The organism is Corynebacterium sp. Marseille-P4611, assembly GCF_916618765.1.
Classification (GTDB): Bacteria; Actinomycetota; Actinomycetes; order Mycobacteriales; family Mycobacteriaceae; genus Corynebacterium; species Corynebacterium marquesiae.
Map to the genome: position 1 here is coordinate 510,572 of NZ_CAKAKD010000001.1, position 57,020 is coordinate 567,591.

General features: G+C 61.6%; 53 protein-coding genes, 4 tRNA genes and 1 other RNA gene (2 of these 58 running past the window's edge). 22 read left to right on the plus strand and 36 right to left on the minus strand.

Annotated elements, in window-relative coordinates:
- Window positions 1-20: the 3' portion of an alpha/beta fold hydrolase gene (locus LG376_RS02560; RefSeq protein ID WP_225746074.1), read on the plus strand. 895 nt of this gene lie to the left of the window's left edge; 20 of the gene's 915 nt are visible here — the last part of the coding sequence; its start codon lies off the left edge, out of view; its stop codon occupies window positions 18-20.
- On the opposite strand, the gene LG376_RS02565 is transcribed toward LG376_RS02560, so the two are convergent.
- Genes LG376_RS02565 through nth form a run of 4 tightly spaced genes read right to left on the minus strand, consistent with a single transcriptional unit; the run spans window position 17 to window position 3,198 of the window.
- Window positions 17-1,213: a MarP family serine protease gene (locus LG376_RS02565; protein ID WP_225746075.1), complete on the minus strand. Its 1,197-nt coding sequence runs from the start codon at window positions 1,211-1,213 to the stop codon at window positions 17-19. The genes LG376_RS02560 and LG376_RS02565 overlap by 4 nt on opposite strands.
- A gap of 57 nt (window positions 1,214-1,270) precedes the next feature.
- Complete coding sequence (locus tag LG376_RS02570) at window positions 1,271-1,972, minus strand: CoA pyrophosphatase (RefSeq protein WP_225746076.1); 702 nt, start codon at window positions 1,970-1,972, stop codon at window positions 1,271-1,273.
- Entirely contained in the window at window positions 1,969-2,532 is a 564-nt protein-coding gene (locus LG376_RS02575) for a TlpA disulfide reductase family protein (protein ID WP_049377308.1), read from the minus strand. The genes LG376_RS02570 and LG376_RS02575 overlap by 4 nt, the downstream gene beginning before the upstream one ends.
- A gap of 9 nt (window positions 2,533-2,541) precedes the next feature.
- Window positions 2,542-3,198, minus strand: coding sequence for an endonuclease III (nth, locus tag LG376_RS02580; protein ID WP_225746077.1), 657 nt, complete (start codon window positions 3,196-3,198; stop codon window positions 2,542-2,544).
- Window positions 3,199-3,538: 340 nt separating this feature from the next.
- Between nth and glxR the strand changes: the two genes are divergently transcribed.
- Entirely contained in the window at window positions 3,539-4,222 is a 684-nt protein-coding gene (glxR, locus tag LG376_RS02585; protein WP_005323128.1) for a CRP-like cAMP-activated global transcriptional regulator GlxR, read from the plus strand.
- 220 nt (window positions 4,223-4,442) lie between these two features.
- Here glxR and LG376_RS02590 read toward each other — a convergent pair whose 3' ends face one another.
- From LG376_RS02590 to LG376_RS02605, 4 genes are read right to left on the minus strand one after another with little or no spacing between them, the layout of a single operon-like run.
- A complete protein-coding gene (locus LG376_RS02590) occupies window positions 4,443-5,258 on the minus strand; it encodes an MBL fold metallo-hydrolase (protein ID WP_225746078.1) in 816 nt (271 codons plus the stop codon).
- Window positions 5,259-5,276: 18 nt separating this feature from the next.
- Complete coding sequence (locus tag LG376_RS02595; RefSeq protein WP_198492395.1) at window positions 5,277-5,735, minus strand: RidA family protein; 459 nt, start codon at window positions 5,733-5,735, stop codon at window positions 5,277-5,279.
- Entirely contained in the window at window positions 5,736-5,894 is a 159-nt protein-coding gene (locus LG376_RS02600; RefSeq protein WP_005323131.1) for a DUF4177 domain-containing protein, read from the minus strand.
- Between the two features lie 45 nt (window positions 5,895-5,939).
- Window positions 5,940-6,263 (minus strand): WhiB family transcriptional regulator, encoded by a 324-nt coding sequence (locus tag LG376_RS02605; protein ID WP_005323132.1) that lies wholly within the window; start codon window positions 6,261-6,263, stop codon window positions 5,940-5,942.
- A gap of 144 nt (window positions 6,264-6,407) precedes the next feature.
- Between LG376_RS02605 and LG376_RS02610 the strand changes: the two genes are divergently transcribed.
- Window positions 6,408-8,921 carry a transglycosylase domain-containing protein gene (locus LG376_RS02610; RefSeq protein WP_225746079.1) on the plus strand — a complete coding sequence of 838 codons (2,514 nt, stop codon included), beginning with the start codon at window positions 6,408-6,410 and terminating at the stop codon, window positions 8,919-8,921.
- Between the two features lie 27 nt (window positions 8,922-8,948).
- Here LG376_RS02610 and LG376_RS02615 read toward each other — a convergent pair whose 3' ends face one another.
- Window positions 8,949-9,413, minus strand: a complete 465-nt coding sequence (locus LG376_RS02615) for a GatB/YqeY domain-containing protein (RefSeq protein ID WP_225746080.1) — start codon at window positions 9,411-9,413, stop codon at window positions 8,949-8,951.
- A gap of 33 nt (window positions 9,414-9,446) precedes the next feature.
- Here LG376_RS02615 and LG376_RS02620 point away from each other — a divergent pair, with 33 nt between their 5' ends.
- The 5 genes from LG376_RS02620 to LG376_RS02640 all read left to right on the plus strand — a co-directional run bounded on the left by LG376_RS02620 (window position 9,447) and on the right by LG376_RS02640 (window position 15,373).
- Window positions 9,447-10,337, plus strand: coding sequence for a metallophosphoesterase (locus LG376_RS02620; protein ID WP_225746081.1), 891 nt, complete (start codon window positions 9,447-9,449; stop codon window positions 10,335-10,337).
- 78 nt (window positions 10,338-10,415) lie between these two features.
- Window positions 10,416-10,489, plus strand: a tRNA-Pro gene (locus LG376_RS02625).
- A 779-nt stretch (window positions 10,490-11,268) separates the two neighbouring features.
- Window positions 11,269-12,477 carry an IS110 family transposase gene (locus LG376_RS02630; protein ID WP_225746082.1) on the plus strand — a complete coding sequence of 403 codons (1,209 nt, stop codon included), beginning with the start codon at window positions 11,269-11,271 and terminating at the stop codon, window positions 12,475-12,477.
- Window positions 12,478-12,881: 404 nt separating this feature from the next.
- Window positions 12,882-13,232 (plus strand): helix-turn-helix transcriptional regulator, encoded by a 351-nt coding sequence (locus tag LG376_RS12655; RefSeq protein ID WP_225746083.1) that lies wholly within the window; start codon window positions 12,882-12,884, stop codon window positions 13,230-13,232.
- Window positions 13,233-13,735: 503 nt separating this feature from the next.
- Entirely contained in the window at window positions 13,736-15,373 is a 1,638-nt protein-coding gene (locus LG376_RS02640) for an IS30 family transposase (protein ID WP_049377707.1), read from the plus strand.
- A gap of 333 nt (window positions 15,374-15,706) precedes the next feature.
- On the opposite strand, the gene LG376_RS02645 is transcribed toward LG376_RS02640, so the two are convergent.
- Entirely contained in the window at window positions 15,707-17,155 is a 1,449-nt protein-coding gene (locus LG376_RS02645) for a hypothetical protein (RefSeq protein WP_225746084.1), read from the minus strand.
- Between the two features lie 87 nt (window positions 17,156-17,242).
- Here LG376_RS02645 and LG376_RS02650 point away from each other — a divergent pair, with 87 nt between their 5' ends.
- Window positions 17,243-17,713 (plus strand): hypothetical protein, encoded by a 471-nt coding sequence (locus LG376_RS02650; protein WP_225746085.1) that lies wholly within the window; start codon window positions 17,243-17,245, stop codon window positions 17,711-17,713.
- A 220-nt stretch (window positions 17,714-17,933) separates the two neighbouring features.
- Here LG376_RS02650 and LG376_RS02655 read toward each other — a convergent pair whose 3' ends face one another.
- Window positions 17,934-19,484: a catalase gene (locus LG376_RS02655; protein ID WP_225746086.1), complete on the minus strand. Its 1,551-nt coding sequence runs from the start codon at window positions 19,482-19,484 to the stop codon at window positions 17,934-17,936.
- Window positions 19,485-19,566: 82 nt separating this feature from the next.
- Between LG376_RS02655 and LG376_RS02660 the strand changes: the two genes are divergently transcribed.
- Together LG376_RS02660 and LG376_RS02665 are read left to right on the plus strand one after the other, a co-directional pair.
- Complete coding sequence (locus tag LG376_RS02660; protein ID WP_225746087.1) at window positions 19,567-20,133, plus strand: RNA polymerase sigma factor; 567 nt, start codon at window positions 19,567-19,569, stop codon at window positions 20,131-20,133.
- A 273-nt stretch (window positions 20,134-20,406) separates the two neighbouring features.
- Window positions 20,407-21,789, plus strand: coding sequence for a hypothetical protein (locus LG376_RS02665; protein WP_198492385.1), 1,383 nt, complete (start codon window positions 20,407-20,409; stop codon window positions 21,787-21,789).
- Between the two features lie 110 nt (window positions 21,790-21,899).
- On the opposite strand, the gene LG376_RS02670 is transcribed toward LG376_RS02665, so the two are convergent.
- Complete coding sequence (locus LG376_RS02670; protein WP_049378040.1) at window positions 21,900-22,931, minus strand: aspartate-semialdehyde dehydrogenase; 1,032 nt, start codon at window positions 22,929-22,931, stop codon at window positions 21,900-21,902.
- Window positions 22,932-22,965: 34 nt separating this feature from the next.
- Window positions 22,966-24,231, minus strand: coding sequence for an aspartate kinase (locus LG376_RS02675; RefSeq protein ID WP_005323151.1), 1,266 nt, complete (start codon window positions 24,229-24,231; stop codon window positions 22,966-22,968).
- Window positions 24,232-24,459: 228 nt separating this feature from the next.
- Here LG376_RS02675 and LG376_RS02680 point away from each other — a divergent pair, with 228 nt between their 5' ends.
- Window positions 24,460-25,338, plus strand: a complete 879-nt coding sequence (locus tag LG376_RS02680) for a DMT family transporter (RefSeq protein ID WP_005323152.1) — start codon at window positions 24,460-24,462, stop codon at window positions 25,336-25,338.
- Here the strand turns inward: LG376_RS02680 and LG376_RS02685 are convergent.
- Entirely contained in the window at window positions 25,335-26,462 is a 1,128-nt protein-coding gene (locus LG376_RS02685; protein ID WP_225746088.1) for a mannosyltransferase family protein, read from the minus strand. The two genes, LG376_RS02680 and LG376_RS02685, sit on opposite strands and share 4 nt — an antisense overlap.
- Window positions 26,463-26,681: 219 nt before the next feature.
- Here LG376_RS02685 and leuA point away from each other — a divergent pair, with 219 nt between their 5' ends.
- The 3 genes from leuA to LG376_RS02700 all read left to right on the plus strand — a co-directional run bounded on the left by leuA (window position 26,682) and on the right by LG376_RS02700 (window position 30,687).
- The gene (gene leuA, locus LG376_RS02690) at window positions 26,682-28,499 is read left to right on the plus strand and encodes a 2-isopropylmalate synthase (RefSeq protein ID WP_225746089.1); all 1,818 of its coding nucleotides are present in this window, start codon (window positions 26,682-26,684) and stop codon (window positions 28,497-28,499) included.
- Between the two features lie 57 nt (window positions 28,500-28,556).
- Entirely contained in the window at window positions 28,557-29,333 is a 777-nt protein-coding gene (locus LG376_RS02695; protein ID WP_049378035.1) for a hypothetical protein, read from the plus strand.
- A 127-nt stretch (window positions 29,334-29,460) separates the two neighbouring features.
- Window positions 29,461-30,687 (plus strand): hypothetical protein, encoded by a 1,227-nt coding sequence (locus LG376_RS02700; protein ID WP_225746090.1) that lies wholly within the window; start codon window positions 29,461-29,463, stop codon window positions 30,685-30,687.
- A 297-nt stretch (window positions 30,688-30,984) separates the two neighbouring features.
- On the opposite strand, the gene LG376_RS02705 is transcribed toward LG376_RS02700, so the two are convergent.
- A complete protein-coding gene (locus tag LG376_RS02705; protein WP_225746091.1) occupies window positions 30,985-31,494 on the minus strand; it encodes a hypothetical protein in 510 nt (169 codons plus the stop codon).
- Window positions 31,495-31,705: 211 nt separating this feature from the next.
- Here LG376_RS02705 and LG376_RS02710 point away from each other — a divergent pair, with 211 nt between their 5' ends.
- The 4 genes from LG376_RS02710 to LG376_RS02725 all read left to right on the plus strand — a co-directional run bounded on the left by LG376_RS02710 (window position 31,706) and on the right by LG376_RS02725 (window position 36,222).
- Window positions 31,706-33,007, plus strand: coding sequence for a DNA polymerase III subunit epsilon (locus LG376_RS02710; RefSeq protein ID WP_370633399.1), 1,302 nt, complete (start codon window positions 31,706-31,708; stop codon window positions 33,005-33,007).
- 27 nt (window positions 33,008-33,034) lie between these two features.
- Window positions 33,035-34,312, plus strand: coding sequence for a MurT ligase domain-containing protein (locus tag LG376_RS02715; RefSeq protein WP_225746093.1), 1,278 nt, complete (start codon window positions 33,035-33,037; stop codon window positions 34,310-34,312).
- Window positions 34,305-35,078: a type 1 glutamine amidotransferase gene (locus LG376_RS02720; RefSeq protein ID WP_225746094.1), complete on the plus strand. Its 774-nt coding sequence runs from the start codon at window positions 34,305-34,307 to the stop codon at window positions 35,076-35,078. The genes LG376_RS02715 and LG376_RS02720 overlap by 8 nt, the downstream gene beginning before the upstream one ends.
- A gap of 109 nt (window positions 35,079-35,187) precedes the next feature.
- The gene (locus tag LG376_RS02725; RefSeq protein ID WP_225746095.1) at window positions 35,188-36,222 is read left to right on the plus strand and encodes an HNH endonuclease signature motif containing protein; all 1,035 of its coding nucleotides are present in this window, start codon (window positions 35,188-35,190) and stop codon (window positions 36,220-36,222) included.
- Between the two features lie 61 nt (window positions 36,223-36,283).
- Here the strand turns inward: LG376_RS02725 and recR are convergent, their stop codons facing one another.
- The 6 genes from recR to ffs all read right to left on the minus strand — a co-directional run bounded on the left by recR (window position 36,284) and on the right by ffs (window position 41,793).
- The gene (gene recR / locus LG376_RS02730) at window positions 36,284-36,940 is read right to left on the minus strand and encodes a recombination mediator RecR (protein ID WP_005323161.1); all 657 of its coding nucleotides are present in this window, start codon (window positions 36,938-36,940) and stop codon (window positions 36,284-36,286) included.
- A 72-nt stretch (window positions 36,941-37,012) separates the two neighbouring features.
- Complete coding sequence (locus tag LG376_RS02735; protein ID WP_005327377.1) at window positions 37,013-37,381, minus strand: YbaB/EbfC family nucleoid-associated protein; 369 nt, start codon at window positions 37,379-37,381, stop codon at window positions 37,013-37,015.
- 62 nt (window positions 37,382-37,443) lie between these two features.
- Complete coding sequence (locus LG376_RS02740) at window positions 37,444-39,801, minus strand: DNA polymerase III subunit gamma and tau (RefSeq protein ID WP_225746096.1); 2,358 nt, start codon at window positions 39,799-39,801, stop codon at window positions 37,444-37,446.
- 18 nt (window positions 39,802-39,819) lie between these two features.
- Window positions 39,820-40,401, minus strand: a complete 582-nt coding sequence (locus LG376_RS02745; protein ID WP_225746097.1) for a suppressor of fused domain protein — start codon at window positions 40,399-40,401, stop codon at window positions 39,820-39,822.
- The gene (locus LG376_RS02750; RefSeq protein WP_225746098.1) at window positions 40,364-41,635 is read right to left on the minus strand and encodes an aminotransferase class I/II-fold pyridoxal phosphate-dependent enzyme; all 1,272 of its coding nucleotides are present in this window, start codon (window positions 41,633-41,635) and stop codon (window positions 40,364-40,366) included. Before LG376_RS02750 ends, LG376_RS02745 begins: the two co-directional genes overlap by 38 nt.
- Window positions 41,636-41,694: 59 nt before the next feature.
- Window positions 41,695-41,793: signal recognition particle sRNA small type (gene ffs / locus LG376_RS02755), an RNA gene on the minus strand.
- A 179-nt stretch (window positions 41,794-41,972) separates the two neighbouring features.
- On the opposite strand from ffs, the gene LG376_RS02760 reads away from it, so the two are divergent.
- Window positions 41,973-42,061: transfer RNA gene (locus LG376_RS02760), tRNA-Ser, on the plus strand.
- A 94-nt stretch (window positions 42,062-42,155) separates the two neighbouring features.
- On the opposite strand, the gene LG376_RS02765 is transcribed toward LG376_RS02760, so the two are convergent.
- Genes LG376_RS02765 through gluQRS form a run of 3 tightly spaced genes read right to left on the minus strand, consistent with a single transcriptional unit; the run spans window position 42,156 to window position 44,987 of the window.
- The gene (locus LG376_RS02765; RefSeq protein WP_225746099.1) at window positions 42,156-42,491 is read right to left on the minus strand and encodes a hypothetical protein; all 336 of its coding nucleotides are present in this window, start codon (window positions 42,489-42,491) and stop codon (window positions 42,156-42,158) included.
- A gap of 10 nt (window positions 42,492-42,501) precedes the next feature.
- Complete coding sequence (locus tag LG376_RS02770; protein WP_225746100.1) at window positions 42,502-44,082, minus strand: sodium:proton antiporter; 1,581 nt, start codon at window positions 44,080-44,082, stop codon at window positions 42,502-42,504.
- A gap of 11 nt (window positions 44,083-44,093) precedes the next feature.
- A complete protein-coding gene (gluQRS, locus tag LG376_RS02775) occupies window positions 44,094-44,987 on the minus strand; it encodes a tRNA glutamyl-Q(34) synthetase GluQRS (protein ID WP_225746101.1) in 894 nt (297 codons plus the stop codon).
- Window positions 44,988-45,020: 33 nt separating this feature from the next.
- Here gluQRS and LG376_RS02780 point away from each other — a divergent pair, with 33 nt between their 5' ends.
- Complete coding sequence (locus LG376_RS02780) at window positions 45,021-45,695, plus strand: queuosine precursor transporter (RefSeq protein ID WP_179387271.1); 675 nt, start codon at window positions 45,021-45,023, stop codon at window positions 45,693-45,695.
- Here LG376_RS02780 and tgt read toward each other — a convergent pair.
- From tgt to LG376_RS02815, 7 genes are all read right to left on the minus strand, one after another.
- On the minus strand, window positions 45,680-46,924 hold the full coding sequence (tgt, locus tag LG376_RS02785; protein WP_225746102.1) for a tRNA guanosine(34) transglycosylase Tgt: 1,245 nt from the start codon (window positions 46,922-46,924) through the stop codon (window positions 45,680-45,682). The two genes, LG376_RS02780 and tgt, sit on opposite strands and share 16 nt — an antisense overlap.
- A 2-nt stretch (window positions 46,925-46,926) precedes the next feature.
- The gene (locus tag LG376_RS02790; RefSeq protein ID WP_225746103.1) at window positions 46,927-49,530 is read right to left on the minus strand and encodes an MMPL family transporter; all 2,604 of its coding nucleotides are present in this window, start codon (window positions 49,528-49,530) and stop codon (window positions 46,927-46,929) included.
- Window positions 49,531-49,713: 183 nt separating this feature from the next.
- Window positions 49,714-51,351, minus strand: coding sequence for an IS30 family transposase (locus LG376_RS02795; protein ID WP_225746104.1), 1,638 nt, complete (start codon window positions 51,349-51,351; stop codon window positions 49,714-49,716).
- Between the two features lie 104 nt (window positions 51,352-51,455).
- Window positions 51,456-51,543: transfer RNA gene (locus LG376_RS02800), tRNA-Ser, on the minus strand.
- 91 nt (window positions 51,544-51,634) lie between these two features.
- Window positions 51,635-51,835, minus strand: coding sequence for a CsbD family protein (locus tag LG376_RS02805; RefSeq protein WP_198492376.1), 201 nt, complete (start codon window positions 51,833-51,835; stop codon window positions 51,635-51,637).
- A 51-nt stretch (window positions 51,836-51,886) separates the two neighbouring features.
- Window positions 51,887-52,318 carry a nucleoside deaminase gene (locus LG376_RS02810; protein ID WP_225747351.1) on the minus strand — a complete coding sequence of 144 codons (432 nt, stop codon included), beginning with the start codon at window positions 52,316-52,318 and terminating at the stop codon, window positions 51,887-51,889.
- Between the two features lie 25 nt (window positions 52,319-52,343).
- The gene (locus LG376_RS02815; RefSeq protein WP_225746105.1) at window positions 52,344-52,823 is read right to left on the minus strand and encodes a tRNA adenosine deaminase-associated protein; all 480 of its coding nucleotides are present in this window, start codon (window positions 52,821-52,823) and stop codon (window positions 52,344-52,346) included.
- A gap of 39 nt (window positions 52,824-52,862) precedes the next feature.
- Between LG376_RS02815 and LG376_RS02820 the strand changes: the two genes are divergently transcribed.
- The gene (locus LG376_RS02820) at window positions 52,863-53,891 is read left to right on the plus strand and encodes a prephenate dehydrogenase (protein WP_225746106.1); all 1,029 of its coding nucleotides are present in this window, start codon (window positions 52,863-52,865) and stop codon (window positions 53,889-53,891) included.
- On the opposite strand, the gene LG376_RS02825 is transcribed toward LG376_RS02820, so the two are convergent.
- The 5 genes from LG376_RS02825 to LG376_RS02845 all read right to left on the minus strand — a co-directional run.
- The gene (locus LG376_RS02825; RefSeq protein ID WP_225746107.1) at window positions 53,888-54,922 is read right to left on the minus strand and encodes a trypsin-like serine protease; all 1,035 of its coding nucleotides are present in this window, start codon (window positions 54,920-54,922) and stop codon (window positions 53,888-53,890) included. The two genes, LG376_RS02820 and LG376_RS02825, sit on opposite strands and share 4 nt — an antisense overlap.
- Before the next feature lie 2 nt (window positions 54,923-54,924).
- On the minus strand, window positions 54,925-55,788 hold the full coding sequence (locus LG376_RS02830) for a DUF418 domain-containing protein (RefSeq protein WP_255718247.1): 864 nt from the start codon (window positions 55,786-55,788) through the stop codon (window positions 54,925-54,927).
- A 228-nt stretch (window positions 55,789-56,016) separates the two neighbouring features.
- Window positions 56,017-56,208, minus strand: a complete 192-nt coding sequence (locus tag LG376_RS02835) for a hypothetical protein (RefSeq protein WP_225746109.1) — start codon at window positions 56,206-56,208, stop codon at window positions 56,017-56,019.
- A 64-nt stretch (window positions 56,209-56,272) separates the two neighbouring features.
- A tRNA-Arg gene (locus tag LG376_RS02840) sits at window positions 56,273-56,345 on the minus strand.
- A gap of 119 nt (window positions 56,346-56,464) precedes the next feature.
- On the minus strand, window positions 56,465-57,020 hold the 3' portion of the coding sequence (locus LG376_RS02845; protein WP_225746110.1) for a GTP-binding protein. 518 nt of this gene lie beyond the right edge of the window; the window shows 556 of its 1,074 coding nt (coding positions 519-1,074); its start codon lies off the right edge, out of view — the gene reads right to left on this strand; the stop codon is at window positions 56,465-56,467.

The window sequence follows — 57,020 nt, forward strand, 5'->3', positions numbered from 1 at the left end:
GGCTGCAAGAACACAGCTAGTGCGCCACGCACTCGCCGGTATCTACCGGGTGGGTAAGCTGCGTGATGTCCCCGATCTGGGCATTGACCTCATCAGCGGTTAAGGCATAGCCCGTCTCGGAATCATCCACCGAGGCACCGAAGACCACGCCGAGAACCTCGCCGGCCGTGTTGACTAGCGGCCCGCCGGAATTTCCTTGTTGAATCTTGCCGCGCACGGTGTAGGAATCGCGCTCCACATTCCCATGCGAATAGATATCCGGGCCGGAAATGGTGATGCGATCGCGCACGCGGGCCATCTCGGCGTCGAAAGGCCCGGAGTGCGGGAAGCCCATGACCATCGCATCATCGCCCGATTGGGCCCGGGTCTGGGCCCACGGCAGCGGATCGATGCCTAGATCGCGCGAGTGCAGCACCGCCACATCCACATCCGGGTTGTAGTAGACCACGGTCGCGTCCTTAAGCCCCAGCTTTGTATCAAGGCGCACGGTCTGTGTGCCGGCTACTACGTGGGCATTGGTGATCACGTAGTCATCGGCCGCCACGAAGCCGGAACCCATGAGGCGGCGGGAGCACTCTTCGGCGTCGCCAAGCACGTGAATGATGGAGGGCCGCATGCGGCGTACCAGCTCCGGATCCTGCACGTCTGGGTCCGGCTCTTCTACTTCCTCGGTGCTCATCGAGTTTTGCCACGGCGAGACTAGCGGCGGCAGGCCGGACTCATTGAGCATCGCCGCCACGCCATTGGGCAGCGCCGCTACCCGCGCTGGCGCGGCCGAATTAAGGTTGCCCAAGATGCGGGAATCGCGCAGGCCCTCACCAGCTGCACCGCCTAGGTTGGTGGCCACGGGGATAGAAATGAGCCACATAACTACCAAGGCGGCAAAGGCCTGGAAAATCGCGCCCACGGCGGAATCGAGGCGCTGCGTCTTGCGCGCCTTCATGCGATCGCGCACGCTGCTGCCCAACGAGGATCCGATGAGCTGCCCGATGCCCACAAAAAGCACCAGGACTCCCACCAATAGCAGCAAGCGCAACGATGGCTGATCCACCAGGCGCAAAGCGGCCGGGGCCACGGCAATGCCTAGCACTACCCCAGCGCCCACACCAATGGAGGCCAATACCGCCGCGAGGGCGCCATTGCGCCACCCGCTCAGGAGCGCTATGAGGACGGCGACCACAATCAGGCCGTCAACGATGAGCGCAGGAGTCATGGCTATGGGTTCTTTCTATCTGGGGTTTAAGACGTATGCATACCGCGGTACCAGCGGTTAGGACATCTTCTCATTATTGCGGGAGTTTGTGAGGGAGTCACGCAGGTCCATGACTGAATTGTTATCCCATGGAACGCTCCACCCGGCGTGCTGCAATAGTGCCGAGAGCACGCCGGCGGTAAAGCCCCAAATGACGTAGCCATTGGCGTGAAATGCTGGTCCTTGCCACTTTCTAAAGCCCACCATGAAGCGGTTGCGCGGATCGACCAACTCCCGGATAGGCACGAGAAACACGTCATCGGTTTCATCGGGGCTGGCGGGATAGACCTCCCCCGGCTGGGCCCAATGCGCCAAAATGGGGCTCACCGGATTGCCGGTGGCGCGGATATGCAGCTGCTCCCACTGCTCCAGCGGGGTCACGGAATTGCGCTGCAGGTCCGTTTCCTCCCAGGCTTCCCGCAGCGCGGTATCCACCAGGGAGGTATCGGCGGGATCCCGGCGGCCTCCGGGAAAGGCTATCTGGCCCGAGTGCGAGCGCATGGACGGCGAGCGATGCGTGAGCAAAATGCTGGCCTCTTCCGCACTCTCACCGCTCAGTAGCATGAGCACGGCCGCTTCCCGCTTGACCGGCACCTGCGCATTGGTGCCGTTAAGGGACGAAGCCTGGCGGTTGCCAATGAGCTCTTGCACCTGGCTGGGGTCTACGCCTAGCGCCGGCTTGAGCCATTCTGGTGTGTGCTCGGGAAGGAGTTGACTCATGCCGCAATCGCCTCCTCCACGGCCTTTTCAATCTCCGCTGCGGAACTAAACGGCTGCGCAAATTGCTTGCGCACCTCACCGTCCTTGAGCACCACTGTCACCGGCACCACGCCCGGCAGGCCCAGCTCACCGGCAAACTTATTATCCGAATCCTGGAAGCTCGGCAGCTCCACGCCCAAGTCATTCAAAAAGGCCGCGCCATTTCCTGCGTTTTTATCCGCGTGCACACCCACGACCTGCCAGTCCGGATGCGCGTCCGCCACATCCTGCAGGTAGGGAAGTTCCGCGCGGCACGGCTCGCACCACCACGCCCACACATTGACCACGCTGACGCCTTTATCGGCGGGCTTTCCGGCGGCCGCACCGCCTAGGCACTCCAGCCTTACTCCTGCCACGGTGCCGGTCGGGCAGTCCGGGCGCTGCGGGACTTCTTGCTGGGAAGCCTCGCTTGGCGACGCCTCCTCGGATCCGCCCCCACCCCGTAACTGCGAGACCCCCACGACCGCGATAACGGCAATGAGGATCGCGGCAATCACCGTGCCAAGGACGTAGTTCTTCATACCGTTAGCCTAGCGCCCACGAGCGGCTGGACACATATCCCACAGAACGCAAGCATCGCACTCCGGCGTGCGCGCATGACATACCTGGCGCCCGTGGAAGATGACACGGTGTGAAAACATCGTCCACTCTTCTTCCGGCACGAGCTTAGCGATGTCCCGCTCAATCTTGACCGGCGTCGACTCCCCCGTCAGCCCAAGCCGCTGCATGAGGCGCCCGAAGTGCGTATCCACGGTCAGCCCGGGGATCCCGAAGGCGTTTCCGAGCACCACCAGCGCGGTCTTGCGACCAACACCGGGCAGACTGGTCAGTTCCTTGACCGTGCGCGGGACCTCGCCTTGAAAATCTGCCACCAGCTTCTCCCCAATGCCCACAAGGTGCCCCGCCTTGGCGCGCTGAAAGCCCAACGGCCGCAGAATTCTCTCCAAGTCCGAGCGCTGCGCGGCCGCATAGTCCGCCGCCTCTGGATAGCGGGCAAAGAGTTCAGGAGTCACCGAATTCACCCGCTCATCCGTGCATTGCGCGGAAAGAACGGTGGCAATGAGCAGCTGCAGCGGGGATTCATAATCCAAGGCACACCGTGCATCCGGATACTCCTGTGCCAAACGCCGATTTACCTCCGGTGCGCGCAGCTCCGGCGCGCTGGCCGCTGACAGTGCTGAATTCATGGGGTTTAGCTTAGTAGACTAGGAAAACATGATTTCACTCGTGATTCTGGTACCACTTGCCATCGCCCTTTTCGCCCTCCTGATGGAAAAGCTCGAGGCAGTCGTTTTTGCTGACTAGGCGGCAAAACTGCTGGCCTGAACCGTGCACTAGCACGAGTAGAGTTTCTATAGTGTGACAAAATTTCACTGAAGTACCAAAAGTGACCAATTACACTGTAAGATGAAACGCGTTACACAGTGACCCCGCTTGTTCCGCATTGTCGAGTGCATGAAAGACCGCACCCAGATGTGGCACAGGCTCATCTATGGACTTTCGCAGTCGACATCCAAGGAGTAAAACGTGGAAGGCGTACAGGACATCCTCTCCCGCGCCGGAATCTTCCAAGGCGTTGATCCCGTTGCAGTGCAGCACCTAATCGAGCAGATGGAGACCGTGCGCTACCCGCGCGGAACCACCATCTTCGACGAAGGCGAGCCTGGTGATCGCTTGTACATCATCACCTCGGGCAAGATTAAGCTCGCCCGCCACGCCCCGGATGGCCGCGAAAACCTGCTGACGGTCATGGGCCCATCCGATATGTTTGGCGAGCTGTCCATCTTCGATCCGGGACCGCGCACCTCCTCCGCAGTGTGCGTGACCGAGGTTCAGGCCGCCACCATGAACTCCGAGCTGCTCAAGAAGTGGGTTGGTGACCACCCCGAAATCGCCCAGCAACTGCTGCGCGTGCTGGCTCGCCGCCTGCGCCGCACCAACGCCAACCTGGCTGACCTTATCTTCACCGACGTTCCGGGCCGCGTGGCAAAGACCTTGCTGCAGCTGGCTAACCGCTTCGGTGTTCAGGAAGGCAGCGCCCTGCGCGTGAACCATGACCTCACCCAGGAAGAGATTGCCCAGCTGGTGGGCGCTTCCCGTGAGACCGTCAACAAGGCGCTGGCCACCTTCGCGCACCGCGGTTGGATCCGCCTCGAGGGCAAGTCCGTGCTCATCGTCGATACCGAGCACCTCGCCCGCCGCGCTCGCTAAGACCGCGCCAGCCCGCTACCCCGCTTCGGCGGGGTCTCGGTGGTTTTGCCCCCTTTAACCAGTTACGCACCGCACTTGTGGCCACGGTAGGCTCCACACTGCATCGCTTGGGGGCCATACTGCGGCCGTACGTCGGCCCTGCGCGCCTCCTGCCTCAGGCCCACAGCACAATTAAGCCCCTCTTCCCGCCAAAGAGGAAGAGGGGCGAATGGAGATAGGCTTATTTAGCCTCGCCGTCCAAGTACTTCAGCGCGGTGCGCGTGGACTGCTCCGCAGCGTGGCGCAGCACTGGGTCCACATCGTCATACATCTCGTTGACCAGGGTATTCAAATCCACATCATCGCCTAGGCGGGAGCGGATCTCTTTAATCTGGTCAAGACGGTAGTGGCGGCGGTCAATGTACTTGCGGGCCACCTGAGAGGTGTCATCCAAGTCCGGACCGTGTCCTGGAAACAGCGCAATATCCTTACCGCGCTCTTCCAAGGTGTCGAGGGTGTGCAGGTAATCGGCCAAGTTGCCGTCCGTCTCCGAAAGGAGAACGGTGTGGCGGCCGGCGATAGTGTCACCAGAGACAATGCCCTCGAGGCGGGAATTTCCTACCTCCCCGCTCCACACAAAGAAGCAGGTGGAATCCGCGGTATGGCCTGGGGTGTGCACGACCTCGAGACTTGGGGTGATGCCATCGAGGGAGATGTGCTCACCGTCCTGGAGAGCCTCAGCACCATTGCAGTAGCTCGGATCGAAGGCGCGGATGGGGGCGCCGGTCATCTGCCGCAAGCGTTGTGCGCCCGAAGCATGGTCATCATGGCGGTGGGTAATCACAATCAAAGCCACCTCACCTGCGTTGCGATGCACAACGTTGAGATGGCCTTCATCCTCAGGACCCGGATCCACGACGATCGCCCGAGAGTCTTCAGTGGCGCGAATAATCCACGTATTCGTACCCTCTAGGGCGGTGTAGCTGGGGTTATCACAAAGGACTACGCCAACGGACTGGCTGACGGGACGCAATTGACTATATGCGGGGTGCTCCATAGTTACTAGCCTATCCGATCAAGCAGCAATTTCTACGATTAGTTCGATCTCTACTGGGGCGTTTTTAGGCAACGCAGCTACGCCCACGGCGGAGCGAGCATGCTTTCCAGCATCCCCGAAGACCTCACCGATGAAATCGGAGGCACCATTGATAACTACCGGCTGGTCTGCATAGGCCGGATCGGAGGCCACAAACCCCACGATTTTTACCACACGGGAGACATTGTCCAGGCCAACTTCGGCATCGATAGCGGCGAGCGCATTCAGCGCCGCGATGCGTGCCTGTTCCTGGGCTTGTTCCGTGGTGACTTCGGCGCCAACCTTGCCGGTCAGCGGCAAGGCACCTTCCACGAGGGGAAGCTGGCCAGAGGTCCAGACCTGATCACCCACGCGCACGGCCGGCACATAGGACGCTAGCGGCTTGGCGACGCCCGGAAGCTCATACCCCAGCTCCCGCAAGCGAGCATGAAAGCCCATTTACTCTGCCACCTCGCGCTTGAAGTAGGCAACGACGTTTTCCGGGTTAGGACCCGGGGTGACGGTGACCAGTTCCCAGCCATCTTCGCCCCAAGAATCGAGGATCTGTTTGGTGGCGTGGGTGAGGACAGGTGCGGTTGCGTATTCCCATTTAGTCATGGGATCCATTCTAACTATTAAATACGCACTATGCCGTCTAAATTCTTAAATTCCGACGAGCTCGCCGCCTTGGGCCAAGTAGTGAGCCCAATCCGTGATGTGGGGGTTCTTGCGCAGCAGGGCACGGCGCTGGCGCTCGGTCAGCCCGCCCCAAACACCGAACTCGACGCGATTATCCAGGGCGTCAGCGCGGCATTCGGTCAGCACCGGGCAGTGGCGGCAAATGACGGCCGCCTTGCGCTGTTCTGCACCGCGCACAAAGAGGGCATCCGGGTCACCCTTGCGGCATTTGGCCTGGGTGACCCACTCACCACGCTCGGGATTTCGGGCTGTATTAGACATTCCAGCAGTCTTCACACGAACGGTCATGGGTGAGTGTGCTCCTTCCCAGACGGAATACTATGTAACGCATCTGAGTCTATTCATCCAGGTAGAAGATTGTCTAACACGTCACACTTTAGGGGGTGCGAGTGATCTTCCACCTACCAAGGGCGACCACGTAGTGTATGGGGCGTGACTGTCATCAAATCTTTGGCCAAGATAGCCCTGTCTACGGTCTTGGTAGGCGCGCTCATCGCCCTGGCTCTAGCCCCTTTTGCGGGCATTTCCGGCGTGGCGATTGCCCGTACTAACGAAACCATGCAATCTGACCTGCAAGATCTGACTGCCGGCAATATCCCAGGCGTCACCACGATCAAAGACGCCAAGGGCAAGGACATGGCCTACATCTTCAGCCAACGCCGCCACCCGGTGGAGAGCAAGAAGATTTCTCAAGCCATGAAAAACGCCATCGTCTCCATTGAGGACGAGCGCTTTTATGATCACGAGGGCGTGGACTTCCAGGGCAATTTCCGCGCGCTGTGGACCAACCTAACCTCGGGCGGCGTCTCCCAGGGCGCCTCCACCATCGATCAGCAGTACGTGAAGAATTACCTATTGCTGGTCTCTGCCACCACCGATGAAGAACGCGCCGCGGCCACCGAGCAATCCGTGGCCCGCAAGCTGCGCGAGATGCGCATGGCCACCAAGATGGATGCGGAATTGGATAAGGATGACATCCTCACCAACTATCTCAACCTGGTGTCTTTTGGTAACCATGCCTATGGCGTCGAAGCGGCGGCCCGCACTTACTTCGGCACGCACGCTTCTGAACTCACGGTGCCGCAGGCAGCAATGCTGGCCGGCATGGTCCAATCCTCTGAGCGCCTCAATCCCTATACCAACGCTGAGGAAGTAACCGACCGGCGCAACCTGGTCCTGCAATCCATGGCGGATAACGGCCATATCAAGCAGCAGGAAGCGGATAAGTATAAGGGGGAGAAGCTGGGCGTCGGAAAGAAGCCCAAAACGCTAGCCAATGGCTGCATCGGCGCCGGTGACCGCGGTTTCTTCTGTGATTATGTGCTGAAATACCTGGATAAGAAGGGCATTAGCGAGGAGCAGCTGGCGCGCGGTGGCTACACCATCAAAACCACGCTGGACCCAACGGTGCAGGACAAGGCCCTCGAGTCCGTACAAAGCCACACCAATCCGGATGCCCAGGGCGTGGCTGAAGTCATGAACGTCATCAAGCCCGGCAGGTCGGACCGCAAGGTGCTGGCCATGGTCTCCTCGCGCGATTACGGCCTGGACCTAGATAAAAATGAGACCATCCTGCCACAGCCCTACTCCTTGGTGGGCAACGGTGCAGGTTCCGTCTTTAAGGTCTTTACCGCGGCGGCCGCGCTCGAAGCGGGCTATGGCATCAAAAACACCGTGGATGTGCCGACCCGCTACGAGGCGGAGGGCCTAGGCCATGGTGGCGCCGCCGGCTGCCCGGCGGACCGCTACTGCGTGGAAAACGCTGGTGCCTATAAGGCCACGATGACGCTGCAGGAAGCGCTGGCACACTCCCCCAATACGCCGTTTATCAAGCTCACGGAGCAGGTAGGCGTGGCACCCATCGTCGATATGGCCGTGCGTTTGGGCCTGCGCTCCTACGACGACAAGGGCAGCTTTGATAAGGACACCTCGATTGCCCAGCACACCAAGGACGCCAACTCCGGCTCCTTCACCTTGGGCCCGGACCAGGTCAACCCGCTGGAGCTTTCCAATGTCGGCGCCACGCTGGCCGCGGATGGCAGGTGGTGCGAGCCTAACCCCATCTCCCAGGTCACGGATAAGGAAGGCAACGAGGTCTATCTCAAGGAAACCCCGTGTGAGCAGGCCGTTGATAAGGACGTAGCCCGCGCGATGAGCAATGCCTTGTCCGAGGACGCCAAGCAAGGCACGGCCAAGAATGCCGCCCAGGCGGCCGGTTACTCCAGCCCGATCGCGGCCAAGACCGGTACCACCGAGTCCAACCAGTCCTCCGCATTCTTAGGATTCAACCAGGGCATTTCCGCCGCGCCGTATATCTATAATGATGGCACCTCCACCGTCCCGCTGTGTACCGGGCCGGTGCGCCAGTGCGCGGGTTGGGGCAACCTCTACGGTGGCTTGGAGCCGGCGCAGACCTTCTTCAGCATGGCTACGCAGCTGCCGATAGCCACCAAGGCCGGACTGCCGAATTACAACAAGAAGTACGACAACGGCACCACGGCCGATAAGACCCTTGATAGCCTGCGCGGCAAGTCCGAGGCCGAGGCCCGCCAGACCTTGGAGTCCAAGGGCTACGTGGTCAAGACCTCCCGGGTCATCGGCGGCAATGTTCCTTATGGCCGCGTGGTTCGCGCGATTACCGGCAAGGACGGCAAGAAGAAGGGTGCGGAAATTACGCTGCAGCTTTCCGACGGCGCCGGGGCCTCCCAATCCCCCTCCTCCGGCGTGGCCGACGCTGACTCTACCGGCGCACAAAATAGCACCGGCGGCGGTAATGCCGACGATGCTACGAGCCCGAGCCGCTCGACTGGCGGCACAGGCGGCGGAACGGGCAACGGCGGTGGCGGTACCGGTACCGGCGGCGGGTTCTCGCCGGAAGACTTTGGCATCCGCCAAGAGGACATCGATAACTTTGCCAACGACGTCCGCAGTCTGCTCGGCCGCTAAGCCTCGCCCGTTGCGGTCTGGCCTGCTTTAGCTCAGCTGGGACTTGACCTCAGCGGACAGGCGCTTGCCATCCGCTTGGCCAGCGGCCTTGGCATTGGCCACCTTCATTACTGCACCCATCTGCTTCATGGTGGGTGCTTCGCCGTTTTCGGCCTCAACCTCTGCGATTGATTCCTTCACTAGGGCCTTAAGCTCGGATTCGTCCAGCTGGCGGGGTTGGTAGGCCTCAAAGAAGGGGACCTCGGCAAGCTCGGCTTCCGCCAGCTCCGGACGGCCGTTGTCCTCATAGACCTCGGCGGATTCGCGGCGCTTTTTAATCTCGCGCGCAATCACCTTGAGGATATCGGCGTCCTCCAGCTCATGCCGGGAACCATTGGTCTCCTCGGCCTGGATGGCGGCCAGCAAGGCGCGGATGGCGCTGGTGCGCTGCTTCTCTTTCGCCTTCATTGCGGTTTTCAGATCTGCACGGATGGTTTCCTTTAGCTCGCTCATGCCTATCAATGTACGCCAGGTAGTGTGGTAGCCGTGAAACTTTTACGTATTCTTGGCGGCCTCACCGCTGCCGGCCTGGGCGCCGCGGCATGGGGCTATAGCGAACTGACCAAATTCGAGCTCAAGGAATATACGCTCCCCCTCCTGCCCAAGGGCACGCTGCGCGGCAAACCGGAATTTCGGCTGCTGCATCTGTCCGATCTGCATATGATCCCTGGCCAGGAGACCAAGATTGCCTGGGTTTCTGCCCTCGATGCCCTGGAGCCGGACCTCGTGGTCAACACCGGCGATAATCTCTCCGATCAACAGGCCGTTCCCGATACACTGCGCGCTCTCGGCCCGTTGCTGGCCCGCCCCGGCCTCTTCGTCTTCGGCACCAATGACTACTGGGCACCGCAGCCGGTCAATCCCTTCAAGTACCTGCTGGGCAAAAAGCGCGAACCTTCCTACGTGGATTTGCCGTGGCGAGGCATGCGCGCCGCATTTATGGAGCACGGTTGGCGCGATGCCAACCAGACACGGCATGAATTCAAGGTGGGCAATGTCCGCCTTGCCGCCGCCGGCGTGGACGATCCACACCACGATCTAGATGACTATTCCGAAATCGCCGGCCCGCCCAACGAGAACGCCGACTTGTCCCTGGCTCTCCTCCACGCCCCCGAGCCCCGCGTGCTGGAAAAGTTCGCAGCCGATGGCTACCAGCTTTCCCTATCCGGCCACACCCACGGCGGCCAGATCTGCCTGCCCGGCTCCCGTGCGCTGGTGACCAATTGCGGCATCGACCGCGAGCGCGTGCAGGGCCTCCACGACTTCGGACCGATGAAGATGCATGTCTCCAATGGCCTGGGCACCTCCAAATTCGCCCCAGTGCGTATCTTCTGCCGCCCTTCCGCCACGCTGCTGAAAATCACCGAGGTGGACTAAACCCAGCCACCTGCCGTTTTGTTGATTATGCTCAGCTTGCGTTAAAGTATCCAGGTACCGCTTTTCAAGGCGGAACGCCGGGATATGGCGCAGGTTGGTAGCGCGCTTCGTTCGGGACGAAGAGGTCGCAGGTTCAAATCCTGTTATCCCGACAGATACGGGCAAGCCCCTGCTATGACCAGCAACTTTAGCTGGCGAGCAGGGGTTTTTCCATATAGGGAACCGCCTGGTCACACGCGCAGATAGTGGCACTAATGCGCAAAGATGTGGGCACAGTGTGGGCACACACTCCGCCTACCCCCCTTAACAAAATTGCGTTTACGATAAGTCCACCCCCTTAATGGCGACACCTGTAGTACTCCCGCTGCACAACGCAAGCTAGATCAGCTCATCTACCACCAAATCTATTCCGACCACCACTCCCACAATCATGCAGCCTGCGGCTGCCAATTCTCACCAGTTACGTCATTTTCCATGATAAGGTCCAGCACTCCTAAATGGGTACAATACTTCATAACTGGCACATCAAATCGCTGCAAGGCTAGGATTGCGATATGAGTAGTGGACCCAGAAAGACACCCGACAAAGTTTCCCATTACGTTGTTAGCAGTTCCACCTCAGGGCGCCGAAGATTCATGGTCTGTCCACCCGATTGGGCGGGTTATGTTTATTTCCGTTCCCTCCGTCTGAAAAGACAGTGGAACTAGTCGCTGGCTTCGGTATGGCTTATTCCCGCCCCTGTCTGAAAATGATCCGGGGGGTGATGCCGCCGAAGACAGTGACATACTCGAACTGCTAATAGGAACCTGACCCAGCCCAGGTGGTATGAGGTCTCACAGTAATGTGGATGCCAGCGCAAGTATGTCCGACAACCCCAGCGATGAAGCTTAAATAGTCCAACTTCTAATTCATCGCTAGGAGGCACACACCCATGGCCTATGACTTCGTCATTGGCGTGGACGTCGGCAAATACTTCCACCACGCCTGCGTCCTCGACCCTCAAGGCAGGCAAGTCCTGTCCAAACGCATCAACCAGCATGAAAGCTCATTACGCAAGCTCTTCGGCCAATTCATCGCCGACAACGCTTCGGTCCTTGTCATTGTCGATCAGCCCAACAACATCGGCCGTTTAACCGTCACAGTCGCCCAAGACATGGGGGCAGACGTTCGCTATCTACCCGGGCTTGCGATGCGGCAGCTCTCTCGCATCCACGTCGGCAACTCCAAGACTGATGTGCGCGACGCCTACGTCATCGCCCATGCCGGTCTTAACCTTCCGGACGCCCTGCGCAGCGTCGACCGCGTTGAGGAAGTCTTTATCCAGTTGAAAGTTCTCAACGGTATCGACGAAGACCTCGCTCGGGCCTACACACGCCTGATTAACCAGATGCGATCCGCGCTCGTAGGAACCTATCCTGCCTTCGAACATGTCCTGCGCGGACAGATGATTCACCGAAAGTGGATTCTCCACCTACTTGCGAAATACGGTGGCCCCACCAAGATTCGACGCATCGGCAGAACACGCCTGGCAGCCTTTGCACGCAGCCACAAAGCGCGCAATCCTGAACCTGTCATCGATGCCATGCTTGCTGCCATCCACGCACAGACCGTGTCCATTGCTGGCGCAGAATACGCCGAACTAGGCGTAGCAATGTCCGCCAAAGATGCATTGGCCAAATTAGAGAATCGCAAGGAAATCGAAGCGCAGGTACTTAAGCTCATTCAGGATATTCCTCAAACCGAGATTCTTTTATCCATGCCCGGCATCGGCCCGCGTAGTGCGGCGCAGATCCTCATGACTGCTGGCGATATGTCCGACTTCCCCGATGCAGCGCACCTAGCGTCCTATGCAGGCCTATCACCGCGGACGAATCAGTCGGGAACGTCCATTATGTCGAGTTCGCCCAACCGGGCTGGCAACAAAAAATTAAAGAACGCCCTATGGCAATCGTCTTTTGCATCGATCAGATTCCACGAGCGTTCCCGGCAATTCTATGAACGAAAACGCAAAGAAGGCAAAAGACACAACGCCGCAGTCGTCGCACTCGCACGCCGACGCCTAAACGTTCTCTTCGCCATGATGCGAAGCGGCGAGCTCTACCGAGACATCTCTACAGTCCGGGAGGCCGCAGCAGCCTAGAACCAACAGAACCGCACCTCAAGCCGATTGAGCAGCAAGCCCAATCGGCTCCTCAAGATGCCCGAAAACAACATCCACAACGTGAAGCAGAAACCCTTCACACCCCCAACAAGCCCACCCGCGGAGTTGACAACCTATATAGGAACACCCCCCTTAACAAAATTGCGTTTACGATAAGTCCACCCCCTTAATGGCGACACCTGTAGTACTCCCGCTGCACAACGCAAGCTAGATCAGCTCATCTACCACCAAATCTATTCCGACCACCACTCCCACAATCATGCAGCCTGCGGCTGCCAATTCTCACCAGTTACGTCATTTTCCATGATAAGGTCCAGCACTCCTAAATGGGTACAATACTTCATAACTGGCACATCAAATCGCTGCAAGGCTAGGATTGCGATATGAGTAGTGGACCCAGAAAGACACCCGACAAAGTTTCCCGCGAGGTAGCCTCCCTATTGCGAGAACACCTTGCACGCCGACGCATGTCACAACGACAAGTATCCCGCCTAGCAGAAATATCCCCCAGCCAAACCAGCCGTTACCTGCGTGGAGAGTCAAGCCCCAACCTCCACGAATATGTACTTATCTGCGAAGCTATAGGTGTACATCCCGACACAGTACTCTCACAAGCAATCCATAACATTCGTTGGCGAGAGAGGTACGCTAAGGACGACGAATACGCGGTACCAATTGAAGGCCAAGTCAGGTACAACCTCGACCCCAGAAATTTCCCACCCCAGGAAAGTTAGATAGAACAGAATCCGGTGGGCCGCGCTTGAAGCAGCGACACCTATCTTTACAAAAAGCAGGGCCCAAAACTGCCTTGTCCCACAACGGTCATCACCAACACGCTGATGAAGGATTTTAAGCCCTCGCTGAAAAGTCAGCTATTTCACCTAGACCAAATCCCCGTATCAAGGCACCAACGACGGGTACCAACGCCGTAGAAATAATGGGATTCACTCGGCCGCGGATCAAAAGTCCCGCCGCCGCAGAGGTGAGGGTGGGACCCCATGGCCGCAAGCCCGACTAGGGCCTCCTTAGTGGCACTTCACACGTCGACGATCTGCCATGCCCTACGCTACGCGGACAAGCGAGTGTCCCCAGGTTAAATCCCGGCTATCAGCGCGGCCTACGGCCCTCCCCAAAGTCCACACCGGTTTAAATTGAACTTCCTATTGATAATCGTCACCACGAAGCAGTCTTGAGTTCAGAGGGTCGTTGCAACACTTTCCCTTAGGAGGGTGTTGTTGTGTCTGAGATTATTGGCCCGTTTCATTCGTTGTCTGAATCGGATCGTCGTGGCTTAGTTGCCTTGGTTGGCAGTGGGCGTAGTGTCCGTTCGGCGGCTGGTGAGCTTGGTTGTCATTACGGGCATGCTTTGAATTTTTGTCATGCCTTTGGATTGCCAGTCGTGTTTAAAGCCAAACGAGTTGATCGCCGCGGTAGCCAGGCTTTCCAGCTTGTAGAGCTAGTCCGAAGCGGACTGTCGGTACGCCAAGCTGCTAAAAGATGTGGGATGCATCTTTCTGCGGCTTATGCCGTAGCTACGGAAGCTGGGTGCCATATCCGGTTGAGTCAGTATGCTCGGAAAGTCCGCCAGACGCAGTTAAGAGTGGAATATCTGCGCCTTCGGCTGGCGAGCCTGCCTGGTGGTGATGCTGGCGCGGCAGTAGGAATTGATCGTCGACTGCGTTTAGATTTCGAAAAAGGACTCACCAAATCCCAGGGTCGACGAGAAGAGTTCATACCCGTCGGCGAAGACGCCAGCACGTATAACAGACTTATGAAAGCGCTGCGCCAACGCCATGATGTCATCGAATCCGGAAGGCTTGCCCCTCCCGCCTTACCTAGCGGGGTAGATCCGTATAAACGCATCAGCAATCGCTACATTTGCTTCGAAGAACGCGTCATTATCGCCGATCTTCTCCGCGAAGATGTGCCACTGCGTGAGATTGGGCGCCGTTTAGGGCGAAGTGCATCGTCAATTCAGCGTGAAGTACGCAGAAACCACAGTGCTGAAGGCCCGTATCGTGCGGAAACAGCCCAGTTAAAGGCCTGTGCGCGGAGATTGCGGCCGAAAATACCGAAACTACTAGCCAACAAAAGACTATGGGACTATGTATGCGCACAATTGCGGGCACAATGGTCACCTGAGGAGATTTCTAATCGCCTGCCCATCGACTACCCCACTGATAAGGACATGCGCATTAGTCACGAAACGATTTATGACGCCTTTTACCTGCAGGCCAAAGGAAGACTCAAAGACCTTGGCTTGGACTTGCCGACAGGTAGAAAGAAACGCAAGAAACGTCAAACCCGCTCCAGCACACCTGCCCAGCAACGCTTCGTCGACGACATGATCCTCATAGACGACCGGCCAGATGAGGTAAGTGAACGTATTTTGCCAGGCCACTGGGAAGGCGACCTCATCCTCGGTAAAAACAACCAATCAGCGGTAATCACGCTAGTAGAACGCGTTAGCCGATTTGTTGTCCTTGGCCACCTACCGGGAAGGCATACCAGCAAAGAAGTATTCACAGCCCTGCACAAGGCAGTTGCAGGAATCGATAAAGCTATCTGGTCATCAATTACCTGGGACCAAGGAAGCGAAATGGCTGGCCATAAAGCCTTTACTATGGCCACTGACATTCCCATCTACTTCTGCCATCCAGGATCACCATGGGAACGCGGCAGCAACGAAAACACCAACGGCAGGCTCAGAAGAAACCTTCCTAAAAACAGCGACCTGTCCATCTACAGCGCCGAGGACCTAGAAATGATCGCCAACATTCACAACCACAAACCACGCAAAGCACTCAACTGGCGCACCCCAGCCGAAGTCATGACCAACGCCCTCACACAAACCGGTAGCATCAAACCAAACTAACCATCATCGTTGCAACGACCCCTAGAATCCGCCAGTTCGCACGGCTTGAAAAAGTCCCCACCCCAGCAAAAGCATTCAAGGAATTACACGGATTTTTCCGCAAACATTGCAGCTAAACACACCACATATGGGAAACGACGCGGTGCCCCTACAGCGCCGCGTCGTCCCTATTCCCTATCACTCACAACGGATTGGAGAAACCGTTCGCCTACCCCCTAAGTAGGCTTTGTGAGCAAGACCAACTGTAGCACTCGCTCAATACAAACGGTAACAGACACCAAAATTCCCAGTTTCCACCAATGTTTTTTTATTGTTAGGTCTGCTTTTTCAGACCTAATTAAGCAGAGTTTTAGTTTTTGCTGTGGACAAGGCCCACCATTTTGCACTTAACCCAACGAGAGTGACAGCCAGCAATACCGCAATTCCGGCCCACAGGACGGCTTGTTCACCTTCGTTACCTGCCACCGTGACGGCCGCGGTAGTCCAGTTCAGTGGCAAAAGATTAGAAACGACCTGCCATACCTTAGAAACACCGGCAATTGCCGCAGATTTCCACAGCCACCCCACCAGCGCGGTCTGGCCGATGACAAAGAGCGCCGCGAGGATGCTGCCGGCGGTAATACCGCATAGCCCGAGTAGGGCGCGGGTGATGGCCGTCATGGACAGCGCCCCCAGAAGGAGCGCCGCGCCGGCCCAAACCGCCGCCACAGGGGTAAATCCGGTGGCAAGCACAAAAAGGAGGATTTCCCCGATGGCAACCGCCGCCAGCGTGCCGCCGAGGACCGTCAGCCATGGGCGGAGCCCCACCTGCCAGGCCACACCGGCCGCCGCACCTGCGAGCAGAACCAAGGCGGAGACTAACATCGCCACGATGGGGCTGAGCAGATGTGTAGGTCCGTCGGTCGCGGTATGCGCCGGCGGCAGGGCACGCTGAATTTCACCCACATTGGTCTGGTTTTGGGCTGCCATGGTGGAGAGCTTGCCGGCGCCTTCGTCAAGCTTGTCCACGCCCTCCTGCGCCTCACCAACGCGCTTGTTGAGCTCCGCGATGCCCTCGTTAAGCTCCTGCGCACCGGATACGGCTTGGTTCACGCCATCGTGATAAGCATAGCCGTTGACCGCCAACTGATTGGATAGATCGCGCGAGCCGTCCTTGAGCTTCTTGAGCTGATCGGTCACCGAATTATCCAGGCGGAAATTATTCACCTGCGCGCGGAGATCGCCCAGCTGCGAGCGAATTTCCTTCGCTTCCTTAGATTTATTTCCCTCCAGGTCGCGCATCGTGCCATCGATTGCCTGCAGAATCTGCCCCTGGACAGCACCAAGGCCCACCACTTGGTCCACGGCACCGCCGACACCATTGGCCAGCTCCGTTGCACCGCCACCGAGCGTATTGGTTCCAGACTGCAGCTGATTGAGGCCGGCTACCAGTTCTTGGGAGCCTGTCGCCAGCTTGTCGACGCCCCCTCCGAGCTCATCCGCCCCCTTGTTCAGCTCCCCCGTGCCGTCATCAAGCTGCGTGGCACCCGACTTCAACATGCTCGCCTGGGCTTGCGCGCGGCTGGCCGCCTCGGCGGCTTCCTTCACTTCTGGGGAGGCGGATTTTTCCCGCGGTGCACCAAACGGCTGCGCGGCGCTAGACCAGGCATGGGCGGGTTCCCACTGTGCAAGGCCCGCCACCGCAGCGCCAATAATGAGCGGCAGGGCGAGCAGGAGGATCAAGAGGACGCTGCGCCACCGGGAGGGGGACGCAGCGTCTGGGGAAGCAAGGCGTGAGGTCATGATAATGAACCTATCCTTGCAGGTCACTCCCCTGTTGCAGGCGCGCCGAGCACCCCCCGCAATGTCCGTTTCTCTACGATATATGGCATGTCCCACAATTATTCCCTGGCCCCCTCCCGCTACCTCGCCGCTACGGCCATCGCGCCACTGTGTTTCAGCCTTGTTTCCTGCTCCAACGACGTCGATACGTCCGCAGAACCAGAGTTCTCCGACGCCACCGCCGTAAGCTCCTCGGCCACGGAGACCTCGTCCGAGGAAACCACGAGCGATCCCGCGACCTCGGAAGCCGCAGACACCACCACCGAGACCGCGGAGGCCGAGCCGACCTCTGCGGCCGCAGCTCCCACCGAGAACACCGCGGAATCCGCCAACGAAGAGAGTGAAGCCCCAGCCGCCGCACCCGCCGATACCGGCCGCGGCGATTGCTCCCCAGAAGCGCTACAGTCCGCAGCTCCCACCATGACCAATATCCGAGTCAATAACTGTGATGGCCAGTGGGCCCACTTTGGCAAAGACAGCACTGACTGGACTGTCTGGGCGCGCTACGAGGGCGGCTAGTGGGTAGCCATTGAATCCATCGGCGAGACAACCTCGGGCCTAGCCGCCCCGTGCTACGACGTGGATAAGTGGGCCGCCGAGGGCGCTCCTGCCTTTGTTACGGAAAAGATGCGCCGCTGCGACTAGCCGCACAGCAAGAAACCGCCCCCGTACCGCGCAGTAGTTATGCAACTCGGTACGGGGGCGGCGTCGTTAGCGCACAGGCCCTGCCGGGGAAGGGCTACTTCTTCTCGGCGTAGACCTCGCGCACGCGCTGGCCCAGTGCTGGGTGCACGTTGGTCCAGTACTCGTATACGCGTTCTTCGGTCTCCTCGGATACACCGGCCATCGCGTTGGTGATATTGGTGACCAGGCGCTCCTTGGCGGCATCATCGTAGACATTCTCGTACAGGTCGCGAGCCTGGACAAAGTCGTCGTCCTCAGCGTGACGAACATACGGCGCACGCACCAAGTCGCTGCCGTAGGACTCCGGATTGATGTAGAGCTCCGCCGCGGTGGTGGTCTCGAGCTGGGAGCGGTCGTTTACGGCGGCGTCATCAAGCACGCCCGTACCCTTCTCATAGCGGTTGGGCGAGTAGACCGGATCCTCCGGAGCATTGAAGTGGTACTGCATGCTGCCCTCGTGCTGGTAGGTATTGACCTCGTCCACGTTCTGCGGCTGGTTGACCGGTAGCTGCTGGTAATTCGGGCCAATGCGGTAACGCTGCTGGTCAGCGTAAGCAAATACGCGAGCCTGCAGCATCTTATCCGGAGACAGGCCAACGCCAGGCACGATATTGGACGGGTCGAGCGCCACCTGCTCAATCTGCGCGAAGAAGTTGCGCGGGTTGCGGTTGAGCACAAAGTAGCCCACATCGTGCAGCGGATAGTCCTTCTTGGACCACACCTTGGTCAGGTCGAAGGGGTTAAAGCGGTAATTCTCCGCCTCATCCAGCGGCATGATCTGCACCTTGACGTCCCAGATGGGGTAGTTGCCCTCTTCGATAGCGTTGTAGAGATCCTCGCGGTGGCAATCCGGGTTCTGGCCGGCGGTGGTGGTGGCCTCTTCATCGGTGAAGTTCTCTACGCCCTGGCGGGTCTTGAAGTGGTACTTCACCCAGAAGGCCTCGCCCTGTTCATTAACCCACTGGAAGGTGTGGGAACCATAGCCATTCTGGTGGCGGGTGGACTTCGGGGTACCGCGATCGCCCATGAGGTAGGTGACCTGGTGGGCGGATTCTGGGTTGCGGGTCCAAAAATCCCACTGCATATCGGCATCGCGCAGGCCATTGGTGCCCAGGCGCTTCTGGGAGTGAATGAAGTCTGGGAACTTCAGACCATCGCGGACAAAGAAGACCGGGGTGTTATTGCCCACGATGTCGAGATTGCCATCTTCGGTATAAAAGCGCAGAGCAAAGCCGTGCACATCGCGCCAGGTATCCGGGGAGCCTTGCTCGCCGGCCACAGTGGAAAAGCGGCCCATCATCGGGGTAACGGTGCCCTTTTGGAAGACCTTAGCCTTGGTATATGCAGAAACGTCTTCAGTAATGTGCAGCTCACCAAAGGCACCGTGACCCTTAGCGTGCGGGGTGCGCTCTGGCACGCGCTCGCGGTTAAAATGCGCGAGCTTTTCAATGAGGTGGACATCATTGAGCGCCACTGGGCCCTGCTGGCCAGCGGTTACCGAGGTGTTCTCGGACGGCACCGGCTGGCCCGAGGGGCGGGTGGTATTTCCCTTGCCAGCGGGGCGCTGGCCCTTATTCAAGATGTCATCAGCGGTGAAATCGGTCATTTATGCCTCCTGGCAATTCGGGATCAGTTCACTCCAGTGTGGCAAAACTTTGCACGGTTGTCAGGGCTCGCAAAAGAGCGTAATGGGGGCTGGTAGATTCATTCAGGTGACTCACCACTCCGCAGCAGACGACGCCCGCGTCACCGACCTCGCCCTTCGGGCCGGTCGCGGCGACCGCGCGGCGCTGACGGAGTTTATCAAAGCCACCCAGGATGATGTGTGGCGCTTGCTGGCGCACCTGGGCGGACCCGAGGGTGCTGACGATCTCACCCAGGAGACCTATCTGCGTGTCATCAGCGCCCTGCCGCGTTTCGCCGCCCGTTCCTCCGCGCGCACGTGGCTGCTCTCTCTGGCCCGGCGCGTGTGGGTGGATAATATTCGCCACGATATGGCCCGGCCGCGAAAGTCTGCCACGGAGTACGAGGATGCGATGGGCGCAGCGCCGGAAGAATCCGCGGCGTGGAGCGAGTGGATCGACGCCCGTACGCTTATCGACGCCCTCCCGGCCGACCGCCGCGAAGCCCTCATTCTTACCCAGGTACTGGGCTATACCTATGAGGAGGCGGCCAAGATTGCCGGCGTGCGCGTGGGCACCATCCGCTCCCGCGTGGCTCGTGCCCGCAAGGATCTCATCGCGGGGACGAATTAAACTGGAGTGAAGTGGGTGAGATAATTTCACCGCGAAATTGTTACGTTCTGGTTACCTTGCGCCACAAGGGAAACAATTTTGCCACTCAGCTGGCCTTTTTTGAGTGAAACCTTGGGTAAGCTATCTCACCTCTAGGGCGATTCTAGTCTGCTATTTCAGGGAAATCTGTGGTTTATTAGATATGAACACACGTGATAAATCGACCGTCGATCCGGGCCCGCGCGATACCAATGCCGGGCCCGGCGCGTGTGAGTAAGAGAGTTTCTCCCTTTCATGTTAAAACGCGCAATCGGAATTTCCATGGCGTTTATCGGCGTCGTCGTGGGCGCAGGCTTCGCCTCCGGCCAGGAGGCCATGCAGTACTTCGTGGCCTTTGGTAACTGGGGCCTGTGGGGCATCGCCCTAGCCGCTGGTTTGATGATGATCACCGGCATCTCCATCCTGCAGCTCGGCTCGTATTTCCAAGCCGAGGAGCACACCGCTGTCTACGACAAGGTCGCATCGCCATTTACCGCCAAGATTTTGGACTGGTCCACCCTGGTGACCTTGTTCGCCATCGGCTTCGTCATGTTTGCCGGCGGCGGTTCGAATATCAATCAGCAGTTCCCATCCATCCCCGTGTGGGTGGGCGCAACTGCCATGCTGATTTTGGTGCTGATCGTCGGCCTGATGGATGTCGACCGCGTAACCGCAGTCATCGGCACCATCACCCCATTCATCATCATTTTCGTGGTGATTGCCACCGGCTATACCATCTTGAATGCAGACGTTGATTTCTCTGCCATGAATGACTGGGCTGTCAACAATGTTGATACCTCGCTGCCTAACTGGTGGCTAGCCGCACTGAACTACACCGGTCTGAACGTGATGACGGCAGTATCCATGTCCATCGTTATTGGCGGTAACTTCCTAGATAACCGTGCAGTCGGCATCGGTGGCCTCATCGGCGGCCTGCTCTACTTAATCCTGTTGGCACTTTTGGTCTTCGCCCTGTTCTTCGAGGCTAAGGACGTCAACGGCCAGGATCTGCCGGTCCTGAGCCTGATTTCCGGCATCCACCCGGTACTTGGCGTGCTGATGACCTTTGTTATTTATGGCATGGTCTTTAATACCGCCATCGGTATGTTCTACGCGCTGGGCAAGCGCTTGACCCGCAATAATCCCAAGCGCTTCTACCCGGTTTATGCCGGCGCCTGCATCATCGGCTTCATCTTGTCCTTCGTGGGCTTCCAGGCCTTGGTCAGCAACGTCTACCCGATCCTGGGCTACCTGGGACTGCTGATGATCGTGGTGATGGTCTTCAACCGCATCAAGAACGGCAGCAAGCTCTCAGATGAGTCCGACCGCCGCATGCGCGCACACGAGCTGGTGTCCCGCCGCCTGGACCCGCGCAAGCGATTTACCAAGAAGAACGAGCGCGAGCTGCGCAAGCTGGCTGCAGCATCCAATATGGAAACCACCGAGTTTGTCACCAATATCGCAGAAGAGATCCACGAGGAGCTCGAAAATGATGATGCTATTGAGTATGACCGCGAAGATCCGGAGCCGTCCGTGACCTACGTGCAGCACACCAAGCCGGAGGTTCCGTCGTCCACTAGCGACCTCGACTTTGGCAAGAAGGGCACTGGCAGCGCCAAGCCGGTTTCTGAGGACTAGCTCCCTCGCCCACTGCTGATAAGCCAAAAGCTCGGCGCCCTCCTTCCCTTGCTATGGGGAGAGGAGGGCGCCGAGCTTTCTAGTACGTCTGGCGGCGAAGCGGCGCTTGTTTAAACGAGCAGCTCTGCAATCTGAATAGTGTTGAGAGCAGCACCCTTGCGCAGGTTATCGCCGGCGACAACGAGCACGAGACCCTTGTTATCGTCCACCGTTTGGTCTTGGCGAATGCGGCCGACCAAGGACTCGTCGATGCCGGTGGCGGCGAGCGGAGTGGGGACGTCGGCAAGCGTAACGCCCGGAGCGCCACCCAAAAGCTCGGTGGCCTGCTCTGGGGTGATGGGTTTATCGAACTCGGCGTGGATGGTCAGGGTGTGGCCGGTGAAGACCGGGATGCGCACGCAGGTACCCGCCACCTTCAGCTCCGGAATGTCCAGGATCTTGCGGGATTCGTTGCGCAGCTTTTGTTCCTCGTCGGTCTCCAGGGAGCCATCATCAACGAGGTTTCCAGCCATCGGCAGAGCGTTATAGGCGATAGGTGCCACGTACGGGCCAAAGTCTTCGTCATTAAGCGCGGAGCCGTCGTGGACCAAGCCCACATTGTGATCACCGACGGAATAGACCTGCGCGGCCAGCGTCTGCACGCCGGCCAGACCGGAGCCAGACACCGCCTGGTAGGAGGACACGTGGAGCTTATTCAGGCCAGCGGCATCGTGGAGGACCTTCAACACTGGCATGGCAGCCATGGTGGTGCAGTTCGGGTTCGCGATGATGCCCTTCGGGGTGTTCTTGGCTGCCTCGGGGTTGACCTCGGAAACGATGAGGGGAACCTCTGGGTCCTTGCGGTAGGCCGAGGAATTATCCACCACGGTCGCGCCGGCCGCGGCGAATACCGGCGCCCACTGCTTAGAGGTGGAGCCGCCGGCAGAGAATAAGGCGATATCAACGTCTGCAACGGATTGCTCGGTGACCTCAGCGAGGTCTTCTACGGTAATCTGCTCGCCGCGGAATTCCAGCTCGGTGCCGGCGGAGCGAGACGAGGCGAAAAAGCGCACTTTATCCGCCGGGAAATTGCGTTCTTCCAAGATGGAGCGCATAACGCGGCCGACCTGGCCGGTAGCGCCTACGACTGCAACAGTGGTCATGACTTAAAAATCCTCTGTAGTTGATTTTGAGTATTTAACGTCCGGTTCCAGCATAAACCGTGGCTTCTTCTTCACCACCAAGCTGGAACTTATCGTGCAGCGCACGAGCTGCCTTATCCAGGTCGGCCTCGCGGGTGAGCACGGAGATGCGGATTTCGGAGGTGGAGATAAGCTCCATATTGACATCGACATCGCGCAGGGCCTCGGTAAACTCGGCGGTCACGCCCGGGTGGGACTTCATGCCGGCGCCGACGAGGGAGACCTTGCCCACCTGGTCGTCGTAAAGCACATTGGCCCAGCCGCCCTCGGACTTCAGCTTGGTCAACAGCTCCATGGCGCGTGGGCCGTCGGCACGCGGGCAGGTGAAGGTGATATCGGTGGTGCCATCCTCCAGGGAGGAGACATTTTGCAAGACCATGTCAATATTGATCTCTGCATCGGCAATGACACGGAAAACCTTCGCTGCCTCCCCGGGGCGGTCCGGGATTCCAAGGACGGTGACCTTTGCCTCGGACTTATCGGTTGCTACACCAGTTAGCACTGCTTCTTCCACAGGAATATCCTCCATCGATCCGGTCACTAGAGTGCCGGGGTCATTTGAATAAGACGAGCGAACTCGCAAGGGTACATTGAACGCGCGGGCATACTCCACACTGCGCAGAACCAAAATCTTGGAACCTACCGCGGCCATCTCCAGCATCTCCTCGAAGGAGAGCTTGTCTAGCTTCTGCGCGTCCGGGACGATGCGCGGGTCTGCGGTATATACGCCATCGACATCGGAATAAATCTCGCACACGTCCGCATTCAGCGCGGCTGCTAGCGCCACCGCGGTGGTATCGGAACCGCCGCGGCCCAGCGTGGTGACATCGCGCGATTCCTTATTAACTCCCTGGAATCCGGCGACGATGCAGATCTTGCCCTCATCCAGTGCTTCAGTCAGACGGCCCGGAGTGACGTCCACGATGCGGGCATTGCCATGGCGCTCGGTGGTGAGCACGCCGGCTTGGGAACCGGTAAAGGACTGGGCATGGGCACCCAAGGATTCCACGGCCATGGCCACCAGCGCATTGGAAATGCGCTCGCCCGCGGTCAGGAGCATGTCCATTTCGCGCCGTGGTGGCACGGGGTTGACCTGGGCGGCAAGGTCGAGCAGCTCATCGGTGGTATCGCCCATGGCGGAGCACACCACAACAACGTCGTTGCCCTGCTTCTTGGTGGCCACGATGCGCTCCGCAACGGCGCGAATGCGGTCTGCGGATTCGAGGGATGAGCCGCCATATTTTTGCACGATCAGGGCCACGGTAAGGATGCCGCCTTTCGTCTTTTAAGGCATCCCTGGGGTGCGCGTCCGCACACCGCCAGAAATACCTGTCAGTCATTAGTCAAAGACCCATGCTACCCCGCAGGGGTCTAGTCCTCATCATAATTCCTAGACAATGCTTGCTTTTTATTCACACGCCCCGAGTGTAAAGCGCGCCATGCGCCAGCCAACCCCCATAGTGAAAACGCGCGCCCTGCAGCGGAGAATATGCATATAACAGGAATCTTTACTACCGTTGAGCGGGTGTTAAGCAACCTTCTCGCCATCTTTTTCGCGCTCGCATCCGCGCTGACGGTTGCTTGGGGCACGGTCATCCGCCACCGCATTGCTCTCGACGCCGATGATTCGGTCATGCGCGCCGCCATGTCTAATCCCTTGTGGTGGGTGGGCACCGCGGCCGCGATTGGCGCCTATGGCCTGCAGGTTATCGCGCTCGGCTTCGGCACCTTGCTGGTCGTCCAGCCCATCTTGGTGCTGTCCTTAATGTTTACCCTGCCGCTATCGGCGTGGTACTCCGGCCGCAAGATGCCCTTCCACGAAGTTTTCTGGTCCATTGCGCTGACCATCGCGGTGGGCATCATGGTCATCTACGGCCGACCGGTTGCCGGCAATCCCCGCCCAGAGTGGAGCGATTGGTGGCCGGCGCTCCTCGTGGGGTTGGCCACCCTCGCAATCCTCGGCGCAGCGGCCGCAAAGCTACCAGATCAGCGCCCCTTGGCATTGGGCACGGCCTGCGGCGTTATCTATGGCTTCGTGGCCCTGCTCTCGAAGGCCGTGGTGGATATTTTCACCCACGAAGGGCTCACCACCCTATTGGCGAGCTGGCAGTTCTACGGTCTCATCGGCCTCGCGCTCACCGGCACGGTAGTCCAGCAATATTCCTTCAACGCCGGCCCCCTGGCTCATTCTCTGCCGGCCATGACCATCTTTGAGCCCATCGTGGCCTTTGGTTTGGGTTACATGGTGCTGGGAGAGAAATTCCTCATCGATACGGCCGTCGGTTGGGCAATTATGCTCATCGCCCTGACCGTCATGGTGCTATCCACCATCGTGCTCTCCCGCAGCCCGGTGAGCCAGCGCGGCTAGATGGCCCACTCAAATACGCCGAGCATATAGGCCGAAAACCACGCGCCGAACAGGGCCCAGGCAATAACCGCCACGCTTGCCGAAGCCCCCTTTTTCACCCACGGCAACAACACGATCACTGCCGGCAGGAGCAGCCGGGGCCGCGAGTGCATGATGCCATCAGAAAGCAGCACATTGACCATGAGGACGGCGGAAAATAACCAGGCCGCCAGCGGCAGGCGGCGCCACGCTAACACCAGGCATACCGGAGCAGCGATCATTACGCCGGCGCTGAGCAAGTAGCCGCCATTGGTGGCTCCAGTGAGCGTCTCCCATAGCCAGATAACCGTAGCTTTGCCGCCATCAAAGCCGGAATTCCAATGTTCCTTCTGAATGCCAAAGTAACCGCCAACCTCTTTTAAGTGGCTGCTCGACCACCACAAATAGCCCACCAGCGGCACGACGGAAAACGCCACCGCGGCCCAGGCTCGCCAGTCCTTTCGGGCCCGCAGCAGCACCATAAGCCCAAAGACCGCAACGAGGTCCACCGCGGTAAGGCGCACGAGCCCGGCCACAAAGATATACGCCGCGGCGGCCCACCAGCGCTCGCCCACCAGCGCCACTACCGCCCAGATGGCCAGCGCCCCAAAGAGCGCCTCGGTATACGGCATGGAAAACACGATGGACATCGGTGCGCTGGTTACCACTACAGCGCTGAGCACTTGGGCCCACTTGCCCATGCCCATCTGCGCGGCCAAGGCCATCACACCGGCGGCCAGCGCGATGCTAAAGAGCACGTTAAGCGCAATAGCGGTGCCGGCCTCGCCGGTTCCCAGGATGCCGCTTATCGCACGCACGAGGAAAGGAAAGCCCGGAAAGAAGGCCATGGTCGTCTCGTGGACCGGCCCATCCGTAGAGATACCCGCACCGAAGTACCCGCCGCGGGCAATTTCTACGTAGTGCTTGGCGTCCCACTTATTAAGCAATCCCCAGAGCTTATCGTCCTGCGCGGCGGCCACCGTCGCGAGCATGCCTACGCGCACCGCGGCTCCGATGAGCGCAACGAGCGCGGCAGGCGCCCACAAGGAGCGCAGTAAGGATGGCGAGTTAGGTACGGCATGGCGGGTTGTAGACACGAAAAGCATAGTACCGCACCGCCACCGCGTCTCATTGAATGAAATTTCTTGCCACATAGTGAGAGAGCCTGTAGTGTGACCGATATGACACAGCGGATTGACCTACTCCTTATCTGCCGCGGCGGGATTTCGGCCTAAGTACTGGCCAGCGCCCCGTCGCGGAGTCCGGCTACCCAAGCCCAGCTGGCCGTCTCCCACAGACACCACAGACAAGGAAACCGCACCACCATGTCCCCCACTGACTCTTTTATCAGCGCCCCTCGCGATATCACCACCCCTAACGGACCACGCCGCGAAGGCCAGCCCGCGTGGAATAAGCAGCGCGGCTCGGCCATGCCCAACGAGCGCTACCAGCCCTTCGCCGTCGAGGTGGAAGACATCGACCTGCCGGACCGCACGTGGCCCAGCAAGAAAATCACGCACGCCCCACAATGGTGCGCGGTGGATCTGCGCGATGGCAACCAAGCGCTGATTGATCCCATGAGCCCAGAGCGTAAGCACCGCATGTTCGACCTGCTGGTCAAGATGGGCTACAAGGAAATCGAGGTCGGCTTCCCGTCCGCCTCCCAAACGGATTTCAACTTCGTCCGCGAAATCATCGAGGGCAATAAGATTCCCGATGACGTCACCATCCAGGTGCTAGTCCAAGCCCGCGAGCACCTGATCCGCCGCACCTTTGAGGCCTGCGAGGGCGCCAAGAACGTCATCGTGCACTTCTATAACTCCACCTCGAAGCTGCAGCGTCATGTGGTCTTCCGCAAGGACAAGCCCGCCATTAAGAAGCTGGCTACCGACGCCGCCGCACTCATCAAATCCATCGCCGCGGACTACCCAGACACCACGTGGCGCTGGGAGTACTCCCCCGAATCCTTCACCGGCACCGAGCTGGACTTTGCCCGCGAGGTCTGCGATGAAGTAGTAGAGATCATGGATCCCTGCCCGGATAATCCGATGATCATCAACCTGCCCTCCACCGTGGAGATGATCTCACCCAATGTCTACGCCGATTCCATCGAATGGATGCACCGCAACCTGGCCCGCCGCGAAGACATCGTGCTCTCCCTGCACCCGCACAATGACCGCGGCGAGGGAATCGCCGCCGCCGAGCTGGGCTTTATGGCCGGCGCGGACCGCATCGAGGGCTGCCTGTTTGGCAACGGCGAGCGCACCGGCAACGTCGATCTCGTCACTTTGGGCCTGAACATGCTCACCCAGGGCGTGGACCCACAGATCGATTTTTCCGATCTGCCGCAGATCCGCGAAACCGTTGAATACTGCAACCAGCTGCGCGTGCCAGAGCGCCACCCCTACGGCGGCGAGTTGGTCTTTACCGCCTTTTCCGGTTCCCACCAAGACGCCATCAACAAGGGCTTGGATGCGCTGGCGGCCACCATCCGCCCCGGCGCGAACAATACCGAGGTCTCGTGGGAAGAACTGCGCGAGGCCACCTGGGAGGTTCCCTACCTGCCCATCGATCCCAAAGACTTGGGCCGCAACTACCAGGCGGTCATCCGCGTCAACTCCCAGTCCGGCAAGGGCGGCGTTGCCTACATCATGAAGACCGACCACGGCATCAATATGCCGCGCGCCATGCAAGCGGAATTTTCCACCGTGGTACAAGAAATCACCGACTCCGAGGGCGGCGAGGTCAATTCCAAGAATATGTGGGATATCTTTGCCACAGAATTCCTGGACCGCGAGACCCCGCTGGCCGTGGAGGCCTTCCACATGGACAACTCCCCGGCCGCTGACGGTGACGTCGCCGTGACCGCCACGGTGGCCTTCCGCGGGGAAAAGTCCACCGTCTCCGGCACCGGCAACGGCCCCATCGCGGCGTATGCCAACGCGCTGGAATCCCTGGGCATCGACTTCGAGGTCATGGAATACTCCCAGCAGTCCCGCTCCGCCGGTGACGACGCCGAGGCCGCCTGCTATATCGCTGCCGAAGTCAACCAGAGCAAGGTGTGGGGCGCCGGTATCGCCGGATCCACCACGCGGGCTTCCATTAACGCGATTAACTCCGCCGTCAACCGCGCCCTAGCCTGAGCCCAGTCGCCGGTGCTACACACCAGTGCCGCGCCTCGGCGTGGTAGAAGGGTGGGTATGCCTTCTTCTACCTACCTCATTCCGCACCGCGGCTTGGGCGCCGTGCAGGCCCTGCCCATCTATGGTGCGCAGACGAAGGAAAACCAAGAGTTCACCGTCACCCTGGCGCCCCGTCAGGACGGTGGCTTGGAGGTGCGCACCGACTCCCCCATCGGGCACATCACCAGTGCCGACCGCGCCGAGTATCCCGAAATAGATCTACTATTTCGCGCCGGGCTCACCCCTGCAGCCACCGCCGCGCCGCAGCCCGATGGCTCACTGTCACTGCTGCTGCCTCGGCCGGGCCTTTGCCTGCCGGCGAATAATCCGCCAGCGGGCCCGTGGACAATGCTGGGCTATGCCCCGCCCATCAATATCACCGATCTCCCCGCAGATCTGGATATTCCCGCCCAGGCCCGCATGCACGTGTTGGTGACGCTCTCCCCCAGCACCACCGGTTCCGGCACCGATGCCTACCTGGGCCCGCGGTGGCTGGGGCGGTTGGAAGGGGTGGACGTCGCCAAGCAGGGCATAACCCTAGCCCACGCCTACCATGCGCCGCGCAGCACCGGCCGGGTACTCAGTATCTATGCGGGTGCGCCGCTGCCGAATTCAAAGGAAGCCTCGCTTGCCGACGCCACCCCTACCTCCCCCGCCGCCACCGAAACCTTCGAAACCACGAGCTTCCGCGCCATAAGCATCGATGACTCCGCACCACACCGCCAGTGGTGGCCTGCCCTCATTGCCCTACTGGTAATTGCAGCGCTTATCGCCGTACTCATTTTTATCCTGTAGAAACTTTTGCTCAGGACAACGCCCCTTATTCACCGGCAGGGAAATTGGAAATGGCCCAAGTCAGTGCCTAAAATCAAGTCAGTGCCTAAAATATAGTGTTACTATTGTCCTGTATAGAAAGGCCCCAATGACTTCGCTGGATTCCGCCACCTACGTGGTCCCCGACCACGGTTTTGGCGTGATCCATAATCTGCCCGTCGGGGATGTTTCGCCAGAAGTTTTCAGCGAATTGCTCGAGTCCACCGCCGCGGAAGGCGGTTATTTCTCCGCGGAACTCGGTCCCCGCACCGCCCAGGAAGGCTTCGCGGTTCGGATCGATGACTCGCTTGTGGGTCACCTCAGCGCCGCCGACTCCCAGGCCTATGCCCTCTTTGACTGGATTCTCAGCGCCGGCCTGCACCCGCACGCCACCGCCCATGTGAGCATGACGGACGCCTCCGGCGAAGAATGGCCCACGCTCAACCTGCTCCTGCCGGCACCGCACCTGTGCATCCCCGCCAATCACCCGCCGGCGCAGCGCTGGACCATGCTGCCCGGCGAGACCACCGCCACGATGACGGAGTTTTCCAAGGACGTCACCGGCTTTCCGCAAACCGACGAGCACTACCTCGTCTCTTTGCGCACCCGTGGTTTCCTGCGTCAAAAAGCCGTTGATGTGTATGTCAATAGCACCTTCTTAGGCTCCCTCCCGCGAGACGCCGCCCGCGAGATTGCCCCCGCCGTACTCGACTGCACCAAATCTGGCCGCCTGGCCATTGCCCACGGCTACTTCCACTACAACGCCGATGACCGCCCCGCGCTGACCATCTACGCGCACAACGCCGCCAATAAGCACCACGCCGGCCTAGTCTTAGGCATTGTCGCCGGTGGCGCCGCCATCATGTCCGCTGTCACCGCAGCCCGCGCACAGGCCGCACCCGCTGTTCCCGGCGGCACTACTGCCGGCGCCACTACCGCCGGCGCTTCCGCAACCAGCGGTTTCAGCGTCACCTCTGCTGTTGGTGCTTCCGGTGCTGTGACCTCGAACCTGCTGGCCGCAGCCGGCGTCGCCGTGCTCGTTGGTGGCGGTGCCACCGTGGCCACCAACCTGCTGAGCGACGACGAAGCCCTTTCGGACTCCACCGCGCCCGCTCCGGAAGACAGCCATTTCTCCCTCGATTCTTCCCACTTCGACGGCAATGGCCCCAGCGCCCCGCGCACCCCGCTCACCCACGCATCCACGATGCCGGCCCCACCAGCGATACCTCGCCCCAGCCCCGCTTGCCGACGCCCCCTCCTCTCCAACACCGCACCACCACACCTCCCCTTCGCAGACCACGAAAAAGCCCAGCGCGACGCACTCTCCTCACGCTGACCATGCCCAGACCCACGCCCCTGCCTCCGACAACCGACGTGGCCACCACAGCGAACCCCGCGGCGGCCACCGCGGCGAGGATTCCCAGGCAATTTCCCGCGCCGCCTCCGCTGCGGCTGCTGCCGCCATGGCCGCAGCCAATGACGTCGCCTCGGCCCCAGCCCCGGCACCGGCACCGGCACCGCCTCAGACCACGCCTGCCTCGACGCCATCCTCCAGCTCGGAACCCGCACCCCAGGTAGCGGCGGCCAAGAAGCCGACCGCAACCTCCTCGTCCTCCCAGTCTGCAGAGCCTTCTCAGACCACGGAGTCTACGAAGAGCACGACATCTGCGGAGCCGTCCTCTGCGGCATCCTCGCCTGCCGAGCCGTCCGATCTGCCGACCTCAAGCACGTCTACCTCGGAAAAGACAACTTCCGAGAAAACGACGGCTGAAACCACCACCGCAGCCTCGACGGAAAAGCAGACCACAGAGCCTTCCAGCTCTACCACCAGTTCTGTCACGAGCGAGCCAACGTCTGAGCCGACCCAGGCTGCAGACCCGTCTACGCCTACCTCTGCGTCCTCTACGTCCACTTCGGCACAGCCCGAGCCCGAATCTTCAAAGCCTGCGTCCTCGGAACCAAAGCCCTCGGAGTCAACCGCACCTACGACGACGTCTCCGTTGCTGACCTCGGAATCCGAGCCTGAGCCGGCGCCGGATACCACTATCCCAGGTTCCGAGCTCGAGCCAACGCCAGAGCCGGAGGAACCCGGGCGACCTGAGGAGCCCAAGGAACCAACGACCCCGCCGAAGGTCATCGTCATCGTCGAAAATTAAGCGGCGCGCCCTGTCCCCCTGCACGAAATGCGGGATACTACACTGAGTTTAATGAACAACACACCTGGCCCCTCCCCGCAGCACACGCCGGCGTCGGCCCCAGCCCCGTCGCCCGCGACGGTGGCTTCGCGCCACGCGGCCAGGTCCACAGCACCCAAACCGGGCGCAGAACAGCGACGCACTCGGCCGCGCCGCGCGGTGCGACCGTCCGGCGAACCGGATGCCGCAAAGCCCGAGCCAAAACCGAAGCCGAAGCCGCACCCACCTGCCCGTCACGAGCGGCCTGCCACGCCGGAAGCGGCTAACAAGAAGCCGCAGCAGCCGCAGCAGGCCGACTCATCCACCGATGCAGCCGACTACCCCTACGTAGCGCTCACCCTGCAGACCACCGGCATCCATCCCTCCACCGGGCGCATCGTGACTATCGACGCCATCGCATTCAACGCCGCCGGCGAACAAGGCCAGCTCTTTCACGCCGTCCTCAAGCCCGATATCGACGCCGGGCCGCGCCACCTCCACGGGCTGAGCACCACCGATATTGAGCAGGCACCGGCTTTTGGCAAGATCCTTAAATCGCTAGACAAGCTTATCGACGGCCGCACGCTCATCGTCCACGATCTCCCCTATACCTGGGGCTTTCTCGTCGCCGAGGCCCGCCGCGCCATGATGGCCGCCGCGCGCCAAAACCGTGCGCGCAACCGTGGCCGCAACAAGGGCCGCCGACGTCGCCAAAAGGTCGGACACGTCCCCACGCCCGTCCGCATCATCGATACCTTGGCCACCTCCTACGCGCAGCAAGTGCGGGCAAATGATGTGCGGCTGGGGGGCGTCGCCAAGCAGAGCGGCCTAGACTCCACGCCGCAGGCCTCGGTGGAGCGAGCCGCCCGCCCCGAGACGGAAACTTCGCGCGAGGACACCGAGCTGCTCATCGCGCTCTACCGCAAGCAAGAAGGCGGCACGGTGCGCAGCTATGCGCCCGAGGATGTGCGCGCCGATCGCTTCGGCCTGCAACGCTCCCACGTGCGCGTCGACGCCGCCGAGGCCCCCGTCCAGCACCACAACCCCGGCAAATACGAACCGGGCAAGGAGCTGCGCCGCGGCATGGAAATCGTGGTCGCACCGGAAATCCTCGAGGACCCAGACACCATCATCGCCGCGCTCATGCGCGAAGAGCTCAACTATTCCGAGAAGCTTACCCGCGAGTCCTCGCTGGTGGTCTGCAATGTCACCACGGACTTGGTGGGCAAACCCATGCACGCCCACCGCAAGGGCATCCCGCTGATGTCGGACGCCGCGTTTCTTGACGCCCTCACGCGCATCGAAGACGCCGAGCCCGAACCCGAATCCACTAAGCCAGCGCCGCGGGCCCACCGCTCGTCTCAGAACAACAAAAAGGGCGGCGGCAAGAACCAGAAGCGTCGCCGGCGCCGCGGCGGCCGCGGTGGTCGTGGCAGAGGCCGCCGAAATTCTGGCGGCTCGGCGGGGAAAAAGAACGACTAGGCCGCCCGCCCGACTACCCTAGGGGACATGAGTTTTAGAGTCCCAGGTGCGTTAAAGAAGTTGCGCACCACCACCGCCACTACCGCCGCGAAGCTGGCCACCACCGCTTCCCGCGCCACCGGCCGTGGCGCCGGCGGAATGATCGGTGGTCTAATCGCCAATGCCATTGACCCTTCCATCATGACCAACCTGGGCGGTGGGCGCCCGGCCGTGCTAGTTACCGGCACCAACGGCAAGTCCACCACCACCCGTATGTTGGCCGCTGCGGTCCGCGCCGAGCACACCGTAGCCACCAACGACGGCGGCGATAACATGGACGCCGGCATCATCTCCGCGCTCATGGCCGGCAAGGACGCCTCGCACCTGGTCCTCGAGGTGGACGAGCTTCACGTGCCCCACGTGGCCGATAGCCTCAACCCGCAGGTTCTGGTTCTGCTTAATCTCACCCGCGACCAGCTGGACCGCGTGGGCGAAATCAACAAGATTGAGCGCGCGCTGCGCGGCGCCGTGGAGGCCCACCCAGACATGCTCGTCATCGCCAACTGCGACGACGTGCTCATGACCTCCGTGGCCTACGACGCTAAGAATGTCATTTGGGTCTCGGCCGGCGCCGGCTGGCTCGGCGATTCCGTCACCTGCCCGCGCACCGGCGGGCACGTCGTGCGCACCGAGGATGACTGGTATGCCGTTAAGCCGCTTGCCGACGGCCGCGAATTCCGCCGGCCGCAGCCTACCTGGGGCGTCGATAAGCATGGCATTATCACCCCCACCGCCAAGCGTCCGCTGAACCTGGCGCTGCCTGGCCGCGCGAACCGGGGCAACGCCGCCCAGGCCATCGCCGCGGCCGTGCAGGGCTTCGGTGTTGACCTAGATAAGGCCATTGCGGCCGCCGAGGGCATCGATGACGTTGCCGGCCGCTACTCCACTATCCACTGGAAGGGCCGCGAGATTCGCCTGCTGCTGGCCAAGAACCCGGCCGGCTGGCAAGAAGCGCTGTCCATGGTGGACCGCAGCGCCGATGGTCTGGTCATCGCCACCAATGGCCAGGTGGCCGATGGCATCGACATGTCCTGGCTCTGGGACGTGAAATTCGAAGGCTTCAATGGCTTAAGCGTCAAGGCCGCCGGCGAGCGCGGCACCGACCTGGCCGTGCGCCTGGTTTACGCCGATATTTCCCACGAGCTCATCCCGGATCCGATGGATGCGCTCGCCGCCTGCCCGGAGGGCCGCATCGAGGTCCTCGCCAACTACACCGCCTTCCGCGATTTGAAGAAGGCGCTTTCCAAGGAGGCCACCAATGCTTAATATCGGCCTAGTGCTTCCCGACGTCCTCGGTACCTACGGCGACGACGGCAACGCCCTCGTCCTGCGCCAGCGCGCCCGCATGCGCGGCCTGCAAGCGGAGATTCACCCCATCCGCTTGGGCGAGCCCGTGCCTGAGACACTGGATATCTACACCCTCGGTGGCGGTGAAGACACCGCGCAGATCCTGGCTGCGGACCACCTGATTTCCGATGGTGGCCTTACCCGCGCCGCTAACGCCGGCCGCCCCGTCTTTGCCATTTGCGCCGGCCTGCAAGTCCTCGGCGAATCCTTCCGCGCCTCCGGCCGCATTATCGACGGCGTCGGGCTGCTCGACGCCACCACGGCCGGCATGCAGGACCGCGCCATCGGCGAGGTGGCCTCCGAGCCCACCCGCGCCGGAGTCACCGCGGACCTCACCGAACCGCTGACCGGCTTTGAAAACCACCTAGGTGCCACCATCCTCGGCCCCTCCGCGCAGCCGCTCGGCACGCTCACCCGCGGCAATGGCAATGCCGACCAGGCCGCCACCGCCGATCTCAGCGATGGCTCCGCCCAGCGCACCTACGAAGGCGCCGTCCAAGGCAGCGTCATCGCCACCTATATGCATGGCCCGGCGCTGGCCCGAAACCCGCAGCTGGCCGATCTCCTCCTCTCCCAAGCGATGGGCGTGGCCCTCGCGGATCTGGAGCCGCTTGAGATTCCGGCCGTCGACCGCCTACGCGTCGAACGTTTCAACGCCTCCGAGCCCCCGCGCTCCCAGAGATAGGCCAAAACCTGTGGATAACTTCGCCCAGCAGCCCCAGAAACCCCGAGTTATCCACAGGCTCGGCCGCCTGCCCTTGTAGCCGCCTGCCCCCGCCCATAGGCTGCGGGGCATGACGTTATTGGAGCAGCTGGGCGACATCGCTAAGCGCGGCGTGGACCTTCTCGAAGAGGCCCACGCCGCCTCCAGCCTGCCCCTGCCCGCGGATCAAGCGCGCATCGTGCGCCGCACCGCCGCGGCCTTCCTCTCTCCCACCAGCCACTCGCGCTACCAATCCCGCGCCCTGGCCGCCGCGCGCCGCAACCAACACAGCCTGGAGACCCTCGCGCTCATCGCCCGCCGCTCCCGCGGCATTTCTGACCCCACCAAGCGCTGGCAATTTCGCGAGAAGCTATGCGCCACCGCCGGAACTACCGCGCAGGTCTCGCGCGCGGCGACTCGGCTGCTGCGCGAAATCAACCCGCCGCCCGAGCGCGAAGACGGCGGCCGCCGCATCATGCACGGCGAGAAAACCACCCTGAGTTTCACCGGCCCCGCCGCGCAGATGGCCGATATTTGGGCCGCCGCCAAATCCGACCCGCTGGCTTGGCTCACCGGTTCCCGCGCCGCCGCGCCCGCGACCGTAACCACCAATGTCATCATCGAGCTGCCGGATTACCTGAAAATCCTGGCCGGCGACGGCGACGACGTCCGCCTCGCCATGACTAACGGCGCTACCATCACCGGCGCCGAACTCGTCCGCCGCACCCTAGCGGGCGCCGGCCTTTTCACGCTCATCCACCCTGAGTGCGGCCCCGTCAACCTTTACCGCACCCGGCAGGCCTCCGCGAAGCAGCGTCGCATGCTCGAGGCCGAAGGCGCCCGCTGCGCCTGGCCCGCTTGCCGACGCCCCGCCTCCGAATGCCAAGCCCACCACCTCATCGAATACTCCCGCGGCGGCCTCACCCACCCCGAAAACATGGCCTTGCTCTGCCCGTATCACAACTCCATCAACGACCTGCCGGGTCGCGGACGGATGGCGCGCGTCAACGGCCGAATCGCCTGGCTCCCGCCCACCAGCGCGGTTGACGGGAAGGCGAGCAGAGCACACGGGCCGCCGGTGTTCACCGGCCGCGCACGAAACGGTCCCACGGCCGCCGTGCCCTAACCCGCGCTCACCCGCGCACGCCCGTGCACGCACGCGTGCCACTGGCTGGGGCGCCAACGTGCTAAATGGTCAGGCGGCCAGAAAGCGCACGCGACAAGGTGAGCTCGTCCACGAACTCCAAATCGCCTCCGAGCGGCATGCCGGAGGCCAATCTGGTGATCTTCAAATCAGGGAAGTCACGCAGCAACCGCACCAGGTATGCGGCGGTGGCCTCGCCCTCGGTATTGGGGTCGGTGGCGAGAATGACTTCGTGGATGGTGGGGGTGGCGTCGTAAAGCGGGGCTTCAGGGGTGGAATCCGCCAGCTCGCGGTCTGGCAGCACGCCACCCAGGCGCTGCAGCAGCGTGGAAATATTCAAATCGCGCGGGCCTACATTCGCCAGCGGGTCCAGCGCGCCACCCAAGACGTGGTAGCGGCCCTCATACTCGCCGGTGCGCTCGATGACCTGGATATCCTTCGGCTCCTCGACCACGCATATGGTCGAGGCGTCGCGCTGCGAATTAATACAGATGCGGCAGACATCCTCTCGGGATATATTGCAGCAGATGCGGCAAAAGGTCACGCCATCGCGCACCGCGCCCAGCGCGTTTTGTAGCCGCTCGATGTCCTCGGGCTCCATGTGCAAAACGTGAAACGCGATGCGCTGCGCCGACTTCGGGCCGATGCCCGGCAGGCGCGAAAACTCGTCGATGAGGTCTTGCAGAGGTCCTTCAAACATCAATTACTCCCAAAATCAGCAAAAGGCCGCAGCCCCAACGTGGGGCAACGGCCTTTTATCGTATCGTGCGGGCTACTGGTTGCCGCCGAAGACATCCTCAAAAGACGGGCCGCCCTGGCCGCCCATGCCTTGGGACAGCGGGCCAATCTTCTCCTGTGCCAGGCGGCCGGCCGCAGCGTGCGCTTCCTTGAACGCGCCCATGACCAGGTCCTGCAGGGTATCGACGTCCTCTGGGTCCACGACGGACTTATCGATCTGCAGGTCCACGAGCTCGGCGCCGCCGGTCATGGTCACCTTGACCAGGCCGTTTCCTGCCTGGCCCTCGACGTTGGTGGCGAGGATTTCTTCCTGCGCCTTCTGCAGATCCGCCTGTACCTGCGCGGCCTGCGCGATGAGGTCGTTCATGTCATTTGCCTGCTGCATTGGGTCTTGGTCAGCCATGTCGTTTCCTTTCTAAATCAACTGTAAATTTCGCTACCGCCCGAGTGTACCGTGCTTGCCGGTTAGGCACGCCGTGCGCCCAGCTCGCGCTCCAGCAGCTCCATAGCTACCTCGGTAGCGCTGCGATGATCCATCTCGCCGGTGGACTGTGCAGCCTCCATCATGTCGCGCTCTTCGTCGTCGCGGGTGTAGGCCGGCGGCTCCTCGGGCGGAGCGGCAAAGTCCGGCTCAGGCTCGGGCGGCAGCGGCACGCCATTGCTGAACTGCGATTCATCGCGTTGCTTGGCAGCCTGCGTCGCCCGTGCGATGCGCGAACGCCACCCGGGCATTTCCGGTTTACTCTCCGCCTCCTGGTCGTCGGCAGGCTCGCGCGCCGGCTGATTGGGGGTCCAGGCTTCCTTGCGCTGTGGCGGCCGCGGCGCATCGAAACCGGCGGTCTTCGGGTCGGTACCCACCACGCAGTTGACGGCCACATCGCGCTGGAACTCTTCCTTGAGCACCTCCACGATGACGGCATTATTGGCGGGCGCATTGATGCGCTCGGCCAGCGCGCCGGTGGTATGTCCCAGCGTCAGGGCGCCATCGCGGAAGCCAAGCACGCGGGCTTCGGCCAGCATGATTTCGGCCACCTTATTCCGCTTGCCGACGCTCCCCCTCAACGCCACCCATTTCTCCCTCACGGCCTCCGCGAAGTCGCCGTCCGGTTTGGCTGCCGCCTGCGTTTGCGGGGCAGGTTGCGATGCGGGCTGCGCCGCGGCTTCCGGCGCTGTTTCCTCCGCGCGGGCCGGCACGGGTTTCTCCAGTGGCTCGCGATGCTTCTCCTGAGCTGGCGCTGAGTGCGGTGCCTCGCTCTGCGCCGACTGCGCCGATTGCTGCTCGGGCACCTTTGCCTGCGGGATTTGCCGCTCACGCTGCCACGGGTCCCCAGCCTCTTGCCGCTGCGGTTGCGGCTCTTGGCCCTGAGGCTTCTGCGTGCTTTGCGCCTCGGCGGCGGCCGGCTGCTCGGGTTGCGCCTTCGGCTGCGCATCCGGTTGCGATTCCGGTTGGGACGGGACCTGCGGTTGCGGCTGGGCGGTCGGTGCAGGGGTTGGAGCAGGAGAAGGGGCAGAAGCCTGCTGTTCCTGGGACTTGGCGCGGCGGCGAGCGATGATGGCAGCAGCGGCGGACTGGGGGTCTTGGGCGCCGGCGACGGCAGAGTTGGCCGCGGGAGCACCGCCCGGGGTCGCAGGACCAGCCGGCGCGGGCGAGACCGCGGCAGCGTTGGCAGCAGGAGCGGGGGCGGGGGCGGGAGCCGCTGCGGATGCAGGCGCGGCAGCAGCCGGACCGGTGGACCCGATAAGCAGATGCGCGCACATGATTTCCAGCAGCAGGCGCGGCGAAGTCGCGCCTGTGAGGTCGCTGATGCGGTCGTTGACCGTGGAGGCCAGGTAGGTCAGCTGCGGGCCAGAAAAGCGCTGCGCCTGGGCGGTAAGCACCGAGGCGCGGTCGGTGGGCGCGGAGACGAGGCCGGCGTCGATGGCGCCGGGCACGGCCTGCAGAATCATCAGATCGCGCAAACGGTCGAGCAAATCGACGGCGAAGCGGCGCGGGTCGTGGCCGGCCTCGATGACGTGGTCAACCATCGCGAAGAGGCCGGGTTTGTCTTGGTTGGCGAGGGTTTCGATGGCGTCGTCAAGCAGCGAGACATCGGTGACACCCAAAAGCGGCCGGGCAAGGTCGTAGGTCAGGCCATCGGGCCCAGCGCCGGCCAGCAGCTGGTCCAGCAGAGACAAAGTATCGCGCGGGGAACCGCCGCCCGCCTCAATAACCATGGGATACACGGCGTCCTCGACCTGCACGCCCTCGGACTCGACGGTGCGCTGCAGTAGGCCCTTCATGGCCGGCGGGGTCAGCAGGCGGAAGGGATAGTGGTGGGTACGCGAGCGAATGGTGCCGATGATTTTCTCCGGCTCCGTGGTCGCAAAGATGAAAATGACGTGCTCCGGCGGCTCCTCCACCACCTTGAGCAGCGCGTTAGCGCCGGAGGGCGAAATCATATGCGCCTCGTCAATAATGAAGATGCGGTAGCGCGATTCGGCCGGCGCGTAGTAGGCGCGGTCGCGCAGCTCGCGCATGTCCTCCACGCCGTTGTGCGAGGCGGCGTCGAGCTCCGTCACGTCCAGGTTGCCGGGGCCACCGGGGGCGAGGGAGACGCAGGAATCGCATTTGCCGCACGGCGTCGAGGTCGGCCCGTGCTCGCAGTTGAGCGAGCGGGCCATAATCCGCGCCGAGGAGGTCTTGCCGCAGCCGCGCGGGCCGGAAAAGAGGTAGGCGTGGTTGATGCGCCCTGCATCAAGGGCGGCGGATAGCGGCGTGGTGACCTGCTCTTGGCCCACGACCCCCGCGAACGTTGCTGGACGATATTTCCGGTATAAAGCCACGGTTAGTCAGTTTACCGGCTAACCCTCGCGCGACCAGTCCAGCAGGTCAATGCCCTGCTCGGCCACCGCCGCCTGCAGCTTGCCGACGCCCTCTTCTACCCCAAACGCATATTCCGAATCCGTCAGCATGACCAGCTGCAAGATGAGGGTCAGGCGGCCCTCCTCGCGAAATTGCGGGGTCTGCCCGCCCCACAGGTACGGCGCGATGAACAGGCCGTGGTGCACGGTGACGTCAGGGACGTCGAGGATGGACGGCAGCATCACGCCCGGCTGCGCCGGCAGCAGGCCGTCGGCCTTTTCGAAGGTGTCAGCCGCAGCGTTGATGGCGGCGGCCACCTCGGGCTGCCCGGTGCGCGCCACCGTCAACAGCTCGCAGCGCACGTCGGTGCCGTCGTCCTGGCTCTGCAGGCCGGTGTCGGTGGCGTTGAAGGTGGTGGTGAGGGCGAGCGATTGGGCGTCGGCAAGCGAGGCAAGGCCTAGCCGGCGCTCATCGACGTAGCGGAACTCCAGCGGGGCCGGGATAATCTCGCTCAGCCACAGGGCAGACTCGTCGGCGTTGATGTTAGGCCCCCAGCTTCTCCACGGCGGCAAGCAGCACACAGGTAGCGACGCCGTCCATCGCCGCCTCAACCTCCTCCTGCGGCGGCAGGGTTGGGGCGAGGCGGATATTGCGGTCATTGTCGTCCTGGCCATACGGGAAGGCGGATCCGGCCTGGGTGAGCAGGATGCCGGCATCGCGCGCGAGCTCCCAGACGCGGTTAGCGGTGCCGTCGACGACGTCGAGAGAGATGAAGTAGCCGCCCTTCGGGGTGGTCCACTGCGCCACCTCGTACTCGCCGAGGCGCTTGTCCAAGATGCGCAGCACGGCATCGAACTTGGGCTTAATTAGCGCGGCGTGGCGGCGCATGATCGCGCGCACGCCATCGGCGGAGCCGAAGAACTCGTGGTGCGCCAGCTGGTTGATCTTATTCGGGCCGATGCCGCGGATGCCGGCGTGCTCCAGGTACCACTCGAGGTTATCCTCCGAGGTGCCGAAGAAACCCACGCCCGCGCCCGCGAAGGTGATCTTCGAAGTCGAAGACATGGCCCAGAAGCGGTTCGGGTTGCCTTCTTCCGCGGCGATATCCAGAATCGGCAGGATTTCCGGGAATTCTTCCGTCAAGGTGTGCACAGCGTAGGCGTTATCCCACACGATGCGGAAATCCGGCGCACCGGCCTGCATGCGGGCGAGGCGGCGGGCCTTGTCTTCAGAAATCACGGCGCCGGTGGGGTTAGCGAACATCGGCACTACCCACATGCCCTTGACCGCCGGATCCGCCACCAGCTTTTCGACGGCCTCTACATCCGGCCCGTCCTCTTCCATCGGCACCGTCACCAGCTCGAAACCGAATTGCTCCGTGATAGCAAAGTGGCGGTCATAGCCCGGCACTGGGCAGATCCACTTGAGGTTTTCTTCCTTGCTCCACGGCTGTGCGGAATCATTGGTGCCGAAGAGGAATGCCCAAGAAATCAGGTCAAACATGATGTTCAGCGAGGAGGAGTCTGCAGCTACGAGCAGCTCGGGGTCCATGTTGGTCAGCTTGCCCCAGATGTCGCGCAGTTCCTTGATGCCCTTTTGGTTGCCGTAGTTACGCAGGTCGTTTCCGGCTGCATCGGTGTAATTGCCCAAGCCGGGCAGGGCGAGGAGATCATTGGAGAGGTCTAGCTGCGCCTTCGCTGGCTTGCCGCGGGTCAGGTCCAATTTCAGGCCCTTAGCCTTAAGGTCCTCGTAGTCCTTACGGACCTGGGCGGCGAGCTCCGCGAGCTCGGACGATTCCAAAGTAAGAAGCGACATGCGTATGTCTACCTTCCATGTATAGGGCGACTTTAGCCCCCAATAGTAACGCACGCCATACAAAAAGGGGACCCCGCGCACCCGCCAGAGCCTCCTGACCCTTGCTGCATTCCTGCCCTGGGGGAGTTCAGAGGATGGACGCCACGCGGAATCCTGCCCCATACTTTAACGCCCGAGCGCCGGTTTAGCCAAATGGGACTCCGACCGCACGGGCCGCCACCGCCCACAGGTACACGGCCCAAGGATCATCCGATACTAAACAGCTTTAGATCGCCGAAAATAGCCCCTGACCTGGCGATTGGTAAAATAATTGCCACTGCTGCTAATGTTTCTTCTCGGAGGATTCGACTAGCGGCCTATGTCACACGCCTGGAACGCGTGCGGGGTTCACGCCCCTCGTGGGTTCAAATCCCACATCCTCCGCCAGAGGAAATCCCGGCTCCTGCTACACAGCACGGAGTCGGGATTTTTGTTGTATACGGGCGCGCGGCCGCGCTTGCCGACGCCGCTCCCCTCCTCCCTAATCGATGACCGGCGGCTCGTAGCCATCCGCCTTCAGCCACGCGACGTGCGGCGGCGTATTCATCCCCCACTCGGTGCGCGCCCAGAGGAAAGCCTGGGAGACCTCGGCCTCGGAATAGCCCCCATCGCGCAGGTATTGCCGGAAGCCATTCGGGCCTGGGTCCTTGATCCAGAGCCAGACGTAGTCGTCGAGGGAGTCGTCGGCAAGCAGGCCCTCCAGCCCTTCTGGAACGTATTCACGCTCGGCGCGCACGCGGTCCGCTAAGTCCTGGTCAAGGAAGTCGTAGAGGTAATCCAGCGCGTCCTCAAGCTGCGCATAATCGAAGGGATCCATGCCGCCCAGCCTAGTGGCGCATGGTACCCAAGACCATGCGGTCGATTTCCTCGAGCACCTCATCCACGATGGCCGGATTATAGTCCCGGTAGCCGCGCATGCGCAGCAGCTCCTCCTGTGCCGCCGTCAGAGCCGTCCGGCGGGCCTCCAGAGCCACGTGGCGGAACTGCCAGGCGCGTTGCTTGCGGGAGTCTTCAGAAACATCCTCGCCATCGCCTAGGCGGTCTTCGAACCACTGCATAACGTTGGCGGAAATTTCCGGATCCACCTTTTCGGCGTCGGCAGTAATGTGGCCGTCCGGCCGGAAGTGTGACAGCGCCTCGATGCTGGCCGCACGCGCGCGGGCCACCACGGCGGCGCGCATCTTATCGCTGGCAATCTGGGAAGCCTCCGTGAGATCGAGGCGCTCCATGAGCCACGGCAAGAGCAGGCCTGGCACCACCATCGTGACCAGCAAGACGGTCAGCGCAATGACCGCGAGCTCGTGGTGGAAGCTGAACACGCCGGCCGGGATGGACAAAACCAGCGCCAGGGTGACGAGGCCGCGCATACCGGACCAGGTCATCAGCAGCACCTCCTGCAAGCGCAACGGCGCCACGCGCGGGCGGCCGCGGGAGACGTTGATGCGGTAATAGATGTACATCCACACCAAGCGGACGACAAAGGCCACGAGGGACAAGATGACGCCCACGACCACCGAATGCCACAGGTCCGAGCCCACTTCACCGATGGCGGTATTGACCGTCAGGCCAATGAGTCCGAAGGCCACGCCGGTAAAGAGCAGTTCGATGGTCTCCCAGAAGGACTGCCCGGATAGGCGGTCCTCGGCCTGGATATCGGCCCGGGAATTAAGTTCTACGGCCGCGATAACCACAGCGATAACGCCGGAGGCGCCGAGCTCTTCCGAAATGAGGTAGACGGCAAACGGCGTCACCCAGGTCAGCGCGTTGCGCGCGGTGACGTCGTGGACGTGGGTGATAAACAGCGCTACTAGCCGGCCGACGCCCCATCCCAGGCCGCCCGCGACGAATGCGGAGTAGAAAAAGTTGAGCACGCCGCCGCCAAAGGAGAGATCATCGCCTTGGGTTACGGCTGTCAAGGCAAGATTGAAAGCGACGATAGAGGCGGCATCGTTAAATAGGCCTTCAGTCTGCAAGGTAGTGATGATGCGCCGCGGGATGCCGGCGGGCTCGGCCACGGCGTCAACTGCGACGGGGTCCGGCGGGGCGATGGCCGCGCCGATGAGGATGGCCGCGGCGAGGCTGATGCCGGGCAGGAAGGCATAAGCCGTAGCGCCGACGGCCAGCGTGGTGGCGACCACCAAAAGCACGGACAGGCTCAAGATAGTCACCCATTGCTCGCGGATAACACCCCACGAGGTGCGCCGAGCCAGCGCCCACAGCAGCGGCGGCAGGAAAATAGGCAGGATGAGCTCGGTGGGCGGCTCGAACTGGGGCAGGCCGGGCACGAAGACCGCGCAGGCGGTAATGATCGTCAGCAGAGCCGGCCGCGGCAGCCCAATCTTGTCACCGATGGCGACGACGAACACGGTCAGCAGCATGAGCCCAATGAGCACCAGAAGAACATCCATGGGCCCAGATTTTACCCCTGCCAGATATAAGGCTCAGGGCTTAGGCGGTCGGGCGCGAATTGCGCGAGCAGCTCCGCGGCACTGTGAGCTGCGTACCCCAGCGAGGCCGCCAACTGCTTGACGACGTCCCCCTCATCCCCCATCTCCCGCATAGTCACCGCCCCATCGCGCTTAGCCAGGCGCTCGCCGGATGCATTGAGCACGAGCGGAACGTGGATGTACTCCGGCGGTTCGATGCCGAGCAACGAGGCGAGATAAGCCTGGCGCGGCGCGGAGGAGAGCAGATCATCGCCGCGGACCACCTGGTCGATGCCTTGATAGGCATCGTCGACGACAACGGCCAAGTTATAGGCCCAGCCGGTGTCCTGGCCGCCGCGGCGCAGGATGAAATCATCGACGTCGCCCGTATAGGTGCCGTGGAGGGTGTCGTGGATGGTGAATGTGGGGACGTCGGCAAGCAGGCGAAGGGCGGGCTGGCGATTCCGGGCCGCTAGCTCGGCGCGCTTGGCCGCGCGCTGGTCTTCGGTGAGGTTGCGGCAGGTGCCCGGATACTGGCCGGGAATGGCGTGCGGGGCGCGGGAGGCCTCACGGATATCCTTGCGGGAGCAATAGCACTCGTAGGTGGGCAGCTGGGCCAGAGCCTGTTCATAGGCGGCGTCGCGGTCGTGCTGGTAGATGACCTCACCGTCCCAGTCCAGCCCGAGCGCGCGCAGATCCGCCAGCTGGCGCTCGGCCGACTCCTGGGAGGAGCGCTGCTTATCGATGTCCTCCACGCGCACCACAAAGCGCCTGCCCGTCGACCGGGCGAAAAGCCACGCCAGAAACGCCGTGCGGAGGTTGCCAAAGTGCAGATCGCCCGACGGGCTTGGAGCGTAACGGCCGGCGCCGGTGGTCGCGGAATTCATGCCCACAGTCTACGGGCTGGCACAATGGCGGGCATGGAAAAATCGAACGGCGCTGAGGTGCGCTTCATTCCCGTCCGCTCCACCCTCTACCCCTGGCTGGTCACCGTATTTGTGGTGACCTTCCTGATTTCTAATATCAACGCCACTAAGGGCGTGCAGCTCGGCCCGCTGGTTACCGACGGCGCCTTCTTCCTCTTCCCGCTGGCCTATATTGTCGGCGATGTGCTCTCCGAGTGCTACGGCTTCAAGTCCACCCGGCGCGCGGTCTATATCGGCTTCGCGATGGCAATTCTGGCGGCCGTGTGCTTCTATATCGCCATCTGGCTGCCGGCGGCCGATTTCTACGAGGGCCAGGAGGCCTTCGCCGCCACGCTCGGCCTGATGCCGCAGATCCTGGCCGCCTCGCTGGCCGGCTACCTGGTGGGCCAGTTGCTGAATGCCTGGACGCTAACCGCGATGAAGAAGCGCTCCGGCGAAAAGGGCCTCTTTGCGCGCCTTATCGCCTCCACAGTGGTGGGCGAGTTCGGCGATACGCTGCTCTTTTGCGCCATCGCCGCGCCGGTTATCGGCGTAGACACCGTGGGCGGGTTCATCAATTACGTCATCGTGGGCTTCGTATGGAAGACCCTGATGGAGGCCGTCATGCTGCCGGTGACGGCCGCGGTCATTAAGTGGGTAAAGAAGCGCGAGGACTACTTGCCGGCGTAGTACCGGCCGAGGAATTCATCGCGGTAGGCCTCGTAGTAGCCGCCGTCGATGGCGGCGCGGATATTATCCACCAGGCGAATCATGAACTCCACGTTGTGGATGGTGCACAGCGTGCCGGCGAGGAATTCCTTCGCCTTGAGCAGGTGGTGCAGGTAGGCGCGGGAGTAATTCTCGGATACGTAGCCGCCGAATTCCTCGTCAACGCCGGAAAAATCCCGCTTGAAGCGCGCATTGGTAAGGTTCATGCGGCCGTCAAGGGTGTAGACGCCGCCGCGGCGCGCCAGGCGGGTGGGAGCCACGCAGTCGAAGGTATCGGCGCCCGCCTCGACGGCGGTGAAGATATCGTCCGGCTCGGAGATGCCGAGCAGGTGGCGCGGCTTGTCCTCGGGTAGCTCATCGCAGACCCAGCCGACGATGGTGCCCAGGTTTTCCTTTTCCAGCGCGCCGCCGATGCCGAAGCCGCCGAAGCCACGCTTGCCGTCCTCGCGGGCGGCGCGGTCGAGGTCGAGCAGGCCGCGGGTGGCCTGGCGGCGCAGGTCCTCGTACTGCGCGCCTTGGACAACACCCCACAGCGACTGCTTCGGGCGGTGGGCGCGCTCGCGGGTGAGGCGATCGTGCTCATCCAGGCAGCGTTTAGCCCAGCGGTGCGTGCGCGCGACGGATTCCTCCTGGTAGGTGCGCGTATCAACCAGCGTGGTCAGTTCGTCGAAGGCAAACATGATGTCTGCGCCCAGCCCGTGCTGGATCTGCATGGACTTCTCGGGGGTAAAGCGGTGCTTGGAGCCGTCGATGACGGATTTAAAATCCACGCCATCCTCGTCCACCTGCGCCATGCGTTCCTTCTTGGCGGCGCGGATGTCCTTATCGCTGAGATCCGCAACGTCCATCGCAAGGACCTTTTTGAAGCCCACGCCCAGGGACATGACCTGGAATCCGCCGGAGTCGGTATAGGTCGGGCCATGCCAGTTTTCAAACTCGGCCACGCCGCCGGCCTCGTCCACGATGTCGTGGCCCGGCTGCAGGTAGAGGTGGTACGCATTCGACAAGATGGCCTGCGCACCAGTGGAGCGAATTTGTTCCGGGGTAAGCGTCTTGACCGTGGCTTTGGTGGCTACTGGGATGAAGGCCGGGGTGCGAATATCACCGTGCGGAGTGTGGATGACACCGCTGCGGCCGTGCTTGCCGGGGCCTTCGGGCAGGCGCTTGCCGACGTCGAAGCTCAAGTCCATCTTTACTCTTCTTCCTTGTCTGCAGGGCTAGGGGTTGGGGCCGTGGTGGCGTGTTTAGCTTCCCATTCTTCTTCCAGGGCGGTGCCTTCGATGTCCAGGGTGGGCAGAATCTTCGCCAACCACTTCGGCATCCACCACGTCGCGCGGCCCATGAGGAACATGGTGGCGGGGACGAGGGTCATGCGGATAAAGAAGGCGTCGAAAAGCACGCCGGCGGCCAAGGCAAAGCCGAAAATCTGGATGAAGGGCAGGGGCTGGTTAATAAAGGCCACGAAGACCGAAATCATAATGATGGCCGCGGCCGTGACCACGCGGGCGCCTTGGGTAAAGCCGGTGATGGTGGCCTCGTCGACGGCGCTATATCGCCCACCGGTGCCCTCCGGATGCCGCGAGATATGCTCGCGCATGCGGGTGACCAGGAAGACCTGGTAGTCCATCGCTAGGCCGAAGGTCACGCCGATGAGGAAGATGGGCATAAAGGAAATCAGCGGGCCCGGCGCGGGAACTAGGTTCCACAGGCCTTCCTGCCAGACCAGCACGGTCAGGCCGAAGGCGCCGCCGACGGACAGCAGGAAGCCCAGGCCCGCAACCAGCGGCACCAGGATGGAGCGGAAGACCAACAGCAGTAGCACGATGGCCAGGCCCACGACGATGGCCAGGTACGGCGCCATGGCTTCCTCGAGGCGCTCGGTGATATCGAGCTGCACGGCGGTTAAGCCGGTCAGGCCGATGTCGGTGCCGGTGGCGTCTTCGATCTCGCTGGTGGCCGAGCGCAGCGCGTGCGCGACGTTGACCGTCGCGGCGTCCGTCGGCGCGGTTTCTGGGGTGACCATGATCTGCGCGGCGCGCTGGTCCTTACTCAGGCCAACAATCTGCGCGTGCTTCACGCCGCCCAGCCCCTTAAGCTGGTCCGCGGTGTATAGGAAGGACGCGAGCGCGGCCTTATCCTCCGGCGAGGAATTGTCCGCAGCGTCTGCGGAGGTGTCTACTACCTCGGCGGCCGGGGCAATCTCCGGCTCGGCCTCGGCCGCGGGCTGGTCCGGCTGCGGCTGCTCAGGGGCTGCGTCCTCCGGCGCAACATCCTCTGGTGCAGCGCCCTCGGGCGCGGCCTCCGCATCTGGTGCGGGGGCGGGCGCGGGGGCTGGTTCGGGCTGAGATTGGGCGTCGACAAGCGGGGCGAGGGCGCCGGCCTCCGCGTTGACCGTGTGGGCATCAACCACGGCGAGGAAGGGGCCGTTGACGCCGGGGCCGAAGCCCTCGGACATGAGGTCGGCGGCCTTGCGCTGGGTGGTATCGGGATTGGAGGTGGTATCGGCCGGAAGGGCGAGTTCCATGTCGAGCACCGGCGCGGTCATCGCGCCCAGGGAGAGGACAACCAGCGCCATGGCCAGGCCGGGGGCCTTCTGGACCAGGCGCACCCAGCGGTTGCCCATGGTGGGACCACGGCGGCGCTTGCCCTTGCGGGTCGGGTTGCCGGCCACGCCGGGGATGCGGCCATTGAAGGCCTTATCCCCCAGCACGCCCAGCATCGCGGGGATGAGCGTAAGCGACACCAATACGGCGATGGCGACGGTGCCGGCGGCGGCCAAGCCCATTGCCGTCAGGAAGCCAATGCGCGCAATGAGAAGCGCAAAAAGCGCAGTAAAGACGGTCGCGCCGGCAAAGACCACGGAGGAGCCAGCCGTGCCCACCGCCATGCCTGCGGCATCTGGCCCGTCCATGCGGCGACGCTCGGCGCGGTAGCGCGACAGGATAAACAGCGCATAGTCAATGCCCACGGCAAGGCCAATCATGATGGCCAGGACCGGGGTCATATTATTGAGCTCAATCCAGTGGGTGGCAATGAACATGCCCAGCGCGCCTAGTCCCACGCCGATGACGGCGGACACCAAAGGCATACCCGAGGCCACCAGGGAGCCGAAGGTAAAGATGAGCACGATAAAGGCAACGCCGAGGCCGATGATCTCAGAGGTGGAATTGACCGCGATTTCATCGCCGAAGCCGGCACCATTGCCTTCTACCGTGAGGCCGCGGTCGCGGGCAATATTCATTGCCTCGGTAACGGTGTCTTTATCGGCCTGCTCCACGCTATAGGGCGACTCGGCGTCGAAATTGAAGGTGGTATAGGCAATGGTCTCCTCATCATTGACCATGGCGAGGTTGTCCGCGTCCGCGCGGGCGGATGCTTCCGGCAGCCCCATGTCCGTGAACTGGTGGATGACCTGATCCTGCAATCGAGGCGAGACCTCAAGCGGGTTGCCAAAGCGCGTGGTATCGCCCATCTCTAGGTTGTCCTCGAGGTAGGAGATGGTGGCGTCGATGGCCTCGCGGTTTGCGGGATCAGAAAGCTTCTGGCCGTCTGGGGCCTTGAAGACCACGTTGACCGAGGGCGAGTTGGCAGGATTGCCGCCCTCTGGGAAGAGGTCCATGGTCTTGTAGGTGGCGTCGATGGACGGGGTTCCCTTGATGGAGAACTCGCTCGTCATCGGTTTCATCAGCAAGGCGGCGGCACCGCCGACGGCGGCGAGCAGCAGCAGCCATGCCACGATGACCTTCCACTTATGGAGGAAAGACCAGCGCCCAAGACGATAAAGCAGTTTAGCCACGGGTAGATGTACCTTCGCATTCGCGTGGGGGACGGGTTGAACTTTGCCCTAGTGTAGTGGCCTTACCCCACAATCCCCTATCACGAAGCCACCTGCGTCCCAGTTTTCACAGCTGGCGGCCAGCCAGCCGGATTCCCCGCGCCTGCCGGAGGCGGATTCTAGGGGTCGTTGCAACGATGATGGTTAGTTTGGTTTGATGCTACCGGTTTGTGTGAGGGCGTTGGTCATGACTTCGGCTGGGGTGCGCCAGTTGAGTGCTTTGCGTGGTTTGTGGTTGTGAATGTTGGCGATCATTTCTAGGTCCTCGGCGCTGTAGATGGACAGGTCGCTGTTTTTAGGAAGGTTTCTTCTGAGCCTGCCGTTGGTGTTTTCGTTGCTGCCGCGTTCCCATGGTGATCCTGGATGGCAGAAGTAGATGGGAATGTCAGTGGCCATAGTAAAGGCTTTATGGCCAGCCATTTCGCTTCCTTGGTCCCAGGTAATTGATGACCAGATAGCTTTATCGATTCCTGCAACTGCCTTGTGCAGGGCTGTGAATACTTCTTTGCTGGTATGCCTTCCCGGTAGGTGGCCAAGGACAACAAATCGGCTAACGCGTTCTACTAGCGTGATTACCGCTGATTGGTTGTTTTTACCGAGGATGAGGTCGCCTTCCCAGTGGCCTGGCAAAATACGTTCACTTACCTCATCTGGCCGGTCGTCTATGAGGATCATGTCGTCGACGAAGCGTTGCTGGGCAGGTGTGCTGGAGCGGGTTTGACGTTTCTTGCGTTTCTTTCTACCTGTCGGCAAGTCCAAGCCAAGGTCTTTGAGTCTTCCTTTGGCCTGCAGGTAAAAGGCGTCATAAATCGTTTCGTGACTAATGCGCATGTCCTTATCAGTGGGGTAGTCGATGGGCAGGCGATTAGAAATCTCCTCAGGTGACCATTGTGCCCGCAATTGTGCGCATAGATAGTCCCATAGTCTTTTGTTGGCTAGTAGTTTCGGTATTTTCGGCCGCAATCTCCGCGCACAGGCCTTTAACTGGGCTGTTTCCGCACGATACGGGCCTTCAGCACTGTGGTTTCTGCGTACTTCACGCTGAATTGACGATGCACTTCGCCCTAAACGGCGCCCAATCTCACGCAGTGGCACATCTTCGCGGAGAAGATCGGCGATAATGACGCGTTCTTCGAAGCAAATGTAGCGATTGCTGATGCGTTTATACGGATCTACCCCGCTAGGTAAGGCGGGAGGGGCAAGCCTTCCGGATTCGATGACATCATGGCGTTGGCGCAGCGCTTTCATAAGTCTGTTATACGTGCTGGCGTCTTCGCCGACGGGTATGAACTCTTCTCGTCGACCCTGGGATTTGGTGAGTCCTTTTTCGAAATCTAAACGCAGTCGACGATCAATTCCTACTGCCGCGCCAGCATCACCACCAGGCAGGCTCGCCAGCCGAAGGCGCAGATATTCCACTCTTAACTGCGTCTGGCGGACTTTCCGAGCATACTGACTCAACCGGATATGGCACCCAGCTTCCGTAGCTACGGCATAAGCCGCAGAAAGATGCATCCCACATCTTTTAGCAGCTTGGCGTACCGACAGTCCGCTTCGGACTAGCTCTACAAGCTGGAAAGCCTGGCTACCGCGGCGATCAACTCGTTTGGCTTTAAACACGACTGGCAATCCAAAGGCATGACAAAAATTCAAAGCATGCCCGTAATGACAACCAAGCTCACCAGCCGCCGAACGGACACTACGCCCACTGCCAACCAAGGCAACTAAGCCACGACGATCCGATTCAGACAACGAATGAAACGGGCCAATAATCTCAGACACAACAACACCCTCCTAAGGGAAAGTGTTGCAACGACCCTCTGAACTCAAGGGAAAAATGGGCAAAACAAAATCCCGACCTGCGCAAACAGGCCGGGATCCCGGTGCGGTGGCGGCGGGATTTGAACCCGCGGTTGGGGGTTACCCAACAATCGCTTTCGAGGCGATCACCTTCGGCCGCTCGGACACGCCACCGCGTTCCAGATTACGGGAGTGGGCCCGAGCGACAAAATCGCTGCGCCGGCGGGGTGCCAGCGCAGCGAGATGTGGAAACGAGGGACGAGGATTAGTCGTCCTTCAGGCCGCCGATAACCTCGTTGGCCTTGTCCTTGATGCCTTCGGCAGCGTCAGACAGCTTGTCCTTAGCCTCGGAGGTGACCTGGTCGGCCTTGCCCTCGTTAGCTACGTCCTTGTTGTCGGTAGCTTCGCCGTAGGCTTCCTTTGCCTTGCCTACAAGGCCATCCTTCTTGTTTTCCAAATCGCTCATGTTCACTCCTTTGAGTAGATGGTTGTTCTATGACCACCACTATACGCACGTTTAGCGCAGGCCGTCGAAGAATTTCCGGAGCAACCCAGCGCATTCGTCTTCGAGAACGCCGCCGCGGACCTGCGGGGTAAAGGGGGCGGCGGGGGCACGCAGGACATCGATGAGCGAGCCGCACGCGCCCGTCTTGGGTTCAAAGGCGCCGAAAACCACGGAAGACACCCGCGCGGCCTGCAGCGCACCGGCACACATGGCGCAGGGTTCTAGGGTGACGACGAGTTCGCAGCCGGAAAGCCGCCAGCCATCGCCGTGCACGCGAACGGCCTGGCGAATGGCCTCGACCTCGGCGTGGGCGGTCGGGTCCGCAAGCTCTTCGCGGCGGTTGACGCCGGTGGCAAGTTCGGTTCCGGTGGCGTCGTAAAGCACCGCACCCACGGGGACGTCGCCGGCCGGCGTACGCTTGGCGACGTCGAGGGCGCGGCGCATCCGAGCCTCAGCGCGCAGCAAGAGCTCAGGCGTTAACAATGACGTCTTCCAACTCATCGCCAAAGCCGAGCTCGCCGGCGATGCGCAGCAACATATCGGAAGGCCAGTCCTCATCATTGTCAATGATGTAGCCCACCTGGTCCTCGGATAGACCAAGGTCAGCGAAGATATCGAAATCGCCCTCGCCATAAGGATCGGCCTCTTCGGGGTCCACATCCGGGATTTCATGATCGTTGATATCCATGAAATCGGCGGCGAAGTCATCGTCCACGCCATAGGTAGCATCCGAGATGAGCATCTTCACCCCGCCCGGCACTGGGCGCACGGCAATAAAATAGGCATCCTCCACGCACAGCAGCGCGAACGCAGCACCCTCGGAACGCAGGCTGCGCACCGCATTGATGGAGGTCTGCGGATCCTCAAAGTCATCGTTGAAGCTGCGCACCAGCCATTGGCCCGCGTTGCGGGCGACGGTTACTGCGAAGGAGTAATTTTCGTTGCTCATACCTCGTGAGATTAGTCGTGTTGTGCCACAATTGTCATCGTGAGTTCTCAAGATGTTCAACGCCCTATCTGCATTATTGGCCTCGGCCTCATCGGCGGCTCTTTGCTGCGCGATCTCGCCGGATACAATCACCACGTTTTTGGATACAACCACTCCACGTCCGGCGCCCGCACTGCAGTAAAGCAGGGTTTTGACGTCACCGATGATCTTCCGGCGATTTTGACCCGCGCGGAGACGGAGAACGCGCTCATTGTCATAGCCGTGCCGATGGGCGCTGTGGGAAGCGTCCTCGATGCCATTCAGGAGCACGCGCCGAGCTGCGGTATTACGGACGTCGTTTCCGTTAAGACGGCCGTGCGCCAGCAGGTGCTGGAGCGCGGAATGGAGTCGCGCTATGTGGGCGGCCACCCGATGGCGGGCACGTCAAAGTCCGGTTGGGATAACTCGCAGAAGGATCTGTTCCGCCGCGCGGCCTGGGGCATTACCTATGACTACGCCGCCGAGTGCGAGGCGCGCGGGGAAAAGATTCCGAAGCAGTGGATTGAGACCTTCACCGAGGTCGTGCGCATGACCCAGATGGTGCACGCAGAGGCGGTGCCTATCCGGGTGGCTAATCACGATGCCGCGGTGGCGCGCATTTCCCACCTGCCACACGTCTTTGCGGAGATCCTCGCCGTGGTGGGCGATAACGGCGGAATCCTGGCGCAGTCCCTGTCTGCCGGTTCGTTCAAGGACGCTACCCGCGTGGCCGGCACTCACCCGGAGCTGGTGCAGCAGATGTGCGAGACCAATGCGCCGGCGTTGGTGGAGGCATTGGACGAGGCCTTGGACTTGCTGCACGACGCCCGCGAGAAGCTCGACTCCCCCGAGCCTTCCATCGCTGAACTTACCGACGCCGGCTACCGCGCCCGCACCCGCATCGATGCCCGCTCCGGCGCGCGCAAGGAATCGGTCTCCCCGGTCAAGATTTCTTCCCGCCCGGTGCTGCGCCTGCACCCAGGCGGCCCGAAGTGGGTGGCACAGCTGCGCCAATCCGAGTCCCTGGGCGGACGCATCGAGATTTTCTAGCCTTTGCGGCCGCGGTTGCGCAGGCGGGGAATCCGCGCCAGCACCGCGGCGGCGATCAGGCCGAGGGCGGCTATGCCCCCATAAAGCCCCGCACGATCTGCACTGGTCTGCGGGGTTTTCGGCGGTTCAGGGGTGGTCTCTGCGGTAAGGATTGCTTCCTTATCGCGGCCGCTCACCACGCCTTCTACCCAGTCCTTGGTGCCGGCCAGCGTGGTGATTGCCGCGCTTGGCGAGGGCAAGTCCGGATCCCCATTCGCCGTTCCCGCGGTGGCCAAACCGGCAAGCTTTCCGTCGACGAAGAAAGGCCCGCCGGAGTCGCCGCCCTGCATGCCTGCGCGGCCGGTGGAGTGCACATCGAGGATCGCGCTTTCAATCAGCGGCATCGCTTCGCCGGCCGGTACGCTTTCTGTCCCCTCTGGTGCGCTGAGCCCCGGCATGGCCTCGGCCGCGGGAATGCTTTCTCCGCCAGCGGCATCCTCGGCGGCAACCTCGGCGCCAACCTCGGAGGCGTCTGCGGCACCTGGTTCGGTGGAGCTAGCGGGGCCAGCAGGGCCGGCGCCGAGGAGCTCGGCCACTTCCATCTCCGCCTGCGGCAGCTGCCCGCGGCGCGCCATGGATGAACTGCTGCTCCAGCCGTAAAGCGTGCCGCGCTGACCGGGTTCTGGCACGTGAGTGGAAATCTCGGCCGGGGTGGTGTCGGTGACGGGGGTGGTGAGGTGGAGAAGGGCGGCGTCGGAAAGCGGGGATAGCGCCCACGAATCGGCGTCGTAGGTGGTGCCATTGATGCGGGCCTGCGTGCCCTCATTGTTGACGGACTCGAGGCAATGGCGCGCGGTAAGCACCCACTGGGCGGCTACGAGGGTGCCGGTGCAATCGCCGAAGCTGCCCACGCGCCCGATTTTCAATTGCGCCACGGTGCGAGACTCCGCTGAGTCTTGGGCCGGCTCGCCGTGTTCGAGGGCACTGGCAGGGGCGGTGGTCAATGCCACGATACCGGCGGTAAGCAGGGCGGGGAAGATTTTGTGCTGCATGATTAGTCCTTCTTTCCGGCAGGAACGGCGATGGCGATGATCTTAGCGACGGCCCATTCGGCCGGCCCCTTCCCTATCAGGCGGCGCCATAGGCTCGCGAGGACAAGGAAGAGGGCGATGAACGCGCAGGCCCACCCGGTGTTGTGGAGGGAGACGTGACTTTGCCAGTAGTAAGCGGTGAGCACATGCAGGATGTAGATGCTCAGCGACATCGCCCCCAGCGCAGCAAAGGGATACGCCAGCTTAGGCACCGCCCGACCGATAAGCAGGCATAGGTGCAGGACGATGGCGGCTACGGCGATGGACAGAACAATCTCTCCTAGCACGCCGGTGTGGCCGGTAAAGCGCAGCCAGCCAGGCATATCCGGGGTAAAGCGGAAGTAAAAGCCGGCTGCCGCAACGGCCGCGGCGATGGCAGTGGACACCCACTGGGCAGCGGCACGGGCGCTGCGGATATAGATCTCATAGAGCAGCATGCCAGCAAGGAAATAGGCACAATAGGCCAGCAGCGGATAGACCTGCGGAAGGGTCAGCGGCGCATATTTTATGGTCGCGGCGGCGGTAGCAGCGGCGAGAAGCAGGAGCTTCCACCACCAGCGCAGCGGCGGGACCCAGGACACCAGGATCATCGTGATGCCGATGACCACGAGGACGATTTGAATCTCACCGCCCACGGGCAGCAGGGCGAGGCCGATAAGTGTGATTATGCAGCCGCGGGCGATGATGCGCAGGAACGTGGTCGCCGTGAAATCGCGGGAAATAAGCATCAACGTGACGCCGGCCAGAACGGCGAATAGTGCGGCGGGCAGGCCATTTAAAGTGACCTTGGTATGCCACACCAAGGAGGCCATATGCAGAACTATCATGCCGATAATCGCAAGTGAGCGGGCTATATCGAGCCCTACAATGCGCGAGGGTGCTAACACTTAGCGTTCTCCTTCAAGACGGAGGGGAACGCGTCGCGGCGCTCCCCTTGTTAATAAAGACTTTCTTTTTCTACTAAGCCTGTCTGGAAGGTTGCTGCGAATATTTTATACGTGTCCTGCATTTTATAAGTGGATTGCGTGAGACTTGTGCGAACCTAGTCGGCGGACCTAGTCGCGGAAGGAACTATCGCGGCGCTTGCGCGAACGGGAAGGATCGGCGGCCAGCTTTAGAAGCGGGGCTGCGGCGATGCCGATGGCCAAGCCGGCCACAAAGAGCCAGAACATGCCAGAGCCCAGCCACAGCATGAGGCCGAGGATGGCGCCGGCGATGAGGCCGGAAACAAGCGAGGAGGTCTTCATAGAGCGGAACTTAGGTGAGGCGGGCTAAGATACAAGAAAAGCCGCCCGAAGGCGGCTGATTTTGTGCGCCCGGAGGGATTCGAACCCCCAACCTTCTGATCCGTAGTCAGATGCTCTATCCGTTGAGCTACGGGCGCAGACCGTTGGTAAGCAGTGCGTGCGCTCTGCTGTGCAACGAGAATTTACTATACCCACGGTCCGGAAAACTAACAAATCGCCTGTTCACCCGGCGTTCACCTGATGGAAATGGAGACAATTAGGGAGCGATGAGAGCGGCAACTTCGGCGTCGGAAAGCAGAGCGCCCCGGAGCGCCCTGAGGGTGGACTGGTGATCGAAGTCGATACCGATAAGGACAATTTCGGTACCGGGCGTCACGTCATTTGCAGCCCAGAGCGAAGCTGGCACGATTTGAAGGTTAGGCCCAGCCTGCTGCCAAGCGTGGGCGAGTTGAAGATCGGTATCGAGCCAGCAATACCCCTTAGAACGCACCAGGCCGGTACTGGCACGAAGGGCGGCGAGCAGACGATCGCGGTTAAAGGGGCGGTCGGCGCGGAAAACGACGGAGGAAATGCCATATTCCTCGGTTTCGGGCGTGTGCGGCTTAGCCAGCTCCTCGGCGTAGCCATGGTAAGTCGCGGCAGTGGCGGAGTCGTACAGGTGGGCATCGAGGACCAGCCGTGGGTCAATGGCACCATCAGTGACCATTACGACTCGGGCACGGGGGTTCATAGCGCGAACGGTTGCGATGACGCGCTCGGTTTCGGCAGCATCAACCAAATCGGTCTTGGTAACAAGGATAAGGTCAGCAAAC

Bases quoted from the DNA above. Each gene is read 5' to 3' on its own strand.
- LG376_RS02670 (WP_049378040.1), bottom strand. From the start codon at position 22,931: ATGACCACTGTTGCAGTCGTAGGCGCTACCGGCCAGGTCGGCCGCGTT.
- LG376_RS02595 (WP_198492395.1), bottom strand. From the start codon at position 5,735: ATGGGCTTTCATGCTCGCTTGCGGGAGCTGGGGTATGAGCTTCCGGGC.
- LG376_RS12655 (WP_225746083.1), top strand. From the start codon at position 12,882: ATGAGTAGTGGACCCAGAAAGACACCCGACAAAGTTTCCCGCGAGGTA.
- LG376_RS02630 (WP_225746082.1), top strand. From the start codon at position 11,269: ATGGCCTATGACTTCGTCATTGGCGTGGACGTCGGCAAATACTTCCAC.
- LG376_RS02715 (WP_225746093.1), top strand. From the start codon at position 33,035: ATGAGTTTTAGAGTCCCAGGTGCGTTAAAGAAGTTGCGCACCACCACC.
- LG376_RS02645 (WP_225746084.1), bottom strand. From the start codon at position 17,155: ATGACCTCACGCCTTGCTTCCCCAGACGCTGCGTCCCCCTCCCGGTGG.
- LG376_RS02680 (WP_005323152.1), top strand. From the start codon at position 24,460: ATGCATATAACAGGAATCTTTACTACCGTTGAGCGGGTGTTAAGCAAC.
- LG376_RS02575 (WP_049377308.1), bottom strand. From the start codon at position 2,532: ATGAAGAACTACGTCCTTGGCACGGTGATTGCCGCGATCCTCATTGCC.
- tgt (WP_225746102.1), bottom strand. From the start codon at position 46,924: ATGGACTTGAGCTTCGACGTCGGCAAGCGCCTGCCCGAAGGCCCCGGC.
- LG376_RS02765 (WP_225746099.1), bottom strand. From the start codon at position 42,491: ATGGATCCCTTCGATTATGCGCAGCTTGAGGACGCGCTGGATTACCTC.
- LG376_RS02650 (WP_225746085.1), top strand. From the start codon at position 17,243: ATGTCCCACAATTATTCCCTGGCCCCCTCCCGCTACCTCGCCGCTACG.
- nth (WP_225746077.1), bottom strand. From the start codon at position 3,198: ATGAATTCAGCACTGTCAGCGGCCAGCGCGCCGGAGCTGCGCGCACCG.
- LG376_RS02705 (WP_225746091.1), bottom strand. From the start codon at position 31,494: ATGACGATGACCTTCGGCGGGGTCGTTGGTTCCTTGGGCTCCTCAGGT.
- LG376_RS02735 (WP_005327377.1), bottom strand. From the start codon at position 37,381: ATGGCTGACCAAGACCCAATGCAGCAGGCAAATGACATGAACGACCTC.
- LG376_RS02700 (WP_225746090.1), top strand. From the start codon at position 29,461: ATGACTTCGCTGGATTCCGCCACCTACGTGGTCCCCGACCACGGTTTT.
- LG376_RS02750 (WP_225746098.1), bottom strand. From the start codon at position 41,635: ATGTCGCTTCTTACTTTGGAATCGTCCGAGCTCGCGGAGCTCGCCGCC.
- LG376_RS02770 (WP_225746100.1), bottom strand. From the start codon at position 44,082: ATGGATGTTCTTCTGGTGCTCATTGGGCTCATGCTGCTGACCGTGTTC.
- gluQRS (WP_225746101.1), bottom strand. From the start codon at position 44,987: ATGAATTCCGCGACCACCGGCGCCGGCCGTTACGCTCCAAGCCCGTCG.
- LG376_RS02565 (WP_225746075.1), bottom strand. From the start codon at position 1,213: ATGACTCCTGCGCTCATCGTTGACGGCCTGATTGTGGTCGCCGTCCTC.
- LG376_RS02835 (WP_225746109.1), bottom strand. From the start codon at position 56,208: ATGAAGACCTCCTCGCTTGTTTCCGGCCTCATCGCCGGCGCCATCCTC.
- LG376_RS02695 (WP_049378035.1), top strand. From the start codon at position 28,557: ATGCCTTCTTCTACCTACCTCATTCCGCACCGCGGCTTGGGCGCCGTG.
- LG376_RS02655 (WP_225746086.1), bottom strand. From the start codon at position 19,484: ATGACCGATTTCACCGCTGATGACATCTTGAATAAGGGCCAGCGCCCC.
- recR (WP_005323161.1), bottom strand. From the start codon at position 36,940: ATGTTTGAAGGACCTCTGCAAGACCTCATCGACGAGTTTTCGCGCCTG.
- LG376_RS02590 (WP_225746078.1), bottom strand. From the start codon at position 5,258: ATGGAGCACCCCGCATATAGTCAATTGCGTCCCGTCAGCCAGTCCGTT.
- LG376_RS02780 (WP_179387271.1), top strand. From the start codon at position 45,021: ATGGAAAAATCGAACGGCGCTGAGGTGCGCTTCATTCCCGTCCGCTCC.
- LG376_RS02805 (WP_198492376.1), bottom strand. From the start codon at position 51,835: ATGAGCGATTTGGAAAACAAGAAGGATGGCCTTGTAGGCAAGGCAAAG.
- LG376_RS02570 (WP_225746076.1), bottom strand. From the start codon at position 1,972: ATGAGTCAACTCCTTCCCGAGCACACACCAGAATGGCTCAAGCCGGCG.
- LG376_RS02725 (WP_225746095.1), top strand. From the start codon at position 35,188: ATGACGTTATTGGAGCAGCTGGGCGACATCGCTAAGCGCGGCGTGGAC.
- LG376_RS02720 (WP_225746094.1), top strand. From the start codon at position 34,305: ATGCTTAATATCGGCCTAGTGCTTCCCGACGTCCTCGGTACCTACGGC.
- leuA (WP_225746089.1), top strand. From the start codon at position 26,682: ATGTCCCCCACTGACTCTTTTATCAGCGCCCCTCGCGATATCACCACC.
- LG376_RS02600 (WP_005323131.1), bottom strand. From the start codon at position 5,894: ATGACTAAATGGGAATACGCAACCGCACCTGTCCTCACCCACGCCACC.
- LG376_RS02810 (WP_225747351.1), bottom strand. From the start codon at position 52,318: ATGCGCCGCGCCCTCGACGTCGCCAAGCGTACGCCGGCCGGCGACGTC.
- LG376_RS02685 (WP_225746088.1), bottom strand. From the start codon at position 26,462: ATGCTTTTCGTGTCTACAACCCGCCATGCCGTACCTAACTCGCCATCC.
- LG376_RS02830 (WP_255718247.1), bottom strand. From the start codon at position 55,788: ATGATAGTTCTGCATATGGCCTCCTTGGTGTGGCATACCAAGGTCACT.
- LG376_RS02665 (WP_198492385.1), top strand. From the start codon at position 20,407: ATGTTAAAACGCGCAATCGGAATTTCCATGGCGTTTATCGGCGTCGTC.
- LG376_RS02660 (WP_225746087.1), top strand. From the start codon at position 19,567: ATGGGGGCTGGTAGATTCATTCAGGTGACTCACCACTCCGCAGCAGAC.
- LG376_RS02615 (WP_225746080.1), bottom strand. From the start codon at position 9,413: ATGAGCGAGCTAAAGGAAACCATCCGTGCAGATCTGAAAACCGCAATG.
- LG376_RS02815 (WP_225746105.1), bottom strand. From the start codon at position 52,823: ATGAGCAACGAAAATTACTCCTTCGCAGTAACCGTCGCCCGCAACGCG.
- LG376_RS02825 (WP_225746107.1), bottom strand. From the start codon at position 54,922: ATGCAGCACAAAATCTTCCCCGCCCTGCTTACCGCCGGTATCGTGGCA.
- LG376_RS02605 (WP_005323132.1), bottom strand. From the start codon at position 6,263: ATGACCGTTCGTGTGAAGACTGCTGGAATGTCTAATACAGCCCGAAAT.